General features: G+C 60.8%; 53 protein-coding genes (2 of these 53 cut by a window edge). 19 read left to right on the forward strand and 34 right to left on the reverse strand.

Annotated elements, in window-relative coordinates:
* A protein-coding gene (locus BLQ01_RS22115; protein ID WP_139183478.1) for a hypothetical protein crosses the window boundary here: on the forward strand, positions 1–163 show its 3' portion. It extends 62 nt beyond the left edge of the window; the window shows 163 of its 225 coding nt (coding positions 63–225); the start codon falls outside the window, past its left edge; its stop codon occupies positions 161–163.
* Between the two features lie 13 nt (positions 164–176).
* Here the strand turns inward: BLQ01_RS22115 and BLQ01_RS09915 are convergent, their stop codons facing one another.
* Complete coding sequence (locus BLQ01_RS09915; RefSeq protein WP_368086112.1) at positions 177–1211, reverse strand: zinc-dependent alcohol dehydrogenase family protein; 1035 nt, start codon at positions 1209–1211, stop codon at positions 177–179.
* Between the two features lie 164 nt (positions 1212–1375).
* On the opposite strand from BLQ01_RS09915, the gene BLQ01_RS09920 reads away from it, so the two are divergent.
* The 3 genes from BLQ01_RS09920 to BLQ01_RS09930 all read left to right on the forward strand — a co-directional run bounded on the left by BLQ01_RS09920 (position 1376) and on the right by BLQ01_RS09930 (position 3664).
* Entirely contained in the window at positions 1376–2650 is a 1275-nt protein-coding gene (locus tag BLQ01_RS09920; RefSeq protein WP_091551500.1) for a GAF domain-containing protein, read from the forward strand.
* Between the two features lie 122 nt (positions 2651–2772).
* Positions 2773–3219: a universal stress protein gene (locus tag BLQ01_RS09925; protein WP_091551971.1), complete on the forward strand. Its 447-nt coding sequence runs from the start codon at positions 2773–2775 to the stop codon at positions 3217–3219.
* A 1-nt stretch (position 3220) separates the two neighbouring features.
* Entirely contained in the window at positions 3221–3664 is a 444-nt protein-coding gene (locus tag BLQ01_RS09930) for a pyridoxamine 5'-phosphate oxidase family protein (RefSeq protein ID WP_091551502.1), read from the forward strand.
* Between the two features lie 85 nt (positions 3665–3749).
* Here the strand turns inward: BLQ01_RS09930 and BLQ01_RS09935 are convergent, their stop codons facing one another.
* From BLQ01_RS09935 to BLQ01_RS09945, 3 genes are all read right to left on the reverse strand, one after another.
* Positions 3750–4613 (reverse strand): universal stress protein, encoded by an 864-nt coding sequence (locus BLQ01_RS09935; protein ID WP_091551504.1) that lies wholly within the window; start codon positions 4611–4613, stop codon positions 3750–3752.
* Between the two features lie 99 nt (positions 4614–4712).
* Entirely contained in the window at positions 4713–6098 is a 1386-nt protein-coding gene (locus BLQ01_RS09940; RefSeq protein ID WP_091551506.1) for an MBL fold metallo-hydrolase RNA specificity domain-containing protein, read from the reverse strand.
* Positions 6099–6172: 74 nt separating this feature from the next.
* Positions 6173–6535 carry an SPW repeat domain-containing protein gene (locus BLQ01_RS09945; RefSeq protein WP_091551507.1) on the reverse strand — a complete coding sequence of 121 codons (363 nt, stop codon included), beginning with the start codon at positions 6533–6535 and terminating at the stop codon, positions 6173–6175.
* Between the two features lie 232 nt (positions 6536–6767).
* Between BLQ01_RS09945 and BLQ01_RS09950 the strand changes: the two genes are divergently transcribed.
* Positions 6768–7466, forward strand: a complete 699-nt coding sequence (locus BLQ01_RS09950; RefSeq protein ID WP_091551510.1) for a response regulator — start codon at positions 6768–6770, stop codon at positions 7464–7466.
* 4 nt (positions 7467–7470) lie between these two features.
* Here the strand turns inward: BLQ01_RS09950 and BLQ01_RS09955 are convergent, their stop codons facing one another.
* Positions 7471–9186, reverse strand: a complete 1716-nt coding sequence (locus BLQ01_RS09955; RefSeq protein ID WP_091551511.1) for a sensor histidine kinase — start codon at positions 9184–9186, stop codon at positions 7471–7473.
* A gap of 154 nt (positions 9187–9340) precedes the next feature.
* On the opposite strand from BLQ01_RS09955, the gene BLQ01_RS09960 reads away from it, so the two are divergent.
* From BLQ01_RS09960 to BLQ01_RS09975, 4 genes are read left to right on the forward strand one after another with little or no spacing between them, the layout of a single operon-like run.
* On the forward strand, positions 9341–9811 hold the full coding sequence (locus tag BLQ01_RS09960; protein ID WP_091551513.1) for a pyridoxamine 5'-phosphate oxidase family protein: 471 nt from the start codon (positions 9341–9343) through the stop codon (positions 9809–9811).
* Positions 9808–10272: a pyridoxamine 5'-phosphate oxidase family protein gene (locus tag BLQ01_RS09965; protein WP_091551514.1), complete on the forward strand. Its 465-nt coding sequence runs from the start codon at positions 9808–9810 to the stop codon at positions 10270–10272. Before BLQ01_RS09960 ends, BLQ01_RS09965 begins: the two co-directional genes overlap by 4 nt.
* A 48-nt stretch (positions 10273–10320) precedes the next feature.
* Entirely contained in the window at positions 10321–11388 is a 1068-nt protein-coding gene (locus BLQ01_RS09970) for a zinc-dependent alcohol dehydrogenase family protein (protein WP_091551516.1), read from the forward strand.
* Positions 11389–11397: 9 nt separating this feature from the next.
* On the forward strand, positions 11398–13326 hold the full coding sequence (locus BLQ01_RS09975; protein WP_091551518.1) for a heavy metal translocating P-type ATPase: 1929 nt from the start codon (positions 11398–11400) through the stop codon (positions 13324–13326).
* Here BLQ01_RS09975 and BLQ01_RS09980 read toward each other — a convergent pair.
* Positions 13271–13612, reverse strand: coding sequence for a pyridoxamine 5'-phosphate oxidase family protein (locus BLQ01_RS09980; RefSeq protein WP_309803457.1), 342 nt, complete (start codon positions 13610–13612; stop codon positions 13271–13273). The genes BLQ01_RS09975 and BLQ01_RS09980 overlap by 56 nt on opposite strands.
* Before the next feature lie 291 nt (positions 13613–13903).
* Between BLQ01_RS09980 and pta the strand changes: the two genes are divergently transcribed.
* Entirely contained in the window at positions 13904–15973 is a 2070-nt protein-coding gene (gene pta / locus BLQ01_RS09985; RefSeq protein ID WP_175493406.1) for a phosphate acetyltransferase, read from the forward strand.
* 2 nt (positions 15974–15975) lie between these two features.
* Here pta and BLQ01_RS09990 read toward each other — a convergent pair whose 3' ends face one another.
* Together BLQ01_RS09990 and BLQ01_RS09995 are read right to left on the reverse strand one after the other, a co-directional pair.
* Positions 15976–16434, reverse strand: a complete 459-nt coding sequence (locus BLQ01_RS09990; protein ID WP_091551521.1) for a universal stress protein — start codon at positions 16432–16434, stop codon at positions 15976–15978.
* Positions 16435–16500: 66 nt separating this feature from the next.
* Complete coding sequence (locus BLQ01_RS09995) at positions 16501–19101, reverse strand: cation-translocating P-type ATPase (protein ID WP_091551523.1); 2601 nt, start codon at positions 19099–19101, stop codon at positions 16501–16503.
* A gap of 135 nt (positions 19102–19236) precedes the next feature.
* On the opposite strand from BLQ01_RS09995, the gene BLQ01_RS10000 reads away from it, so the two are divergent.
* Entirely contained in the window at positions 19237–19734 is a 498-nt protein-coding gene (locus BLQ01_RS10000; protein ID WP_091551524.1) for a pyridoxamine 5'-phosphate oxidase family protein, read from the forward strand.
* Here BLQ01_RS10000 and BLQ01_RS10005 read toward each other — a convergent pair.
* Together BLQ01_RS10005 and BLQ01_RS10010 are read right to left on the reverse strand one after the other, a co-directional pair.
* Positions 19731–20381, reverse strand: coding sequence for a hypothetical protein (locus tag BLQ01_RS10005; RefSeq protein WP_139183479.1), 651 nt, complete (start codon positions 20379–20381; stop codon positions 19731–19733). The two genes, BLQ01_RS10000 and BLQ01_RS10005, sit on opposite strands and share 4 nt — an antisense overlap.
* A gap of 4 nt (positions 20382–20385) precedes the next feature.
* Positions 20386–21192: a universal stress protein gene (locus BLQ01_RS10010; protein ID WP_254779395.1), complete on the reverse strand. Its 807-nt coding sequence runs from the start codon at positions 21190–21192 to the stop codon at positions 20386–20388.
* Positions 21193–21361: 169 nt separating this feature from the next.
* Between BLQ01_RS10010 and BLQ01_RS10015 the strand changes: the two genes are divergently transcribed.
* Both BLQ01_RS10015 and BLQ01_RS10020 read left to right on the forward strand, forming a co-directional pair.
* A complete protein-coding gene (locus BLQ01_RS10015) occupies positions 21362–22519 on the forward strand; it encodes an acetate/propionate family kinase (protein ID WP_091551530.1) in 1158 nt (385 codons plus the stop codon).
* Positions 22520–22526: 7 nt separating this feature from the next.
* Positions 22527–24941 carry a phosphoketolase family protein gene (locus BLQ01_RS10020; RefSeq protein ID WP_091551531.1) on the forward strand — a complete coding sequence of 805 codons (2415 nt, stop codon included), beginning with the start codon at positions 22527–22529 and terminating at the stop codon, positions 24939–24941.
* Between the two features lie 12 nt (positions 24942–24953).
* Here the strand turns inward: BLQ01_RS10020 and BLQ01_RS10025 are convergent, their stop codons facing one another.
* On the reverse strand, positions 24954–25409 hold the full coding sequence (locus BLQ01_RS10025; protein ID WP_091551533.1) for a glycosyltransferase: 456 nt from the start codon (positions 25407–25409) through the stop codon (positions 24954–24956).
* A gap of 16 nt (positions 25410–25425) precedes the next feature.
* Here BLQ01_RS10025 and BLQ01_RS10030 point away from each other — a divergent pair, with 16 nt between their 5' ends.
* Entirely contained in the window at positions 25426–25908 is a 483-nt protein-coding gene (locus BLQ01_RS10030; protein WP_026540489.1) for a pyridoxamine 5'-phosphate oxidase family protein, read from the forward strand.
* A gap of 143 nt (positions 25909–26051) precedes the next feature.
* Here BLQ01_RS10030 and BLQ01_RS10035 read toward each other — a convergent pair whose 3' ends face one another.
* From BLQ01_RS10035 to BLQ01_RS10080, 10 genes are all read right to left on the reverse strand, one after another.
* Positions 26052–27671, reverse strand: a complete 1620-nt coding sequence (locus tag BLQ01_RS10035) for an ABC transporter permease (protein WP_091551534.1) — start codon at positions 27669–27671, stop codon at positions 26052–26054.
* Positions 27671–28570 (reverse strand): ABC transporter ATP-binding protein, encoded by a 900-nt coding sequence (locus BLQ01_RS10040; protein ID WP_091551536.1) that lies wholly within the window; start codon positions 28568–28570, stop codon positions 27671–27673. The genes BLQ01_RS10035 and BLQ01_RS10040 overlap by 1 nt, the downstream gene beginning before the upstream one ends.
* A gap of 150 nt (positions 28571–28720) precedes the next feature.
* The gene (locus BLQ01_RS10045; protein WP_091551538.1) at positions 28721–29359 is read right to left on the reverse strand and encodes a LysE family translocator; all 639 of its coding nucleotides are present in this window, start codon (positions 29357–29359) and stop codon (positions 28721–28723) included.
* A gap of 96 nt (positions 29360–29455) precedes the next feature.
* Positions 29456–30523 (reverse strand): LLM class flavin-dependent oxidoreductase, encoded by a 1068-nt coding sequence (locus BLQ01_RS10050; RefSeq protein ID WP_091551539.1) that lies wholly within the window; start codon positions 30521–30523, stop codon positions 29456–29458.
* Positions 30523–30747, reverse strand: a complete 225-nt coding sequence (locus tag BLQ01_RS10055; protein ID WP_091551541.1) for a tautomerase family protein — start codon at positions 30745–30747, stop codon at positions 30523–30525. The genes BLQ01_RS10050 and BLQ01_RS10055 overlap by 1 nt, the downstream gene beginning before the upstream one ends.
* 5 nt (positions 30748–30752) lie before the next feature.
* Positions 30753–32240 (reverse strand): aldehyde dehydrogenase, encoded by a 1488-nt coding sequence (locus BLQ01_RS10060; RefSeq protein WP_091551542.1) that lies wholly within the window; start codon positions 32238–32240, stop codon positions 30753–30755.
* Positions 32230–32967 (reverse strand): alpha/beta fold hydrolase, encoded by a 738-nt coding sequence (locus BLQ01_RS10065; RefSeq protein WP_091551544.1) that lies wholly within the window; start codon positions 32965–32967, stop codon positions 32230–32232. The genes BLQ01_RS10060 and BLQ01_RS10065 overlap by 11 nt, the downstream gene beginning before the upstream one ends.
* An 11-nt stretch (positions 32968–32978) precedes the next feature.
* Entirely contained in the window at positions 32979–33533 is a 555-nt protein-coding gene (locus BLQ01_RS10070; protein WP_091551546.1) for an amino acid synthesis family protein, read from the reverse strand.
* Positions 33530–34138: an amino acid synthesis family protein gene (locus tag BLQ01_RS10075; protein WP_091551547.1), complete on the reverse strand. Its 609-nt coding sequence runs from the start codon at positions 34136–34138 to the stop codon at positions 33530–33532. The genes BLQ01_RS10070 and BLQ01_RS10075 overlap by 4 nt, the downstream gene beginning before the upstream one ends.
* 16 nt (positions 34139–34154) lie before the next feature.
* Complete coding sequence (locus BLQ01_RS10080) at positions 34155–34835, reverse strand: GntR family transcriptional regulator (RefSeq protein ID WP_091551549.1); 681 nt, start codon at positions 34833–34835, stop codon at positions 34155–34157.
* Positions 34836–34976: 141 nt separating this feature from the next.
* Here BLQ01_RS10080 and BLQ01_RS10085 point away from each other — a divergent pair, with 141 nt between their 5' ends.
* The 5 genes from BLQ01_RS10085 to BLQ01_RS10105 all read left to right on the forward strand — a co-directional run bounded on the left by BLQ01_RS10085 (position 34977) and on the right by BLQ01_RS10105 (position 40155).
* A complete protein-coding gene (locus BLQ01_RS10085; protein ID WP_091551973.1) occupies positions 34977–35927 on the forward strand; it encodes a flavin reductase in 951 nt (316 codons plus the stop codon).
* Between the two features lie 102 nt (positions 35928–36029).
* The gene (locus BLQ01_RS10090; RefSeq protein ID WP_091551550.1) at positions 36030–37460 is read left to right on the forward strand and encodes a purine-cytosine permease family protein; all 1431 of its coding nucleotides are present in this window, start codon (positions 36030–36032) and stop codon (positions 37458–37460) included.
* A gap of 178 nt (positions 37461–37638) precedes the next feature.
* Entirely contained in the window at positions 37639–38076 is a 438-nt protein-coding gene (locus BLQ01_RS10095; protein WP_217638368.1) for an NUDIX domain-containing protein, read from the forward strand.
* A gap of 10 nt (positions 38077–38086) precedes the next feature.
* Positions 38087–39580, forward strand: coding sequence for an NAD-dependent succinate-semialdehyde dehydrogenase (locus tag BLQ01_RS10100; protein WP_091551554.1), 1494 nt, complete (start codon positions 38087–38089; stop codon positions 39578–39580).
* A gap of 26 nt (positions 39581–39606) precedes the next feature.
* Positions 39607–40155 carry a cysteine hydrolase family protein gene (locus tag BLQ01_RS10105; protein WP_091551555.1) on the forward strand — a complete coding sequence of 183 codons (549 nt, stop codon included), beginning with the start codon at positions 39607–39609 and terminating at the stop codon, positions 40153–40155.
* A gap of 74 nt (positions 40156–40229) precedes the next feature.
* On the opposite strand, the gene BLQ01_RS10110 is transcribed toward BLQ01_RS10105, so the two are convergent.
* From BLQ01_RS10110 to BLQ01_RS10170, 13 genes are all read right to left on the reverse strand, one after another.
* Positions 40230–41255 (reverse strand): SDR family NAD(P)-dependent oxidoreductase, encoded by a 1026-nt coding sequence (locus BLQ01_RS10110; RefSeq protein ID WP_091551557.1) that lies wholly within the window; start codon positions 41253–41255, stop codon positions 40230–40232.
* Positions 41252–43117 carry a beta-glucuronidase gene (gene uidA / locus BLQ01_RS10115; RefSeq protein ID WP_091551558.1) on the reverse strand — a complete coding sequence of 622 codons (1866 nt, stop codon included), beginning with the start codon at positions 43115–43117 and terminating at the stop codon, positions 41252–41254. The genes BLQ01_RS10110 and uidA overlap by 4 nt, the downstream gene beginning before the upstream one ends.
* Before the next feature lie 22 nt (positions 43118–43139).
* Positions 43140–44150 (reverse strand): Gfo/Idh/MocA family protein, encoded by a 1011-nt coding sequence (locus tag BLQ01_RS10120; protein ID WP_091551560.1) that lies wholly within the window; start codon positions 44148–44150, stop codon positions 43140–43142.
* Positions 44147–45010 (reverse strand): ATP-binding cassette domain-containing protein, encoded by an 864-nt coding sequence (locus BLQ01_RS10125; protein ID WP_091551562.1) that lies wholly within the window; start codon positions 45008–45010, stop codon positions 44147–44149. The genes BLQ01_RS10120 and BLQ01_RS10125 overlap by 4 nt, the downstream gene beginning before the upstream one ends.
* Positions 45010–46794, reverse strand: coding sequence for a dipeptide/oligopeptide/nickel ABC transporter permease/ATP-binding protein (locus BLQ01_RS10130; protein ID WP_254779347.1), 1785 nt, complete (start codon positions 46792–46794; stop codon positions 45010–45012). The genes BLQ01_RS10125 and BLQ01_RS10130 overlap by 1 nt, the downstream gene beginning before the upstream one ends.
* Positions 46791–47732, reverse strand: coding sequence for an ABC transporter permease (locus tag BLQ01_RS10135; RefSeq protein ID WP_091551564.1), 942 nt, complete (start codon positions 47730–47732; stop codon positions 46791–46793). The genes BLQ01_RS10130 and BLQ01_RS10135 overlap by 4 nt, the downstream gene beginning before the upstream one ends.
* Before the next feature lie 49 nt (positions 47733–47781).
* Positions 47782–49338 (reverse strand): ABC transporter substrate-binding protein, encoded by a 1557-nt coding sequence (locus BLQ01_RS10140; RefSeq protein WP_091551566.1) that lies wholly within the window; start codon positions 49336–49338, stop codon positions 47782–47784.
* 279 nt (positions 49339–49617) lie between these two features.
* Complete coding sequence (locus BLQ01_RS10145; protein ID WP_175493408.1) at positions 49618–50271, reverse strand: TetR/AcrR family transcriptional regulator; 654 nt, start codon at positions 50269–50271, stop codon at positions 49618–49620.
* A gap of 121 nt (positions 50272–50392) precedes the next feature.
* The gene (locus BLQ01_RS10150) at positions 50393–51418 is read right to left on the reverse strand and encodes a LacI family DNA-binding transcriptional regulator (protein WP_091551569.1); all 1026 of its coding nucleotides are present in this window, start codon (positions 51416–51418) and stop codon (positions 50393–50395) included.
* Positions 51419–51510: 92 nt separating this feature from the next.
* Positions 51511–52329 (reverse strand): SDR family NAD(P)-dependent oxidoreductase, encoded by an 819-nt coding sequence (locus tag BLQ01_RS10155; protein WP_026540412.1) that lies wholly within the window; start codon positions 52327–52329, stop codon positions 51511–51513.
* A complete protein-coding gene (locus BLQ01_RS10160; RefSeq protein ID WP_091551571.1) occupies positions 52326–53558 on the reverse strand; it encodes a glycoside hydrolase family 1 protein in 1233 nt (410 codons plus the stop codon). Before BLQ01_RS10160 ends, BLQ01_RS10155 begins: the two co-directional genes overlap by 4 nt.
* 56 nt (positions 53559–53614) lie before the next feature.
* Entirely contained in the window at positions 53615–56281 is a 2667-nt protein-coding gene (locus BLQ01_RS10165; protein WP_091551572.1) for a family 78 glycoside hydrolase catalytic domain, read from the reverse strand.
* A gap of 33 nt (positions 56282–56314) precedes the next feature.
* Positions 56315–56471: the end of an MFS transporter gene (locus tag BLQ01_RS10170; protein WP_245232850.1), read on the reverse strand. The gene runs 1196 nt beyond the window's last position; only the last 157 of its 1353 coding nucleotides appear in the window; its start codon lies off the right edge, out of view; the stop codon is at positions 56315–56317.

A 56471-nucleotide genomic window follows, 5' to 3' on the forward strand; every position in this document is an offset into this window, starting at 1 on the left:
GGTCGAGCCAGGGAAGGAAGAGAAGGGCAGAGCCTCGCAACGGGGACGGATTCCTTCAATTCCACAGAATCCATTGGTTCAGCAGTTGTTCCGGCTGGGCAGGCGCCGTGAGGACGCGGAAGCGAAACTCGAAAAACGGTTCGCGAAGAAAAAGAAAGCCTGAAGTTCAGGCTTCGTCACGCTGCTCCCTCATGAACCTTCAACACTGCCGCTCCGGTGATTCTGTCATTCGCGAGGTCGTCCAAGGCCTGGTCAGCAGCGGTGAAGGGGTATGACGTGGTGGTGGGAATCAGTGGCATGTCCGCTGCCAGGGCGAGCAGTTCAGCTCCATCAGCCCTCGTGTTGGCTGTGACGCTTCGTACCTGCTTCTCGTAGAAGAGCTCGTCGGCATAGTTGATCGGGGGGATGTCGGAAAGGTGGATGCCAGCCACCGCCAGAGTTCCGCCCCTGTCCAACGCCCTCATCGCGACAGGTACCAAGTCACCCACTGGTGCGAAGAGAATGGCTGAGTCCAGCTTCACCGGGGGAACGTCGAAAGCACCGCCAACGTATTCTGCACCCAGGCTTAGGGCAAGAACCTGTGCTTCCTCGGATCGTGTCATGACGTAGACGGACGCGCCCGAATAAATGGCGATTTGCGCCGTCAGATGAGCGGAGCCGCCAAAGCCGTAGATGCCCAAACGGCCACCCGGCGGCAGGGATGCCCGCTTCAACGCTCGGAATCCGATAATTCCTGAGCACAGAAGAGGTGCAGCCTCTTCATCGCTGAACCTTGCCGGGATGCCGTAGGCAAACTCTTCCCTGACCGTCATCAACTCCGCGAAGCCGCCGTCACGGTCCCATCCCGTGAATGTGGGATTGCTGCACAGGTTCTCGGCACCGCGCCGGCAATAGTGGCATACCCCGCATGTACCGCCGAGCCATGCGACGCCGACCCTGTCGCCGGTTTCGAACCTGCCGGTACCGGGACCTGATTCCACGACGCTTCCCACCGCTTCATGACCTGGAACAACCCGAGGATGGTGCGGAGGAAGATCACCCTCAGCCAGATGGAGGTCAGTACGGCAGACCCCGCATACGTGGACCCTTACGAGTATGTCTCCCTCTCCAGGTTTCGGAACACGCTTGGTTCCTTGTTCCAACGGGTGCGTCGACGTGCTTCCTGGCTTTCCCACCCACCACGCCTGCATCGTGTTTGCCGTGTTTGTCATGCAAACAAGCGTCAGGCTGATGTGATCCGGCAACAAGAGTCAAAGGTCCTGCGGGGGAGTTGTTCTTCTATCCACGCGGGTCCTTTAGACTCGGCAAAGGAGCACTCTCGCTTGGCACAAGGGAGGCACGACCTGTGGGCGCAGATCAACCGTGGAGGTCTCCCATGAAGGGGCGTGTAGAGACGCTCCTGAGCGAATTCGTGGAGCGGGCCGATGAGTTGCTCCATGCCCAGGAACAAATGAACAGTTTGCTCAATGCGGTCATATCCATGGCGGATGAGTTGAGCCTGGAAGCTGTTTTGGACCGGGTAGTCAGATCAGCCTGTACTTTGGTGGATGCCCGGTACGGGGCCTTGGGTGTCATCGGTGAGGACCAGCAACTTAGCCACTTCATCACCGTGGGAATTGATGAAGAGGGCATCCGGTCAATTGGTGATCTGCCGGCCGGTCACGGCGTCTTGGGGCATTTGATCCGGGAACCCCAACCCCTGCGATTACACGATCTCAGGCAGCATCCAATGGCAGCAGGATTCCCCAGCAACCATCCACCCATGAGGACTTTTCTCGGCGTACCCATCCGAGTCCGCGACGCCGTCTTTGGCAACCTGTATTTGACAGAAAAGAAGGACGGTCAGGACTTCACGTTCGCCGACCAGGAATTGGCCATCGCTTTGGCGGCAGCGGCAGGTGTTGCCATCCAGAACGCCCGTCTCTTCGAGGATAGCCACAGCAGGCAGCGGTGGCTGTTGGCAGGCATGGAACTTAGCGGCAGGCTCATGACAGACGAGTTCGACGACGACTCCAGGCTGGAGCTTGTGGCAGAGACGGCCCTTCGGGCCTCGAATTCAGTCCTGGTGGCCATAGCCGCGCCAGCCGCAGATGGGGTATTCAAATGCATGTCGGCAGTGGGTGTTCAAGGTCTATACGCAGGCCAGGAATTGCCTGGGCAAGAGGTCCTCACCTCCGTCGCCGATACGGGTGATTCCCGTATCGTGATGGATCCTCGGCAGGTGCTTGGAGGAGATGTGGCTGAGAAGCTGGGTGCGGTGCTGGTTGCCGCGTTGGGACACCGCGGCACCAAAAACGGTGTTCTCTTGTTTGCCCGTGCCAACGGGGCAGAGTCCTTCACACGATCTGACCTTGAGTCCGGTGCGTTGTTCGGCAGCAGGGTAGGCCTGGCCTTGGATCTTGCAGGTGCAAGCGCGCTCCGCGAGCAGAGCCTTGTGCTCACGGACCGGGAACGCATCGCGCGCGACTTGCACGACCTCGTTATTCAACGCTTGTTTGCAGCTGGTTTGAGTATCCAAAACCTCAGGCGATTCATGGAGGACCCGGCAGCCTTGGAACGGATGGCGTCCTTGACGGGGGAGCTGGACGAGACTATCCGCACGCTGCGGACGACTATCGAAGAACTACGATCCCCAAATACGGCTCCCTGATAAGTACGCGACTCTGACGTGCGCCACTGTGACCTTCGGCCCTGTTCCCTGGTAGCCGTTCACGCCATTCTGGCAAGACTGAACGGCAAAAGTTCAGGAACGCCAGAGTGCAGGAGGACATGATGGGCAAAGATTCATCGCCAGGCAGGATCGTTGTAGGTGTGGATGGTTCCGAGGCCTCCATTGAGGCTCTCCGCGAGGCCCAGCGTCTCGCTGTCCCGTTGGGGGGAACCGTTGAGGCCATAGCGTATTGGGATTTCCCGCCGGTCTATGAGGGCTATGTGGCCATGGGGATCACGGGTTTTGAGGAAGCTGCCGGGCAGGTCCTGAAGGAGTCGGTCGAAAAAGCATTCGGCATCGACGTTCCGAACAACGTCAATTCCCATCTGGAACAAGGTCATCCCCGGCAAGGACTGATCAAGGCCAGCCGCGGAGCAGAGATGGTAGTGGTCGGCAGGCGTGGCCACGGTGGATTCGGTGGCCTTCTGATGGGCTCGGTCAGCTCAGCCTGCGTCGCTCACGCACATTGCCCGGTTCTTGTAGTGCATACCCCCGAAAAGGAAGCATGATATGAGTGTTCCCAGCCCGGAACCCGTACGCATCAACGGTGCCCGCCACGTCAGTGAGGACCTTAGTGAATTGCAATGCTGGGAGAGGCTGCGTGCCCAAGACACAGGGCGGATAGGTTTCGTCCACCATGGCAGGGTGATGATCTTGCCAGTCAACTATCTGGTTCACGATCACGCCATTTACTTCCGCACCTCGCTGGAAGGGTTGATCGGTGGGCCGGTGGCCCGAATGCAGACGTCCTTCCAGATCGACGATGCCAGGGCCGACAGAAGCGAAGGATGGTCGGTGTTGGTCAGCGGGTCCTCGTCCCATGTTGTTGACCGGGAGTTACTCACGCGCCTTTGGGGCCACATGACGGCAGAACCATGGGCCGGCGGGGACAGGGGTCTCTTCGTTTGTATCCAGCCCTCCATCGTTACGGGCAAGCACGTCTACCTCGCCTAGCCGGCACGGAAAAGTGCGGGTTTGCCCGGGGGATTCGCAAACCCGCACTTTCAGCGCCCCCAGTTTTGGGGTCTCAGCGTTGCTTTCAGTCGGAGTGCTTGATCGGGCTGATCCGCGCGATAATCGTGGGACACGGCAATTTGGTGAGAACCGCGTGCGCTGTTGAGCCAAGCAAAAGGCGTTTGAAGCTGCCCCGTCCGCGACTGCCCACCACCAGCAATTGTGCAGTGGCCCCTGCTGCGAGCAGTGCTTCGGCGGGACGTGTGTGGGTTTCGAGGACCTGGTGGACCACCAAGTCCGGGTACTTGTCTGCTAAGCCTGCGACAGTCTCGGCCAGGACGACGCGCTCTTCTTCGGTGATGATCTCGAAGTAGTTGGTGTGAGGTACACCGCGGGTAACCCACGGTTCCGGTGTGAGGAAAGCATGGAGAACTGTCAGTTCCTGGCCCTGACGGTCGGCCTCTGCCGCGGCAAACGCGACTGCCTGTGTGGACTCTTCGGAACCATCCACTCCGACCACAATTCCTTTACGGTTGGTCATGTCGTGCTCGCCAATGACTGCTACCGGACAACGTGCAACGGCAGCAACCTGTAAAGCGCGATCGGTCAACGAACCACCGGCCCAACCATGGCCGGAACCAATGACTACCATGGCGGCCTTTTTCGACCTCTTGCCCAGGGCATAGCCAGCCCCTCCGGAGACGAGGTCGGTGGTGACATTGACGGTGGGTTCGATCTTGGCGGCCCGGTCTTTCGCAGCCGCAAGAAAGTTGACGCCGGATTCCCGGATCCACTCGTTGTACCCCACGGAATCGTACGCCCAGCGGTCATCCACGGCATGGACAAGCTGTACCGGGAGCTTTAAGGTTGCTGCTCGATGCATGGCCCATCCCATGGCAGCCTCGCTGCTGGGTGAATCGTTGACACCTACGATTATTGCTTCATTCATGGCTGGGCCTGTTCTTCGTTGATGGGTTCCCCGGACGTTGGCCGGAGCCTTGTTGCCAGTTTGTACCGGGCACGTAGGGCCGGTTAGGGCCGGAAGTCCTTATTGCGGCGTGGCGATGGAGACGGTCTCCAGGTATTCCGGGACGCGGGCGTTCCAACCCAACTCATGTTTGATGCGTAGGCGAAGTGCGTCAGATGCATCCGGCTCTCCATGGGTGATGTACGTCATTCGTGGGGCCTGGGCTGCTGAGTGCATCCATCGAATCATTGCGTCCGAGTCGGCATGCGCGCTGAAACCTTCCAGCTGGACCACCTCGGCCTTGATCTTGATGTCTTGTCCATAGATCCTCAGTTCGCGTGAGCCAGCCGCAAGCGCCGCACCCCTGGTGCCGGCGGCTTGGTAGCCGCTCAAGACAATCGCATTATTGGGGTCATTGCCGTACGCCTCAATGTGATGGAGAATCCGTCCGCCCGTGAGCATTCCGCTTGCGGAGATGATAATCATGGGGCCACCCCTGAGGTTGAGGAGCTTGGAATCGTCCGCAGTACGGGTCATGGCGGCCACCCTGTACATGTCCTTGAATTCTTCCGGACGCAGGCGGTGTTCGTCGGGATGCTTCTGGTACATATAGGAAGCGTCGATAGCCATGGGACTGTTGAGGTAAACGGGGATATCCGGAATGGCACCCTTTCTGCGAAGCCGCGCCAACTGAAGCATGAGTGTTTCGGCGCGACCAACGGCGAATGCTGCGATGAGAATCACGCCGCCCCGTTTGGCCACCCGGGAAACCACCTCGCCCAGTTCCGCTTCAGAGCTGCTGGTTGGATGTGTCCTGTTGCCGTAGGTGGACTCGGTCACCAACACGTCGACGGCCCCCAGCTCCCGGGGAGGATACATGAGGGGATCGTCGTCGCGGCCCAGGTCGCCGGTGAAATGTATGGAGTTTCCGCCCACCCGGACCTGAATCTGCGCTGCTCCCAGGATGTGGCCGGCGGGTACGAACGTGGCCTCGATGCCGTCTCCAAGCTTCAGGGAATCGTCGAACGCAACGGGGCGGAAACTGTTAAGCGACTTCACTGCATCTGCCGCTGTGTAGAGGGGCACGGCAGGGGCGTGGATGGACGACCCACGATTGTCGGCGTAGCGGGCCTCTTCTTCCTGCAGGTGTCCACTGTCGGTCAGAAGCAGCTTGCACAGTTCGTTCGTGCCGTGAGTGGCATAGACAGGACCCCTGAAGCCATCCTTCACAAGTTTGGGAACGTAGCCTGTGTGGTCCAGGTGGGCATGCGTCAGCAGGACGGCATCAATCGAGGCAGGGGGCACCGGAAAAGGCTCCCTGTTCCTTAGCCGCAGCCGTTTGTAGCCTTGGAATAGCCCGCAGTCCACCAGGATTCGTTCTCCGTGAAAGTCCACAAGGTATCGGGAACCGGTAACGGTGTCTGTGGCGCCCAGAAAGCAGAGGGTTGCGGGGTCTTTAGCGGTCATCATGATGCTCCATCCTTAAGGCACGAAGCCAGTAGCGCCGCGCGGTGATGCGGCGCTACTGAGTGGTTAGGTGATTATGGCGTGGACGCTACGTGGTGGTGCCGGTATTCCTCGGTGCTTGGCCTGATCGCCAGAGCGGTCACCACCAACGCCACTGCGCCAGCAATCCATGCACTCCATGCTGCGCCCGTTGCCGAGGTGAAACCCCCCACCCAGGGGGCCAGCAGGAGGGCTACTGCCACTATTGCCTGGCCCCACTCAGCGGGGGGCATCCCGGGCATCGCCAAATTCACGGCACCTCCAACGACCAGCAGGACGCCGAGGGTGACCATGATCGCCGTCGAGGATCCTTCCTGCGTTGTCCAAAGGACCGACAAAGCTGCGTAAGCTCCGGCAGCGACAACAGTCCAGTCCTGCCAACGTGTCCATTTCTTCATGTGGATCCAGCTCCTTCTTGTTGTCCTTGACACTGCACTCTTCGCCAGTGCTTCTCGTGTCTTGTTCTTCCAGCGTCGGGACATGGATCCGTTCTCAACAGGGCCGAAAGTCACGGGGCCGATGGAGGGTCCTTGGACCCTTGTGGCCAAAGGGGGTGGTCGGCAAGAATTTGGCAGAGCCGCCCGCCCAGGCCAAAGAGAACGCGGTCACCGACCGTTGGACAGGAGAGTCATGGATCACCCAGAGACAGCCGGCCACACCACCGGTGTTTTGCCAGGAGAACCAATCCGGGTGTTTATCCTCGACGACCACGAATTGGTACGCCGCGGGCTGCAAGAGCTGTTGGAGGGTGAAGGCTTTGTGGTGGTCGGCATGTCCGGCTCTGCCGAGGAAGCGACGCGCCGTATTCCTGCATTGCACCCGGATGTCGCTGTTCTTGACGCGCGGTTGCCGGACGGGACAGGAATTGAGGTTTGCCGGGACGTTCGTTCCGTTGACCCTGCGTTGAATTGCCTCATCCTGACCAGTTACGACGACGAACAGGCTCTCCGGGGCGCTGTCCTTGCCGGTGCTGCCGGGTACGTCCTTAAGGAAATTGGAGGAATGGACCTGTTGGGCGCCCTGCGCAAGGCGGCCAAGGGTGAGTCGTTGTTCGACGACGCCGTCAAGACGAGGATCATCCAAGGCCTCACTGAGCCGAAGAAGGAGGACCCCAGGGTCTCTTCACTCACCCCCCAGGAGCGCCGGGTCCTTGAGTTCGTTGGAGAAGGTATGACCAACCGGCAGATCGGTGAGGAAATGCTCCTGGCAGAGAAAACGGTAAAGAACTACGTCTCATCCTTGCTGGCCAAACTCGGATTTGAACGTCGAACCCAGGCGGCGGTTTTCATGGCACATTCTCCGGACGAGGACGCCGGGACCCCGCGCTGAGGAATCAGGCCAAAGGGACTGACCATGTCAAAGACGTCCCTTGGCCTGGAGCGCTGGTGATGGTGGAGGTGCCATTCATTTCCGCAGCGCGGCGAGCCATGTTCATTAGCCCGTTTCCCGAGGCGGGATCCTTGAAGCCGCAACCATCGTCCACCACTTCAAGGGTCAGCCGACTATTGTGGACCGCTACCGAAATATTGATGGACCGGGCTTTTGAGTGGCGCACGGCATTGCTGAGGCTCTCGGAGACGACAGCCAACAGGTGGTTGATCGTCGATTCGTCGGTCAGGGAATCAACGGGGCCGGCCAGGGTCAGATGTGGCATGTACGGCAGGGACTTGGCACCGGCGTGAATCGACTGAAGAATGCGGCCGCTCAACGGTTCCCGCTCGTGGGTGCTGGCTTGAAGGGAGTAGATGGTGTTGCGTAGATCGCGGATGCTGGTGTCCAGCTCTTCGGTGACAGCGTCGATCCTGTTCAGGGCAGACTCGCCGGTAGTAAACCGGCGGAGGCTCTGAATACTCAAACCTGCTGCGAAAAGTCTTTGTATGACCAGGTCGTGGAGATCCCGGGCGATCCTGTCCCGGTCCGAGAACACCACCACTTGTTCCCGGAGCCTGTGAATCCGTTCCAGTGCCAGCGCGAGCGCCACGTGCGAGCCGAAGACTGCGCCCATTTCGACGTCGGTCTTGGGAAAAATGCCCGCACCGGGGCTGCGGGCCAGGACAAGGAGGCCATGATGGGCTCCTTGAGCGCTGAGGTCGACAATGAGGAGCTTTGCCGGCCCTGCATTTCCCCCTAGACCCAGGAGTTCCTCGGAGTCATCAAGGCAAACAGGCGTCCCGTTGCGTCCAACCTCACGGACTTCGGGGACATCCATTGTCAGGGACATGCCAGCGAAGTCCGCGCCGGGTTCCCCTGCCGTACCCGCGACTACATATGGCCCTCCCGGGGAAGAAGGCACCAGGATCAAGGCCAGGCTGGCGGCCGATTCCCGCAATGCCCTGGCAGCGATCAGGTCCAGCGGCGAATTTTCAGGCAGCCCCGTCTGATCACCGCCAAGCATTCTTCCCGTAACGTCCATGCAGGCCTCAAGCCAGGACGCCCGACGCCTGGCGTCTTCATACAGCCGGGCGTTCTCGATAGCCACCCCGGCGGCGGCAGCCAGCGCTACGGCCAAGTCCTCATCTTCCGGAGTGAAGTCCCCGCCGCCTGCCTTTTCGGTCAGGTAGAGGTTCCCAAACACCACGTCCCTTACCCGCACAGGAACTCCAAGGAACGACTTCATGGGCGGGTGGTGCCGCGGAAAGCCGTAGGCGTTCGGGTGTTGGCTCAGATCTTGGAGGCGAAGTGGCGCAGGCTCGGTGATGAGCAGGCCGAGTACACCGTGTCCAGTAGGAAGCGGGCCGATGCGTTGAGCGAGTTCGTCATCTATGCCAACAGTGATGAAGTGACTAAGTGCGTTGTCCTCACCAAGGACGCCAAGGGCACCATAGCGAGCCTGAAGCAGTTGGCAGGCGGAGGTCACTACGCGGTTGAGCACCGCTTCGAGACTCAGGTCCTCCGCTACGGCGACAACGGCTTCGAGAAGGCCCCGCGTTCTTTCCTGTGCTTGTAAGAGCTCCCCGGCGCGCCCAACGAAGTCCTTCAACAGGTCATCAATGGGGATCCGCGACTCGGGCTTGGGCTGACGGGGCTCAGGACCTTCGAACTCGTTCACCAATGCCTTTCGAAGAATGCAAGCAACTCTGCGACGGGGCCCGAAGGCTCCTTGCTGCCAGACTACTCCGGCGATTCTGAACGGGCTACGGCGCACGGGATGTGTAGGCCTTTGTGCCCTGTTGCCCCGGCGCCACCGGACCTACGGTCTAACCATGACGAACAAACTCACAGTTCCGGAAGCTGAGGTCCTGGACAACAAGCAGTGTTGGGAACTGCTGCGCAGTGTCTCCGTGGGCCGCCTCGCAGTCTGGGCGCAGGACCATCCGGACATTTTTCCCATAAATTACAAAGCAGATCACGGGACGCTGGTCTTCCGCACGGGCGAGGGGAGTAAGCTCCACGCTGCCCTCAGCGATACACCGGTAGCGCTGGAAGCGGATGGCGTAGACCAAAATTCGGGTGTCGCGTGGAGCGTGGTGGTCAAAGGATCAGCAGAGAGCATCAAACTGACCCAGGAAGTGCTGGACACCGTTGGTCTGTTGCTATTCCCTTGGCAGGCCGGGCGGAAGGATCATTTTGTCCGGATCGTCCCTACCTCGTTGACTGGCCGCCGCTTCAAAGTGACTCCACCGTTGTCGTGGTGGAGTCCGCTCGACGATGCCACCCGGGCGGGATTGGAATGACGCCCAACCCGAGTACCGCCGTCGAACGCCTCGCTCCGGATGAATGCTGGGACCTGCTGGCACAGACCAACGTTGGCCGCCTGGCCGTCCTGGTGGACGGCCATCCTGACATCTTTCCGGTGAACTATGTGCTGGACGGTGACAGCATCGTGTTCCGAACCGGGGCAGGTACAAAGTTTTGGAGCACATTGACCACGCCTTGCGCTCTGGAAAGCGACGGCTACTGGCCCCTGAGCGGAAAGGCGTGGAGCGTCGTTGTCCGAGGGCAGACGCACCTGGTACTGGACCGGCAGGAAAGAGCCGACGTCGATGCCGTGGGCTTGGATCCCTGGCAACCAGGCAGCAAGGACTGCTACTTGAGGTTGACGCCGGAGACAGTCACTGGGCGGCGGTTCGAGACTAAACGGCCGGATCTCTGGGGGACCCCCTTGAACGACGCCCGCCTGGACGAATTCCACTAGAACCCGCCCGGTGTTTGAACCAGGCAAAGACAAGGACGGACTAACACAATGAAGGCACTCGTCTACGGTGGCCCCGGCGAAAAGTCCTGGACAGAGGTTCCGGATCCCCACATCCTGCATCCCACCGACGCAATCGTGCGGATCGACACCACCACCATTTGCGGCACGGATCTGCATATCCTCAAAGGGGACGTTGCAGCTGTCCAGCCGGGTCGCATCCTCGGGCACGAGGGGGTTGGGACCGTCACCGAGGTTGGAAGTTCGGTCAGTTCACTCAGCCCGGGGGACCGGGTCATCATCTCCTGCATCAAGTCGTGTGGACACTGCGGCAATTGCAGGAAGGGACTGTTTTCCCACTGTCTTGGTGATGAAGGACAGGCTGGAACCGGCTGGATCTTCGGCCACCTCATTGACGGGACACAAGCCGAATTCGTCCGGGTTCCCTATGCGGAAAACTCCCTGCACAAACTGCCCCACGGAGTGAACGACGAGGAAGCCGTCATGCTCTCCGACATATTGCCCACGGCGTTCGAAATCGGAGTCCAGGCCGGACACGTGGCCCCGGGTGACGTGGTGGCCATCGTGGGGGCAGGACCCATTGGCCTGGCGGCCATGGCAACAGCGGGACTCCACGGCGCAGCTACCGTGGTGGCCATTGATCCGGACGAGGGCCGGCTTGCCAAATCCGGCGGCTTCGGAGCCACCCACACGGTCAATCCCAGCAACCCCGACTGGATGGCGGAAGTTCTGGCCCTCACTGATGGCGCCGGGGTGGACGTGGCCATGGAAGCTGTCGGAGTACCGGAGACTTTTGACATGGCCCTGCGACTGGTTCGCCCCGGCGGGCATGTAGCCAACATCGGTGTGCACGGAAAACCCGTCCAACTTCCGCTCCAGGACCTGTGGATCCAGAACATCAACATCAGCATGGGGCTGGTCAACACCAACACCACCCCAATGCTGCTTCGCCTGGTGGCCCAACACAAGCTCCCGGCGGACAAGTTCGCTACCCATCATTTCGGGCTGGAACAGATCATGGATGCCTATGACACGTTCTCGCGAGCGGCGGAAACAGGGGCCCTGAAGGTGGTCCTGAGCCGAAACCCTCATGACTGATCAGCGGACATGACACAACGTCTGCTGCACCCGGCCCTGCGTTTTCCTTTAGTGACAGCAACCTTGGTGGTGCTGGCCGCCGTCGCGGTCCTGGCTGCTATCGGCCTCATGCCGGCGGCCCAAGGGCTGGCGAGCATTTTTGCACTTAGTGTTGCCCTCTATCGGGCCGGCACCATGATCAGAGGGCTCCTGCATGGACGCTGGGGGATAGATCTCCTGGCCGTGATGGCCATTTGTTCGACTGTTGCCGTGGGGGAGTACCTGGCATCCATGATCGTGGTGCTGATGCTGACAGGCGGCGAAGCGCTGGAACAATTTGCCCAAGGCCGCGCAACAAGGGAGCTCCGAGCACTCCTGGATCGGTCCCCACGGAACGCCCACCGGGAACGGCCCGGCCTGCCGGTGGAAGATATCTTGGTCGATGCCGTGGTTCCGGGGGACGTGCTCCTTGTCAGGCCGTCAGAGTTGGTCCCGGTGGACGGCAGCTTGCTGTCCGCGGTCGGACTCTTTGACGAGTCAGCGCTAACGGGTGAAAGCCTGCCTGCTGAGCGAACCAAGGGCGAACTTCTGCTCAGCGGCTCGATCAACGGAGCCGATGCCGTGCGTATGAAGGCCACGGCCACCGCGAGGGATTCCCAGTACAGCCAAATAGTTGCCTTGGTTCAGGAAGCTGCGGCAAGTCGCGCGCCGACAGTACGGCTCGCCGACAGATACGCGGTGCCGTTCACTCTGGTCGCTTTGGTGCTGGCCGGCGCTGCGTGGTTCTTCAGCCAGGATCCGGGACGGTTCGCTGAGGTTCTGGTGGTAGCCACCCCATGCCCATTGCTGATAGCCGCACCTGTCGCGTTCCTCGCGGGAACCAGTCGGGCCGCCCATGCCGGCATCATCATCAAAAACGCGGGGACGCTTGAGCAACTCAGCAGTGTCAAAACCGCCGTCTTCGACAAGACCGGGACTCTCACGCAAGGAAATCCTTCCCTGGCCGAAATTCGGGTGGCCCCGACCTCGAAACTGTCCCAAGACGCCCTGCTGCAGCTGGCCGCCTCCGCCGAGCAGTATTCCACCCACGTCCTGGCTGCTTCAGTCATGGCAGCAGCCCGATCGCGCGGCCTGGCGCTTGTACCGGCAACGAGCGCCAGCGAACATGCAACCAACGGTGTCACGGCCGACTGCGGAGACCACCACGTAGTCGTCGGAAAACCTGCCTATGTCGGTTCCCTCGTGTCCGGCTTCGACAAGATGGCACTGCCCGGAGGCCAACTCGGGATCTACATCGGTGTGGATGGCCGGTTTGCAGGCACCCTGATCATGAGCGATCCATTGCGCCCGAACGCGGAGGACACCCTGACGGAACTTCGGAGGCTCGGGGTCGGGGAGACGATGCTCCTGACCGGTGACGCTGCAACTACAGCCGAACACATCGCCGCGGAGGCAGGCATCAGCAACGTCATTGCCGAATGCCTGCCTGCTGACAAAGTTACTGCGGTAGCAGCCCTTCCGCTCAGGCCTGTAATGATGGTGGGAGACGGCGTCAATGATGCCCCGGTACTGGCAGCGGCCGACGTCGGCATCGCCATGGGTGCCAAAGGCGCCACGGCGGCCAGCGAGTCAGCGGACGTAGTGATTATGGTCGACGACCTATCCAAGGCCGCCGTTGCCGTTGGCATCGGGCAGCGTACCCTTCACATCGCGCGGACCAGCATTTGGACTGGGATACTGCTGAGCCTCGGCTTGATGGTGATGGCTTCGTTAGGCATGATTCCGGCCGTCGCCGGGGCGCTGCTGCAGGAGTTGGTGGATCTTGCCACTATTCTCAATGCCCTCAGGGCTTTGGGTCCCGGACGGACGGTTGTGCCAGTGCGCGCGGCGGATAACCGCGGGGTCAATACCGCTCCGGCTCATCACCGAGTTCAAAGTGGCGGCCATGGACCCGGGTAGGGGTGATCTCCACGTAGGTGTATTTGCGCGTTGGAATCCACGGCTTCAAGGGCAGTTTGTCCGCTTCGTCGATCTCCGACTGTGACTCAATCACCCTGGCAGTGCCCTTAAGGACAACACTCCAGGCTTCGGCGTCGACGATCTCCTCCACTTCGAAGGCAACTTTTTCATTGACGGTCAGCTCAGCGAGCTTTGTCCCCGGATTCGTCCTCAGCAGCAGCCGCTGGTTGTGGGCGATGAAGTTCAGTGGGTAAATGTCAGGCTCGCCCAGGACGCTGACTGCCAATCGACCATGTTGGGTTTCGTTCCAGGACCTTCCATGAGTCGGCTTCGGATAGGACGGTTCCGGGGCGTTCGTCGGTTTCCATGGTCTGTATCTCCTGGGTTGGATGGCTGCCTGCGAATCGCCGCGTTGCCGTTGGTTTCGATGCTCCCGAGCCTATGACCGGCTCCCCACCACCAACAGAGTCCAAGGTCCCAAGGGGAAATGCTGCCATCATGACCTTCGGCTCTGGTCTTGAGGGCCCGCTGGGTGGAACCTGTGAAGCATCGGATGATCGGCCCGGAGGGATACACCATGGTTCAAGGCGTTTATGTTCTGTCCGCTGCGCCGGAAGCAGGCAAATCACTGGTGGTTCTGGGCCTGGCTGACGCGTTGCACCGCAGAACAGGCCGTCTGGGTTTCTACCGGCCGATCGTGGACCGAACAGATCCGGCCGACGACCCGCTACTCCTGATGCTTCAACGGCTCTACAACATGGAGTCATCCCGCTGCATGGGTGGAATGACTTTAGCGGACGCCCGGATGGCACTGTCGGCAGGCCGTGAGGACGAAGTTGTTTCCCGGGTACTCGAGGAATACGGACGCATCGCCGAGGATTGTGATGTGGTTGTGGTGGACGGTACGGACCTGAGGGGCCCGGACGCCGCGAGGGAGTTTGACCTGAACTCGCAACTGGCGAACAACCTGGGCCTGCCTGTTCTTGCTGTCATCGGGGCCCGGGGCTTGAGTCCGCGGGAGACCACCCAGGCTGTGGCCGATGCGTTGCAGCGGCTCGCCCAAGCCAGATGCACCGTGCTGTCGGTCGCGGTCAATCGCGCCCAGCCGGCAGCTATCGACACAGTCCGCGACGCCCTTCGGACAGCTACGGGAAGGCTTCCCAGTTATGTGATTCCCGAGGTTCCCGAAATATCAGCACCCACTGTGGCTGATATGGCGGTGTCTTTGGCGCTTGAACGGCTTTCGGGCAGTGCAGAGCTGGACCGGGACGTGGGGAGCGTGAGAGTGGCGGCGATGAATGTTGAGAACTTCCTGCGGCTGCTTGAGCCCGGGAATCTGGTGATTGTTCCCGGCGATCGCACGGACATTGTTATGGCGTGCATGGCCCCGGCCCTGTCACCGGGGCTGCCCACGCCGTCCGGAGTCATCCTGACCGATGGCTTGGTCCCCGCAAGCTACCTGTTGTCGTTGGTAGCACATGCGCCATTCCCTGTCTTCGCTGAAACTGCGGACACCTACACGACGGCTCAACGGGTCTCAAACGTCCGCAGCGAGATCCACACCGGAGAAAGCCGCAGGGTGGCCGCCGCTCTGGGCATCTGGGCCCGCTCCATTGACGAAACAGAGTTGCTGGAACGTATGGCTCTCCCGCGTCCGGCAACCATGACGCCGCTGCGCTTCCTTAATGACCTCGTGGAACGCGCCCGACAACAGAAGAAGCGCATCGTTCTGGCTGAGGGCACAGATAGCCGGGTGTTGCGTGCGGCCGAGATTCTGCGTCGCCGGGATGTATGCCACGTGACGCTTCTTGGGAACCTCTCGACGGTCCGGGAGCTTGCCGAGGCCGAAGGCATCGAGGTGGGTGGCCTCTCCATCATCGACCCCGCCCACTCGCCGTTACGTGAACGATTCGCGATGGAATATCAGCGGTTGCGCGCCCACAAAGGCGTGATCCTGGAGCGGGCCAGGGAAATCATGCTCGATGCCGCCTACTTTGGCACCATGATGGTCCACCTGGGGGAGGCCGATGGGATGGTCTCAGGAGCGGCGCACACCACGGCCAACACGATTCGGCCGGCGTTGGAGTTCATGAAGAGCCAGCAAGGCAACGGACTGGTGTCCTCGGTGTTCTTCATGCTGTTTCCGGACCGCGTGCTGGTGTACGGGGATTGCGCCGTGGTGCCGGATCCAACAGACCGCCAACTGGCGGACATTGCGCTTGCATCGGCGACGACAGCGGCACAGTTCGGCGTCGAGCCAAGGGTGGCTATGTTGTCGTACTCTACCGGCGTATCCGGCGCCGGTAAGGCGGTGGACAAGGTCAAGCGTGCCACGGATATGGTGGCAGCTGCCCGGCCGGACCTTGCGGTGGACGGGCCCATACAGTATGACGCCGCTGTGGATGCGGCCATCGCGAGTTCAAAACTGCCGTCCTCTGCTGTCGCGGGAAGGGCGACCGTCTTCATCTTTCCTGACCTGAACACAGGCAACAACACCTATAAGGCCGTGGAGCAGTCTTCCGGTGCTGTCGCGGTCGGGCCTATCCTTCAGGGGCTCCGCAAACCCATCAACGACCTGTCCAGGGGATCGACGATCGAAGACATCATTAACACTGTCGCCATCACCGCTGTCCAGGCGCAGGGGTAGTACTAGCCCTTATCGTCCTGGGTGACGACCAGGACCGGGCACCGCGCGTGAGCCGAGCAAGCCCGGCTGACGGATCCAAGGGGTTGATGGAGGAACCCACCCGAGCCCCGCCTGCCCACCACGAGTAGTTGTGCCCCATGGCTTTCTTCGACGAGGACTTTGGCAGGTTCGCCGAATTTGACCGACACTGTTAGATCCTTGGGGCGGTCTGCACCGAAGGCTCGTTCCAGGGCCTCATCGACGAGCCGCTTAGCGGTGTCTTCCAATTCCGTCGTGAAGCGTGTCAGTTCGGGCTCGAAACGCGAAGCCATGAAGTAGTCAGATATGCCCACACAGGTGATCACCTCCAGGGAGCCTCCCAAGGCGGCGGCCATTCGACCGGCCATCTGCAAGGTGTTGGAGGAATACTCGGATCCATCGACGCCTACAACGATCCGATCAGAGCGCGATTGTGTGTTCATGGGACCAGATTGCCTTCCACATGGCCGCCCCACTAGGGCCGAAGGGCACGGATCCGGCAAGCTGCGTCAATGGGGGAGGGTCCCACCATGGCGCAGCCGTTTATAGAGCCAGTCCGCGCCCAGCACACCGGGAATCGCCAGGAGGGCAACGGCAAAGCCTGGGAGGGGAGGCGGGGCTTGACCCAGGATGCCCGCGACGGGAGGTACGTAGAGGAACAGTGCCAACGCCGCAAGTTCCACCCCTACGGCCCACAACAGGAGCCGGTTGGTCAGCCATCCCTGCTTCCAGGCAGGCGCCGTAGCACTGCGGCAAGCGAAGGCTGTTGCCAACTGGCCAAGGACCACCGCCGTGAAGGCAGCTCCTGAGGCGCCCATCAGCACACCCGGGTCCAACGGATCCCCGCGACCCCAACCACTGCCAAAGAGAACCACAGAGAACGCACTCATAGCGAACAACGCCTCCGTGGGACCCATGACCGCAAAGACTCTTAGCATGAGTTGCCGGTCCAGGAGATGCCGCTTTTCGGGAGGCCGGCTCAACACCCGTTTCCCTGGTGGCTCCGCCCCGAGAGCCAACGCGGGAAGCAGATCAGTCCCGATGTCCAAGGCGAGTATCTGGAGGACGCCGAGGGCCAACGGGAATTGACCACCGGAAAGTGCCCAGATCACGAAGGGTGTGAGTTCAGCGACGTTGTCAGTCAGGTGGTAGGTGAGGAATCGATGAATATTCGAATAGGTAGCCCGCCCCTGTTCTATGGCGGCGACGATGGTGGCGAAATGGTCATCCAGGAGCACCAGGTCTGCTGCCTCGCGGGCCACATCGGTGCCGCTGAGTCCCATGGCGACGCCGATATCGGCTTGACGTAAAGCGGGACCGTCATTGACGCCGTCGCCGGTCATGGCCACAACGTGGCCGCGGCTCTGCAAGGCTTTTGCCACCCTGAGTTTCTGTTCGGGGGATACCCTGCTGACCACTACGCCGTCGCGGTCCAGAAGTGCCGCGAGGACTTGTTGATCATGGGGGAGGTCCGCGCCTTGGAAGACCAGGTCCGGGTGCCCCAGCAGTCCGATTTCCCTGGCAATTGCCGCTGCTGTGGAGGGGTGGTCTCCGGTGATCATCGCAAGCCGGATTCCCGCACCCCTGGCGGTTTTGATGACATCGGCGACGTCAGGCCGGGGTGGGTCGTGAAGACCGATGAGGCCTATTCCTTCAAGATCCCGCTCAGCCTCGTCCGCAGTCCGGTTGTGCCAACTGCCTGCTGTTCCAGGCAGTTCCCTTGTGGCGACGGCGATGACGCGCAGGCCTTTGGCAGCCATGGTTTCTACTGCTTCGGATAGGTGAGCGGCTTCGACTCCACAGAGGGGAAGGACGGATTCCGGAGCTCCCTTCACGTACAGAGTGTTGCCCACAATCACCGACTCCCGTCGGCGGTCGGCGTCGAAGGCGAACCGTAAAGATGGCTGTAGGTCCTCAGGTGCATTCGCCAAGAGGCGTCGCGCCAAAGTGTCGATCGCTGCTTCCATGGGATCCCCGCTTGCCACCCATTCTTCGCCACGAAGCACTGCCCGGCCTTGCGATGCGGCACGGGCTGCGCGGGCCACCCGGGTGGCGGCTGGCTGTCCCGGCCCTTCCACCCGGGCCTCGGGTGCATAGCCGTCACCGCTGATATACAGCGGCCCTTCCAACGTGAAGACCTCGACGGCGTTCATCCGGTTCTGCGTCAACGTGCCGGTCTTGTCGGTGCAAATGAAGGTGGTCGAGCCAAGGGTCTCCACTGCCTCAAGATTGCGGACCAGTGCGTTCTTTGACGCCATACGCTGTGCACCCATGGCGAGCGACAGGGTAACCGTTGGCAGTAAGCCCTCAGGGATCAGCGCCACCGCTACTCCAATGGCAAACAGGAAGGAATCACGCCACACAATTCCGACCAGGAGTGAGACCACAAAGAACAGCCCGGCGACGGCGAGCGCCACGGTGGCAACCAAACGGACTATTCTACGCAGCTCCATGGTCAAAGGAGCTGGTGGAGATTTGGTGCCGCTGGTCAGCGCTGCGATGGCTGCCAGCTTGGTGTTGGCGCCGGTGGCGGTCACCTGGCCTTCCGCCTCGCCATTGACCAGGAACGTTCCACCCCACGCTGTGTCCGTCACGGTTTTGGGTACGGCCTCACTCTCGCCGGTGAGCATGGATTCATCGACGCTGCATGCGGATGCTGAGATGAGCTGCACGTCTGCCGGTAACCTGTCACCAGCGGTCAGGACCACCACATCTCCGGGTACCAAAGCACTCGCGTGAACGCTCTGAAGCCGATCATCCCGCCGGACAGTGACTTCGGCCGGGAGCAGTCCTTGCAATCGTTCGGCTGCGTGTTGGGCGCGTTCCTGTTGAATGTGGGCGAAAACGCCGTTGACGATCACCACGATGATGATTGCTATGCCCAGTTGTGGCATGCCTGCCACGTAAGCGAGTCCCGCTGCAACCCACAGCATCAGTGCGAAGAAGTGCGTCAGTTCCCCGAGCAGCTTCCGCCATTGGGGGACCTTTCTGGCGGTGGGTAGGACATTGGGTCCGAATCGTCGCAACAAATCGGCGGTGGCCTGCGAGCTCAGGCCCTCGTCGCCCGGGGACTGGGACAGCGAGGCCGGAGGTGTGTTCCCAAGGGACATCTTCTCTCCAATGCAGGAATGCCTGTTCGATGAAAGACTCCACCGGTGAGCTGGCCACGTCTAGGGCCGAAGGGCACGGTCGGGGTGGGACCTTCTGCCCTATGTGCGTGGGTACGGAGGGGTTAGGCTCGCCCCATGGAGAACACATCGATGGATCCAGACATCAAAGAGCTCAGTGTCCACGACTGCTGGAAGTACCTTCAATCGGTGTCCATCGGCAGGATCGCCCTCATCAACGGCGAAGAGCCCGAGATCTTTCCGGTGAACTACGTGCCGAACTATGGAACTGTTCTCTTCAGGACGGGGCCGGGGACGAAGCATGATGCCCTTCGGGAAGGGGCGGTGATTGCGCTCGAAGCCGATGGGTTCAACCGTTACGGAACCGTCGCCTGGAGTGTCGTCCTCAAAGGGAGCCCTGAGTTCGTGGACCAGCCTGAAGACATCCAGGAAGCGGTGGAAGCCGGCCTTTCTCCATGGCAGCCCGGGGCCAAAGACATTTTGGTGAGGATTACGCCCACGGTGATCAGCGGTCGGCGGTTTGTCATTGCGCCTCCGTCGAAGTGGTGGCCGCCGTTGGATCCCACCGCCTCTGACGTTCACGACGGCGAGAGCCACGGTGCCGAAGCCCACTAAGTCTGGCGGAGGTTCGATGACATCTTCGCTTGGCCTGTCATACCTTCGTGAGGACCTAGGGCGATTCGCCTCGCGGTGAAGCCCGTGAGTAGCGCAACGGTGAACGCCATCAAGAAACCCGCAATCACATACAACGCCAACAGCACCGGCGGTGCAGTGGTCTCGTCAATGAAGGGCGATGGCGCCAGAGTCCATAGAATACCTACCGCCCACGCGCCAGCATTGACAGGTACCCATCGAAAACTCTTCGGCACCAGCCGACGCAGAACGATCCACTGCATGGCTGGTATGGAAACAAGCAACAACACCCCACCCACGGCAGCCCAGAGGACCGTTATTGGCGATGCTAAATCGAATCCTGGTATGGAACTGGGCAGCATACCCAACGACCACGCCAAGGCCGCGCCGGCAGCAGTAACAGCAACCCATCGTGAGCGCGGCACCACGTCACTGCCAAACCCTAGAGACTGACCCAGTCCGAGCAGCATGCCTTCGCAAGCCCCTGCAAATATCATGGCTATGTAAGTCACCCATCCAGAGACGTCGATCATCGCCAGCACGCCGCCAACTGTTGCGGGGATAACGAATCCGGTCGACTCGCCAACCGTGACCGAAAGCACCCATCTCTGGAGAAATGTCCTTCTCATGCGATTACCTGTCCCGTTGGGGCCGGGTCAGGATGGTGGGGCACTGAACATGCGTGACCACATGTTGGGCTACGGATCCCAGCAACACGCTCAGACCTCCGCGCCCTTTGCAGCCCATGACCAGCAGCCGTGCTTCTCTTGCAGCAGCTATCAGCGCCTGTCCGGGGCCATGGGTGGTATCCAGGACTTTCTTCACGACGACGGACGGGAACCCGTGGTTGACCCGCTGGACAGCCATGCTGAGGACATCCCCGTCCTCGGCAAGCCTGGCTTCCGGGGCCATGGCATGGACAACCACCAATTCATCATCCAAACGTTGAGCCTCCTCCGCCCCTTTATCCAGGGCATCCAATGACTCAGGGGAACCGTCAACGCCAACGACTACACCGGAACGCTTTCGAGGACTAACTCCCGGAACGACGGCGACGTCGCACTTGCTGGTGACAGCAACTAGAAAACTGACCGAACCGTATCCCTGCCCTTCAGTGCCAGGCCCGCGATCTGTCCCCACCACCACCATCGGGTAGTCCGATGAAAGGGATGCGATCGTTTCGGCAGGTTCACCGGATAAGCGTTGAATCGTCATGCCCAAGGTAGGAAAGGCTTCCCCGAGCCGCTGCGTTTGGCTGTTGAGGAGGTCCTCAGCGCGGCTTAGGGCCAGTTCACGTTCTGTTTCCCGCGGGTAAGCCCACGCCCCGGGAACCACATGGACCAGGGCCAGGCCAAGATCAAGGGAAACCGCGCGAGCCGCAGCCCAGTCAGACACAGCTGAACCTGCCCGCGAGCCGTCAAGGGCAACCAGAATCTGCATCTTCACGAACCGACATTCCCTTCGGATGGCCAACGATGTGGTCTCCACTATTGGCGGGACGGTCCGCAGTTACAAGGGCCGGAAGGCCCTCCCAAGGAACGGTTCTGTGTATTAGGGTCCACAGCAGAGACATCGCCCGTAGCTTTCCCGGCGGAAGTGAGAGGAGAACATGCGTGTTCTTGTGCTGAATCCCGGCTCCTCATCGCTGAAGTACCACCTGCGGGACACAGCAGGTATCAATCCGGGTGCCGCCGTTCTTGCCTCCGGACAGGTCGACTGGCCTGCCGGGGAGCGTTCAGGCGCGATCCACCTGGATTCTGCCTTTGAAGAGCTGAACGAAAGCCTGAAAAACCTCGGATCCGCGGCTCCGGAGGCGATTGGACACCGCGTCGTCCACGGCGGTGAACAGTTCAGTACCCCGGTACGTGTCACTGCGGACGTGATAACCGCCATTGAAGAACTTAGTCCTTTGGCGCCGCTCCATAACCCGGCAAGTGTTGCCTGCATTGCCGCCGCCGGCAAGCACTGGCCTGCCCTCCCGCAAGTGGCTGTCTTTGACACGGCGTTCCATGGCACCATTCCGGACTTCGCAGCCTGCTATGCGATTCCGGAGGACGCCTACCGGGCTCATCCTGTGAGGCGCTATGGCTTTCACGGCATCTCGGTGGAGATGGCCTGCCGTGACACAGCAGAGTTTCTCGGGATTCCGCTTTTGTCTTTGAACCTGGTGGTGGCTCACATCGGCAATGGGGCGTCGGTTACCGCCGTCAGACAGGGACTCAGTGTTGACACCTCCATGGGAATGACCCCGTTGGAGGGCCTGGTCATGGGCACACGGTCGGGGGACTTGGACCCCTCCATCGTCCTGTTAATGCAGCAGGCCGGTGCAACCGCCGAGGAGGTTGATCACATCTTGAACCACCGCTCGGGCTTATTGGCGCTGGCCGGAACCGCTGACATGCGTGAAATTAGCGCCGCCGCTGCCCAACGAGGAGAACCTCGTGCGATTCTCGCTTTGAACATGGCTACCTACCGTCTTGCCAAGTACATTGCCGCCTACTCCATGGTGGTTGGCCGGCCGGATGCTCTGGTGTTCACCGGGGGTGTGGGTGAGAACTCCGCCCTGTTCAGGGACAAAGTGGCCGCTTGGCTGGGACCACTGGGGCTTGGCCTTGCTGAAGACCTGAATAGTTCGGCCCAGGACGGCATCCGCAAAATCAGCGCCATCGATTCCGCAATTGCTGTGCTCGTAGTGCCAAGCGACGAAGAACGCGCCATTGCAGAATCGACGGCGGCCTTGCTCGCCATGCACCCTAAGGAAGGTTAATCCCACCATGAGCCTGCACGAGAACGCCACCGCTACCGACACTGAGCCGGAAGTTGAGAACTTTGACCTCCTGCACCGGTACTGGTCCGCGGCCAACTATCTGACAGTTGCCCAGATCTATTTGCAGGAGAACCCCCTGCTCCGGGAGCCGCTGCAGGTAGAGCACATCAAACCCAGGCTCCTGGGTCACTGGGGTACGAGCCCCGGATTGTCCCTGATCTACGCACACCTCAACCGCCTGATTCGTCGCACAAGTGCGGAAGTTCTCTTCGTGGCCGGTCCCGGCCACGGAGGTCCCGCCGTCGTCGCCAATACTTATCTGGAAGGCAGCTACTCGGAGGTTTATCCGGCAGTTGGCCAAGACCTGAAAGGGCTTCGAAGACTGGTCCGGCAGTTTTCGACGCCGGGAGGCATCGCCAGCCACGTCGGCCCGGCCACACCTGGCTCCATCCATGAGGGCGGTGAACTGGGCTACTCCCTCATGCATGCCACAGGTGCGGCCATGGACAATCCGGACCTGATCGTTGCCTGCGTGGTCGGCGATGGAGAGGCAGAAACCGGTCCTCTTGAGGGCTCGTGGAAGGCGCCCTCGTTCATCAACCCGCTCAGGGACGGTGCAGTACTTCCCATCCTCCACCTCAACGGACACAAAATTTCCGGCCCCACCGTCCTGGGTAGGCGCTCCGACAAGGAAGTAACGTCTCTACTGGAAGCGCACGGCTGGGATCCCGTCGTTGTCTCCGGCGACGATCCCGCCGTCGTTCATCCTGCCCTCGCTTCCGCGTTGGATTCGGCCTACGCCTCAATCCGCAGCATCCAGTCCCATGCCCGCACAGAAGGAGTCACCGGGCCCGCACGATGGCCGGCCATCATCCTGCGCACCCCCAAAGGATGGACAGGACCGGCCACAGTGGACGGAAAGCCCGTAGAAGGAACCCACCGCTCCCACCAAGTCCCGCTGGCCGGAGTCAGAGAAAACCCCGAGCACCTGAAGCAACTTGAAACATGGATGCGTTCCTACCGGCCGGAAGAACTGTTCGACGCGGACGGCCGGCTGATTCCCGAACTCGCGCAACTGGCCCCGGACGGCGATCTCCGCATGGGAGCCCTGCCGGCCAGCTGCGGAATTGGGAGTAGCGACCTGGCTATACCCGCGCTCGATCGGTACGCCATCGAGGCTGTTCCACGCGGGGGCGTGATGCACGGGAGCACCAAGCCATTAGGGGAGATGCTGCGCGATATCTACATCGATACCGCCGAAGACCCCAGGTTCCGCCTCTTCTGCCCCGACGAGACCAACAGCAACAGACTCGGCGCAGTATTCGAAGCCACCGACAGATGCCTCCTGGAAGCGGCTGCGACCACGGAAGCCGCGCTCGCAGACGACCATGTTTCCGCCAGCGGACGCGTTATGGAAGTCCTGTCCGAACACCTATGTCAGGGGTGGCTGGAAGGATACGTGCTGACGGGCCGGCACGGCCTGTTCGCAAGCTACGAGGCGTTTGCGATGGTAAGTGCTTCAATGACCATTCAACACGCCAAATGGCTGCAGCATTCACGGGAGATGCAGTGGCGGCGGCCCGTACCAAGCTTGAACATCCTGCTGACCTCAACCTGTTGGAGGAATGATCACAACGGTTTCAGCCATCAAGGCCCGGGGCTCATCGACACGGTTCTGTCCCTGTCCAGCACAGTCACGCGAATCTATTTCCCTCCTGATGCCAACACCCTGCTGGTCACCGCAGAACACATGCTGAACAGCAAGGACTACGTGAATCTGGTGGTCATCGATAAGCAGGAACATCTTCAGTATCTGACCCTCGAAGAGGCACGGAAGCACGCAGCCCTGGGTGCCTCCATATGGGATTGGGCCGGGAGTGAGAATCCCGCAACTTCAGCCGGCAAGGGGCCGGACGTTGTCCTCGCCTGTGCAGGCGACGTTCCCACGCAGGAGACATTGGCAGCCGCATGGCTCCTCAAACGGCACGTCCCAACCATGTCCGTGCGGGTGGTCAACGTCATGGATGCCATGGTCCTGCCACCTCGGGATACGCACCCACATGGAATGGCGGACGACAAGTTCGAAGAACTCTTCACCGCTGACGTGGACGTGGTGATGGCCTGGCATGGATACGCGAGGGCCCTCCACCAACTCCTGCATGGCCGCCCGCATCCCGAGCGGTTCCATGTCCGTGGCTACAACGAGCAAGGCACTACCACCACGCCGTTCGACATGGTGGTCCTGAACAAGGTCAGCCGGTACCACCTGGTGATGGAAGCAATACGCCGGGCACGTGGGCAGTTTGCAGGGTCAGAGCAACTCTTGGAGCACTGCCGGACGCAGTTGGACGCCCATTCCCGTTACATCCGCGAGCACTTTGAGGACCTCCCCGAAATCAGGGACTGGGTGTGGACGCAGTAGGACCCTGCAATGCTACGTTGAGAAATGCCTACGAAGGTTCCACTTGACTCGCGGCCACCCGTGGAGCGTAGCTCGGAATTCCGGTGCCACGGGGATGGTTTGCTGCACGCTTCCATAAAGGTCGAGGTGTTCTTGAACCATTCGTTGCGCGCTGAACCGGTTTTCGGCGGCGGACGGGCATTCCTTACGTTCCAGTCCCGCGGCAGTCTGCCATAGGGTCGCGAGTTCTTCCGTGGGCGCCAAGAACCCGGTGACGCCTTCGTCGATGATTTCCGGAGCTGCCCCGGATGGCGTTGCCAAGACGGGTGTCCCTGTGGCGAGGGCCTCGATTATGACCAAACCAAAAGGCTCAGCCCATTGAAGTGGACACAGAAGACCCGTTGGGTGGAACAGCCAGGAGCGCCTCAGCAAAGCCGAAGAGCGCGGGCTGGGGGCGGGACCTTTTGCCCTATCAGCGTGTCGGTTCACGGGTTAGGCTCGCCCCATGGAGAACACATCGATGGATCCAGACACCACAGAGCTCAGCGTCCACGACTGCTGGAAGTACCTTCAATCGGTGTCCATCGGCAGGATCGCCCTCATCAACGGCGAAGAGCCCGAGATCTTTCCGGTGAACTACGTGCCGAACTATGGAACTGTTCTTTTCAGAACGGGACCAGGGACGAAGCACGATGCCCTGCGGGACGGGGCGGTGATTGCGCTGGAAGCCGATGGGTTCAACCGGTACGGAACCGTCGCCTGGAGTGTCATCCTCAAAGGAAGCCCGGAGTTCGTGACCCATCCTGAAGACATCCAAGAGGCAGTGGAAGCCGGTCTTTCTCCATGGCAGCCTGGCGCCAAGGACGTTTTGGTCAGGGTCACGCCCACGGAGATCACCGGTCGCCGGTTCGTTATTGCACCTCCGACGAAGTGGTGGCCGCCGCTGGATCCGACCGCCACCGACGATCACGACGGCGACACTCATTAGGCAACGCACGGCACCTTCGGCGTGGGCCGCGTCAGTAGAGTGCGGCCCAGCACATGCTGGATAACGGATCACAGCAGCACGTCCGGACCAGCCCACCCTTTGTACCCATGACCGGGCAACTGCGCCTCTCTTGCAGCAGCTCCTCAGGCTGCGAGGTCCCGGTGCCTGAGTAAATAACCGGCGATTCCTGCCCCGGCCAGGGCAATGCCGGTCATGCTGAGGGCAGCCATGGGATCGAATGCTTCGACGGGCATCGCCGCCGTGTGGCGGAAAGGACTAAGGTCCTGGAGCCAGGTTGGCAGGCGCATCAGTTCGCCGAATTGGCCCAGGACCAGCCCGACAGCCAGGAACCCCCAGCCCACGGCGATGCTCGCCCGCGGGATGACAGAGAAGGCCACGGCCGCAGCAGCGATGAAAACGACGGCGGCCGGAACGTGAGCGAGGGCGGCGCCGATCAGCAATCCAGGCGCTCCACTCGCCGTCCCTGACAGGGCAAGTCCTGCCGTCGTTGCCGTTCCCGCGACTACTGTAACTACGCCGGCAGAAGCCACGGCGATTATCAGGTTCGCGGCGAGCCAACGCGCCGACGAACGCGGGGCCGCCAATAGCAGTTCAGCGCGTCCCTCCGCTTCCTCTGCCCGGAGTCGCAGCACCACCTGGACGCCTGCGGCAGCGGCAAGAACGCCCGCGATGCCCAGCAAGGCGGTGGTGAAAACGTCAATGAGCTCTCCACGGCCGCCGGGAACGAGCCGGAGAATCAGCTCGCGAAGCGACTCATTACCGCCGATGACATGGGTGACTACAGGTCCCAGCCCACCGGCGATGCTGCCAAGCAGAGCCGCGAAGACACACCATCCAAGGATGGTTAAGCGCTGCTGGTGCCACGCCAAGCCAAGAAACGAGGATGACCCGGACGCGAGCCGATCCCGCCCTGTGCGTTCGGCCAGCAGACTTTCGCCCAAATCTCTTCTGCTCCTGAGCGCTGCCACGGCCAAGGCCAGAAGAAGGCCCGCTGTCGTCAATGCCAGCAGAGGTGTGGGATCAGCCACCGTAAAAGGCCGGGAACGTTGCCCCCAGCCGATGGGGGAAAGCCACGAAAACCATCCACTCGTCACTTGGGTCAGATCAGCGGACGGAATGCCTGAGGCGTCACCAATGCCCCGAACGAAGTAGGCTCCGCCCACCAAAGCAGCTGCTGCGCCGTTGGCCGACCGCCCCGAGGGCAATATCTGTGCTACAAGTCCACCGACGGCCACGAAGAACCAGCCAACAGAACCTACGGCCGCTCCAGCGGTGAGAGCACCAATGCCGGGCAAACCTGTGGCGGCAAGCCCCGCCGCCACACAGACTGCCAGAACCAGGTTCGTTGCCCCTCCTAGGATAAGCGTTGCCGTAATAGGTGCCGCCCGGCCTACCGGAGTGGAACTGACTAGTTCCGCCCGCCCAAGTTCTTCATCCGTACGGGTGTGCCGGATAACCAAGAACGTGCTCATCAAACCTGCAAGGACAGCGGTGAAGGCGTAGCCCTGAAAAAACACCACCGCCCCGGCACTGGTCCCGTCAGGAAGTCCCCGCACAAACAGGAACGCCGGGCTCGCACCGGCAACAGTGATGATCGCCCGCCGGGCTGCTTCGTCGCCGAATTCGGTGGAAACGGCACTGGAGATGATGTAACTCAGAAAAGCGATTCCGAGAATCCAAAGGGGCAGCAGCACCCGTTCCCTGCGCGCCTGAACCACGAGCAGGGCAAACATGCCGGACATCAACGCACCTGGCTGCTGTAGTGGCTGAGGAAGAGGGACTCCAACGACGGTGGGGACACGGTGAGCCCGCTGAGTCGGGCTGCTGCCGCTGCCCGCAGTACCGGCGCGAGATCGGCCGGGTCAACGTCGAACTCAACCACACCGCCGTCGACTACAAGGTCCCGAACGCCGGGCAGGGACTCAAAGACTGCAGGGTCGGGGCATTCCACTCTGAAATGAGTGAGTTTGAAGTGCCGCAAACCTGCGAGAGTCCCTGATTCCACGGTGCGCCCAGCACGGATGATCGTAACCTTTTCACAGAGCTGTTCAACCTCGCTGAGGATGTGGCTGGAAAGCAGCACTGTGGCGCCGTCCGCGGTTACGCGCTGAACCTGCTGACGAAAGACCGACTCCATGACAGGATCCAAACCAGCGCTGGGCTCATCGAGCAGATAGAGGCGTGCAGGGCGTGCGAACGCCGCAATCAGGGCCACCTTCTGGCGGTTTCCTTTCGAATACGTCCTGGCCTTGCGGCGCGGATCCAATTCGAAGTTTTCGATCAAGACCCGGCGGAGCGGTTCATTGACGCCCCCGCGCAGGCCTGTCAGCAAATCGATGACCTCACCACCGGAAAGGTTCGGCCACAAGCTCACATCCCCCGGGACATAAGCTATGTCCCGGTGGGCCCTGACAGGGTCCCGCCAGGGATCAAGTCCAAAAACCCGGGCTGTTCCTGCCGTTGGGCGCATCAGTCCCAAGAGGAGGCGGAGGGTTGTTGATTTCCCGGCCCCGTTGGGTCCCAGGAAGCCGCGGACTTCCCCGGGGCCGACCTGCAGATCCAGCCCGTCCAAGGCACGTGTTCTGCCGAAGGTTTTGACAAGCTGTTTGGTCTCGATGACTGGTTCTGATACTGATGTCATGGTGGATCCCGTCCCTCGGTCCAACGACCCAGGCGGTTGCCGGAGTCGTTCCGCGGGCACGATGCCCAACGGGCCGACCAGGCTTCCCGGCTCTCCGAATCACAGCCTACGTCCGCCCAATCAGCGGGGGAAGTGGCCGCGGCAACTCTCTCAGGGGCGGGTATCGCTCAGGGCGAGTGAGACCCCGACGCCGAGGATTGAGACCCCGCCGCCACGCGCAACCGTTGTCATCCTCCGCGGTGACCTGGCCAGCCAGCTGCGGGCCCGGCTGGCCAGGAGAGCCCACGTAGTGTCTGTGAGAAGGCCGATGAACAGCGGAATGAGGCCCAGCAGGAGAATCTGAAGGGTAGTGTCTCCGGCGGCCGGATTGATGAACTGCGGTACCACTGCGGTGAACAGCACAAAGCTCTTGGGATTTGTCAGTCCCACAATGATTCCGGTGCGTACGGCCTCCCAGCCGGACCTGGAGCCTTTGATGGCAGGTGATGCCTCAGATATGGAACCGGCTTTGCGGAAAGCCTGCACCCCAAGCCAGATGAGATAGGCGATGCCCGCCCATTTGATGGCCTGGAAGAGGAGTTCAGAGCGCTCCAGCAGCGGCCCTAAACCAAAAGCGACGGCGACGCCAGCGAGGTAGCAACCTATCGCGTTCCCCAGAACGCTCAAGACTGCATTGCTTCGCCCATACGTCAGGGCCCTTCCCACAACGAACATGACGCTGGGGCCGGGAATGGCAATGAGAACTACGCAGGCAAGAGCGGTGGCACCAATCTGGGTCAGGGAAATCACCTCCTGAGTATAGGGGCGGGGATGGGCGGCTGCACGGGACAGACGACGACGGCGGGCAAGTGCCGCCGTCGTCGTCGTCAGTCAGGATTGGGTGGGCTAGCGGGCCGCGTTTGCCGGTACTTCCTGGAAGGCAGGTACGACGTGTTCGATGAACAGTTCGAGTGAGCGCTTCTTCTCCTCGTGGGACAGGCTGTTATCGGACCAGAGGCTGAACTCGGTGACGCCCAGGGCCTCATAGTGACGGATCCGCTCGATCACTTCTTCAGGAGTGCCGATCATCGCAGTCCGGTGCAGGGATTCCGGTGTGAATTCCGGGCGGTCGGCGAACTTCTCTTCAGGGCTGGGCTCCAGGAAACCGTTGGTGGGGGTCGTCTTGTTCCCGAACCAAGCGTCGAACGTCCTGTAGAACTTGTTGATTGCCTCGGCCGGGCGGCGCCAACCTTCCGGTTCGTCGGCTGAGTGGACGTGGGTGTGGCGGAGCACCATGAGATCCGGGCGGGGGACACCGGGGTTGTTTTCGACGGCGGTATCGAACTTGCGCGCGAGGTCTTCGACTTCCTCGTCGCCCTTCATCAGCGGTGTCACCATGACGTTGCATGCGTTGGCCACTGCAAATTCGTGCGAGGAGATGTCACGGGCTGCGATCCACATGGGCGGCGTGGGTTTCTGGACGGGCTTGGGGACACTGGTGGAGGTGGGGAACTGCCACACCTCGCCGTCGTGTGCATAGTCGCCTTGCCAGAGCGCACGCACGGCCGGAACCATTTCGCGAAGGTGCTTGCCGCCGTCGACTGCGGGCAGGCCCTCTGTGAGGCGATCAAATTCGAACTGGTAGGCGCCCCGGGCCAACCCGACTTCCATTCTGCCGTCACTGATGACATCCAAAAGTGCCGTCTCCCCGGCTACCCGGAGTGGATTCCAGAACGGTGCGATGATGGTCCCGGCACCCAGCCGGATGCGCGAGGTGCGGGCTGCCAAGTAGGCAAGCTGCGGCATGGGGCTGGGGGAGATGGTGTACTCCATGGAGTGGTGTTCACCGATCCAGACGGTGCTGAATCCGCCGGCTTCCGCCATGAGGGTCAGCTCCGTCAGGTTCTCGAAGCATTCGCGGTGCGAAACGGATTCGTCCCAGCGCTCCATGTGGACGAAGAGGGAAAAGCGCATTACTGACTCCTTGTTTCTGCTGTTTCCGTTGCTGCTGAGTTGCGTTCTGCGATGGTCTGGTTGCCGCGGGACCAGTGTTCGTGCTGGATTTCGCGGATGATCACCGTGGTGTTTTCCGGTAGTGCGCCCACGGAGACCTCGGCGGCCCGATGAAGCTCGTGGATGAGCGACCGGAGTTCCTCGGGTGTTCTGCCCTGGGCGATGGAGACTTCAATAAGTGGCATGATCCTCAGCTCCTCATGATGAAGGGGTCTGCAATGGGGGACTCATCGGTGTTGATCCAGATGCTCTTGACCCGGGTGTACTCACGGATGCTCTCCATGCCGTGTTCCACTCCGACGCCGCTGGTCTTGAATCCTTCCCGTGGTGATTGGGGAGACATGGTGCGGTAGGTGTTGACCCAGATGGTTCCGGCTTCCAAACGGCTGGCCATCCGATGTGCCCTGGCCAGGTTGGTGGTCCAGACGCCGGCGGCGAGTCCGTACGTGGTGTCGTTGGCGAGACGGACCACTTCTTCTTCTGTTTCAAACGGCATGATCGCTGCCACGGGGCCAAAGATTTCTTCGCGCACCACCCGCATGGAATTGTCGACGTCAGTGAGGACGGTTGGCTCGAAGAAGTAACCGCCGAGTCCGGTGTCGGGCCGCCCTCCGCCTGTCAGGACGGTAGCGCCTTCGGAGACGCCCAGGTCCACGTAGCTGGCCACCTTGTCGCGCTGGTCCTGGAAGGCCAGGGGCCCGAGTTCCGTGGCGTCAAGGAGGGGATCGCCAATGACGATGCTGCGGGCACGGTTGGCGACGCGTTCAAGGAGTTCGTCGTAGATGGACTTGTGGGCGAATACGCGGCTTCCTGCGATACACGTTTGGCCGGCAGCTGCAAAAATACCGGCCACTACTCCCATGGAGGCGTTGGCAACGTCAGCGTCACCGAACACAATGTTTGGCGACTTTCCGCCCAGCTCCAGTGTTGAGCCGATAAAACGTGAAGCAGTAGAGGAAGCGATCCGGGCGCCCGTGGCCGTACTGCCAGTGAAGGAGATCTTAGCCAAACGGGGGTCCTCCACCAGTGCTGCTCCGGCCTCGGCGCCGAAACCTGTCACCACGTTGATCACACCGGGCGGGAAGCCGGCTTCATCGGCAAGTGCAGCCAGGCGCAGTACGGTCGCCGAGGTGTATTCGGAGGGTTTGATCACAATGGTGTTTCCGGTGGCGAGTGCCGGAGCGAGCTTGCTGGTGGTCAGTGTCAGCGGAGAGTTCCATGGTGTGATTGCGCCCACCACGCCGAGGGGTTCCCGCAGGGTGTAGTTCAGCATGGTGCGGCTTGAGCCTGGAATCGTATCGCCCTGTATTTTGTCGGCAAGGCCGGCGTAATAGTAGTAGTACTCGGGCATGGCAGCGAGCTGGGCGCGCATTTCGCGCAGGAGCTTGCCATTGTCCAAGGACTCCATTCGGGCGAGCTCGTCGCCATGCTCGCCGATCAAATCGCCGAGCCGTCGGAGCAGGTGTCCGCGCTTGGTCTGGCTCAAGTCCCGCCATGACGGATTCTCGAAGGCCGCCTCGGCCGCAGACACGGCCTTGGAGACGTCGGTTTCCTTGCCCCGTGCGGCACGGTAGAGGACCTCCAGTGTTGCAGGGTTGCTGCTCTCGAAATACTCCCCATCGGCCGGCGCAACCCAGTCGCCGTTGATGAAGTGTTCGTAGAGGCGTTCAGTGGACATTCGAATGCTCCTTGATGAAGGCTGTCAGGTCAGTGGCGAGCTCTTGGGGACGCTCCACCGGGATCATGTGCCTGGCCCCTGTGATTACGGTGTAGGTGCAGCCGGGAATGGCGGCCGCGAGCCTTGCGCTCATTTCCGGTGTTGACCCAGAGTCCAGCTCGCCCGTTACGGCGTGGGAGGGGACAGTGATGTGGGGTAGCTCAGTCGCGATTTCCGCGTCTGCTGTGGCGAAGACCCGGTAGCAGGCCAGGAATGATCTGGGGTCGTTGCCCAGCAGGACCTGCCGGGTTGACTCGATGACTTCCGGCTCCACCTGTGAGCCAGCCGGATACCACCGACCGATGGAGGCTTCCACGGTGGCTGGGAAATTGGCTTCCGCCAAAGCCAGGCGACTCTTCACAGCCGCTTGCTCTTCGGCTGTCCTGTCGCAGACTGAGGCGACGGAGGCAAGTGTCGCCACCAGGTCCGGCCTATAGCGGGCCAAGTGCTGGGCGACTAGGGCGCCGAGTGAGAATCCGACGACGTGCGTGCCCGGTTCGAGGCTCCCGGCGACATCGCCGGCGAGTTCAGCAAGAGTCACTCCGTCCCCGGGCTCCTCACGGCCACCGTGGCCCAGGAGCTCGATGATTTGGATGTCGAATTCCGGTTCAAGGAATTGACGAAGCGGCCCCCACATGGACCCGTCGAGCCCGACTCCGTGGATGAGGGCGATGCGGGCGCGGTTCACAGGTTGTGCTCCTACTTTTCTTCCGTGCTGAAGGCGGCCAGGCGCTGCTGGGGCCTTCCCTGGGCAGCTGCCGCCAAAGCGATCACGATTTCATCGGCGTGCGGTGCGTCGTTGATCCGTACCTCGATGCTTTGGTGGTGGGACCTGATGGTTGCGTCGGTGATGTGCTTAAGCGGGATGTCGAATACGACGCCGGCAGGCCCGCGCTTTTCCACTGCAGGCAGGAGGGTGGTGGCCTTGGCGGCGTCACGGTAGTGATTTCCGAAAGCAAGCGTATGGATAAGCCCGGAACCATGCTCGATTTCGCCGTTCAACCCTACGATTGCGGCCTTACCGTAAGCTTCGGCGGGGGAGCCCAGGGCTTCGAGCACACGGGGAGCGAGCAACGCGCCAAGGTCCGAGGCGTTGGCGTTAATACCTTCAGAAAGGTCTTCAACGAAACCTTGGCCGGCCCAGGGATTCTTGATGATCGCTGCCACGACGGCAACCCTGGCGGCAGGGGTGACTTCCCTGCCTCCTTCGGTCAGGATGTCTTCGGTCAGCGTGACGATTTTACGAATGCTCATGAAACAAGTTCTCCTAGGGTTTCTACTTTGACGATGGGGTCGGTGAGGCGGTCACCGATGCGGGAGTGGGGCCTGGGCCCGGTGGAAGCACCGAGGACGACGACGATCTCCCCTGGCCGGGGTGCGTCACCGATCCGTGTGGTGATGGTTTGGTAGTGGGTGCGGGTGGCTGCAGCATTCTTGTGCCAGAGGGGCACAACGAGCGATGCTCCGGCGTCGGCACGATCATCGGCGAAGCAGATAATGGATTCGCCTTCGAAGTACTCGCGGACGAGATTGCCGAAGAAGGGAGTGTGGATAAGGGCGGCACCATGCTCAATTTCGCCGTCACTGCCCACAAGTGCCGCTTTGCCGAAGGCCTCGATGGCCTCCACGCCACCGAGGTTTGAAGCGAGGACGTCGGTGAGCTTGCGTGCAAGCACCGGAGCGAGCTGAACAACTGCCTGGCCGAGGTCATCAGTTGCGTTGCCTCCCAGCCAAGGGTTGGTGACTACGGCAGCGGCTGTTGCCCGCACTGCCGGAATGGCCGGGGCCTGGCCATTCTCGAGGAGGATTTCCTCGCTGTAGTACACAATTTTGCGGATGCCGTTCTGTGGATCGTTCATTTCTGGTTCTTTTCCTTTAGTACCGGTGGTCGTTCGCCGGGTCGGTCAGCGCCTCGCGGGACGAGGCATGAACGTGGTTCCTCATGGCGGATTCTGCCCCGAAGGGGTCCTTATGCTCGATCATTTCCAGGACCGCGCGGTGTTCGCGTGTGGATGCTTCGAGCCTCCCGGGGTGTTCAACCGTGCGCAGCACCAGACGCTGGTAGGCAAGCTGGTTCATGAGCCGTTCGTAGTGCTCAATGAGTTTCCGGTTATCGGATCCCCGGACGATCGTCCAGTGGAACTCGTGGACCAGCCGGGCGTAAGCATCTGTGTCATGAGTAAGCGATGTCATCTCGGACTCCTCGAGGTTCCGCCGCAGTATCGCCAGCTCGGGGACCTCCCCCCGGCCTGCAAGCAGGGATGCTGCCAGGCCTTCCAAGGACTCCTTGAGTTGGAAGAGCTCAATGATCTCCCTCCGCGTTGGCTCCCGGACAAAGGTGCCCACTTTAGGGCGGATCTCCACCAGGCCTTCGTGCTGCAGTTGCTTCAGGGCCTCGCGGATAGGGGTCCGGCTGACATCGAATTCCTGAGCCAGGAATGCCTCAGGGACTACGGCACCCGGAGGGAAGTCACCACCGAGGACCAGTCGTCGGATTCGATCCAACAGTCCGTCGCGGTCAGCGGGTACGGTCACTTCTTCCACATTCTCTTGCATGCATCACAGCTTATGTTGCATACATCAGTGTCGTCAACGGACTGAACACTTTTGAGTCAAAAACCTCTAGTTTCCGGGACTTGCCTGTTTTTTTACTAGTCCTCTTGACCTCACCGTGTGAGCTGGCTTACCGTCATTGGTATGCAACAGACGCTTGAACCGCTTATCACATCAGCTTGGCTCGCCGCTTGGGACAAGGGAGACCTTGACGCCCTGGATGGCCTCGTATCAGCCGGCTATACACGCACCAGCAAGGCGACGGGCGCAACCGTCGACCTCGCCGGACTCAAGTCGGAGATCGCCGCCGTACGGGAAGCCTTCCCGGATCTGCGCACAACGGTCGACGACGTCGTCGAAGGAAATGGCACAGTCGCCGTTTTCTGGACTTCCACAGGCACCCACAACAACGAATACCTCGGCGTACCGGCCACCGGACTGACAGTCCAGACCCGTGGCTCGAACATCCTGATCCTCAATGACGGCAAGATCCAGAAAGAAACAGTCACGTGGGACGGCAGCGAACTGCTGGCCGGCCTGGGTATCCGGCCCCTCCGGGGCATCGCTGCCCCCGTGGTGCCAGGCGGTGAAGAGGGTGCGGGGGAATTCGAAGAATTGGATCCGTCCCTGATGAAGGCTTTCAACCGCCAGTTCATCACCGGAGTCACCGTAGTGACCACCAAAGAAGGAGATACTCCGAAGGGGTTGGCAGCGAACTCCTACTGCTCTGTCTCGCTGGAACCGCCCCTGGTGTTGGTCTGCGTACAGAAAACTTCCAGCACCTACCCGGCTTTGTTTTCTTCAAGCCACCTCGGCATCAACATTCTCGGCACGGAGCAGCTGAATACAGTAAAAACCTTTGCTTCAAAGGCTCCGGACAAGTTCGCTGAGCTTCAATGGCACGACGGGCCCAAGGGTAGTCCCTTGCTGGATGGTTCGGCTGCTTCCCTTGAAGCTGAAATCCAGGAACGTTTCCAAGCGAAGACCCACACGGTCTTCATCTGCAGGGTCCGCCACGCAGAGATCAGCGAAACGGCGCCCATGGTCTACAAGGCCGGGCACTTTTTCGACGGCGCAGAACTCGCCGAACTCTAAAACGGCCGGCGCGGCCAACCATCCTCGGACAGGAAACCAACCGCGCCGACCGAACTGCTCGTAAGCAGCGCACCTAGGTGCGTCTCCAACATTAGGACAATAATGAGCCCAGATACCATCCGCGCTGCCGAAAGCAGCGTTGCTGAGGACCGCGGCTACCGCGATAGCCTCACAAAGATCGAGCCTTACGGCATCGAGCACATTCCCGAGGTAGAGCGCCACGGTAAACCACGTTCCCAGTTCTTCCTCTGGTTCGCTGCAGGCATGAACTTCCCCATCGTCGTCCTGGGCTTCAGTGCCACTTACTTTGGCCTGCCCTTCTGGGCGGCAGCCCTGGCCATTATCCTTGCCGGATTGTTTTCTTCGGCAGGGATGGGTTACCTCTCTGCAATGGGCGTACGGCTGGGAATTCCACAACAAATGCAGGGACGCGGCCCGCTCGGGTTCATCGGCAACTTGTTCCCAGTGGCGTACGTCAATGTCTTTGCCGGCATCGGCTGGGCCGCAGTGACAGTGATCCTGGGTGGCCAGGCCATTGCGCTGCTCACGGATATTCCCTTTTGGCTTTCATCGTTGATCCTCATGGGAGTTCAGCTCGGCGTAGCAGTCATTGGCTACAACCTGATCCATTTCCTGCAGCGGATTCTGTCTTTCGTGCTGGTCATCGGCTTCGTTTTCATCACGGTGGTGGCTGCAGCCAACGGACGAATCGAGACTGACTTCAACCCAGCCGCAGCAGGCTTCAACGGTCTGGGAGGGTGGATCATCTTCTTCGGGTGGTTCTTCTCCTTCATCGTGGCCTGGATGCCTTTCGCCTCTGACTACTCCCGCTACCTCCCCAACACGGCCGCGAACCGACGCGGTGCGGGCTGGGCCACCATGCTCGGCAACTTCGTCACCCTGGTATGGATGGGCATCCTGGGAACACTCCTGGGAACCACCACCACTGCTACCGACAGCATTGGTGCACTGAAGGAACTTATGGGTCCTTGGGCTGCAGTGGGGCTCGGCGTGGTGGCTCTGTCCTCCTTTACCCAGAACTTCCTCAACGTCTACGGCGGTGCGATCTCAATCCAAACCATGGGCGTGCCGGTCAAGCGCCACACCGCAGTGGTGTTCATCTGCGTGGCATCGTACCTGGTGGCACAGTGGGGCCAAACAGGGTTCAACGAAGGCTTCACGGCGTTCCTGAATCTCACGGCATACTGCATCGCCCCCTACGTTGCCGTTCTGGTGTGTGACTACTTGTTTGGAGGTCGACGCACCGACAGGGGCTTGCGGGAACTCTTTGATAAGAGCCGAAAGTTCGAGTGGGGTTTCGTGGCTTGGGTAGCTGGCGTAGTGCTGTCGTCTCCGTTCTGGATGTCCTCGATCTACACCGGCCCCATAGCCGCAGCCTTCCCCGAGATGGGAGATCTCTCCTACTACATTGGCGCAGGCATCGCAGCAGGCACGTACATGCTGACTCATCGACGCAAGCGCCTGTCCGGCCTGGAAATGCTGGACCGGAGGCCGGGCGCACAAACCCTGTAACCGGCTCGACAGGCAAGGTTGGGGAGCAGGTCACCCGGGATTCTCCCCAACCTTGCCGATGTCTCCGCCACATGATGCCAGGGAAACAAGTGCAAAGGAGCACCCGTTGAGCACAGCAACACTGCAGAGGACAAGCCCGGAAACCCACTTACACGCATCCTGCCCAACCCGGACAGTCGTGGCTGTAGTAGTGGAATGGCGCGGCAGGATCGCCCTCTTCAAACGAAGCCGGTTTGTCGGACATGAGCGCGGTCTCTGGCACTGCGTTACCGGATACCTCGAGCCGGCCGTCTCCCCAATGCAGCAAGCACTGATCGAACTCAAAGAAGAGGCAGGCCTGGAACTCCAGGATCTTGACAGCTTCACGGTTGGAAACCAGCTTGAGATCCATGACCATGCCGGCAACCCGTGGTTGATTCATACCTACACAGCAGTCAGTCGCCGGCGTCGGCTAAAGATCAACAACGAACACGACAACTATCGATGGGTCGCCCCGGACAAGATCCGGCGGTTCTCCAACCGGGTTCCCTGGTTGGATACCGTCCTTCAGGGAAGAATGCCGAACCGCGAGGTGAATGGCGGCCCTGCAACCCAGAACATGAGCCATCCACACTAAGGAGCCACCCGTGGCCGAACACGCTACTTTGACAATTGACCGGGAAGCGGAGCTGCTTGCGTCCGTTCCCACCGGCTTGCTGATCGGCGGCCAATGGCGAACGGCTTCCGACGGCGGGACTTTTGATGTCCACGATCCGTCCACCGGTGAGGTCTTGGCCACGCTCGCGTCCGCCACCAGTGAGGACGCCGTGGCGGCCCTGGATGCTGCCGATGCGGTGCAGGCTTCATGGGCCCGGACCGCTCCGCGGGAGCGTGCAGAGATCCTGCGCCGCGCGTTCGACCTCGTGGTCAAACGTGCGGACGACTTCGCCCTGCTCATGACCCTGGAAATGGGCAAACCCCTGGCCGAGGCCCGAGGTGAAGTCACCTACGGGGCCGAGTTCCTGCGCTGGTTCTCCGAAGAAACGGTCCGGGACTACGGCCGGTACCTCACCACGCCCGAGGGCAAGAACAAGATCCTGGTGCAGCACAAACCCGTGGGACCGTGCCTGCTCATCACCCCATGGAACTTCCCGCTGGCGATGGCCACCCGCAAGGTCGCCCCCGCGATCGCCGCCGGCTGCACCATGGTCCTCAAGCCTGCCAAACTCACCCCGCTCACGGCCCAGTACTTCGCCCGGACCATGCTCGACGCCGGCTTGCCTGCCGGAGTCCTCAACGTGGTCTCCTCCTCATCCGCTTCAGGGATTTCCGGGCCGCTGCTCGCCGACCCCCGCCTGCGGAAGGTCTCTTTCACCGGGTCCACCCCGGTGGGCAAACGGCTCATGGCAGACGCAGCGCAGAACGTCCTGCGCACCTCCATGGAACTGGGCGGCAACGCCCCGTTCATCGTGTTCGAGGACGCAGACCTGGACAAAGCCGTCCAGGGCGCCATGGCAGCGAAAATGCGGAACATGGGCGAAGCCTGCACCGCAGCCAACCGGTTCCTCGTCCACGAATCCGTGGCGCAGGAGTTCACCCGGAAGTTCGCAGCCGCCATGGGCTCCCTCACCACCGGGCGAGGAACCGAGCCGGGCGCCGACGTCGGGCCACTTATCGATGCCTCCGCACGTGATGATGTGCACGCTTTGGTGACTGCCGCCGTCGACGCCGGTGCGGTTGCGGTCACCGGCGGGGGACCAGTGGACGGTCCCGGGTATTTCTATCAGCCAACAGTCCTGGCGAATGTGCCCAACGATGCAGCAATTCTGGGCCTCGAAATCTTTGGACCCGTTGCCCCGGTCACTACCTTCAACAATGAAGACGATGCCATCCGGCTCGCCAACGCCAGCGAATACGGGCTCGCATCCTACCTCTACAGCCAGGACTTCAACCGGCTGCTGCGGGTGGCCGAACAGATCGAGTTCGGCATGGTGGGATTCAACGCCGGCGTCATCTCCAATGCCGCAGCGCCCTTCGGCGGCGTCAAGCAGTCCGGCCTGGGCCGTGAAGGCGGCTCTGAGGGCATCGCCGAATACAGCACCACCCAATACATCGGCATCGCCGACCCCTACGCACACTAAGAAGGCCGAAAACAGTGAATACCCCGATGCCAGCAACACCGAACAGCGAGGCGAAAGGCCAGCTGGTAGTCATCGACATGCAGCGGGCCTTCCGTCAGGAGGGGGAGTGGCACGTTCCGCGCTACGACGAAGCGGCGCGGACCATCGCCCGCCTGGTATCCGCAGGATTCGAGCCAGTAACCACTCGATTCCTCCCGGACCCGGCAGAACCTGGTTCATGGTCTGCCTACTATGACCGCTGGTCGAGCATGCGCTTGGATCCCGCTGACCGGATCTGGGATCTGGAGCTTCCAGGGGTGGAGGTCGGCAGCTCCATAGACCTGCCGACCTTCACCAAATGGGGCGAGGCAATGGCCGGGCTCATCCCGGTGGGGGGAGAGCTCATTCTTGCAGGCGTGGCCACCGACTGCTGTGTCCTCTCCACCGCCCTTGGAGCCGCCGACGCCGGCCGGTATGTGACCGTCGTCGAGGACGCCTGCGCAGGCCAAAACGACGAAGCACACGATCAAGCCATCAGTCTCCTGCGACTGCTTTCACCCATGATCAACGTCATCCGAAGCGAAACCCTGTTCTAGCCTCACGTTATCCTGGCGTGCGCGGACGTGACCCGAGAATGGTGGCTTGCGGTACATCGTGGTCAGTTCAGCGCCTACTGAACTGACCACGCACCGTCCGACGGCAGGACGGCTCCGGAGATGTTGGTTCCGTCCTCGCTGAGGAGGAACGTGATGGAGGCAGCCAACTGCGAGGCCACAGCAACAGGGGGAATGATCTGCATGAACGGTCCCAACCGGTTCGCGCCGAGCTCGGATCCAAAGGTGGCCTCGATCCCTGTTGCAACCGGGCCCGGGGCCACTGCGTTGACGCGGATACCCTGAGGCGCGTACATAAAGGCGGTACTGCGGGTGATTCCGAGAACTGCATGTTTGGAAGCGGTGTACGCCAGGCCTGCAGAATTGCCGCGAAGTGCAGCCTCGGAGGCAACATTTACGACGGAACCGCGCCCGGCGGCCATCATAATCGGAAGTACGGCCCGGGTCAGGCGGAACATTCCGTCCACGTTAACCGCGAACACCCGGTTCCAGACCTCATCGGCCACCTCGTGCAACGGGGTCATGTCGTCCATGATTCCGGCGACGTTTGCCAACGCATATACCCGGTCTCCAGCGGCTTCAACAATCCTCAGAATGTCTTCATCCTTGGTGATGTCGGCCTGGACGGTTACCACCTCAGCCTCCGGGTGATCCATCGCCAGTGCCTCAAGCCGGGCAGCTGCGATGTCTACGGCAATCACCCTTCCGCCTTCCCTGGCAATCCTGGACGCAGTGGCGCGGCCGATACCCGAGCCGGCGCCCGTGACGATCACAGTCTTACCCCGGAATCTGCCAACGGTGATGCGTTCTTGCCAAAGGGTGTCGTCGATGCCCTCGGCGTCCGCCTCGGGTTCGATTCCCCCATTTGCTTCCCTGACCAGATGATCAAGTAAAGACTGTGGAAACTGTCCGCCACCGAGTTCCACGAGCTGTTGCAGGGCAAGGTGTTCGATGGGTTTCAGGGCTGATTCGTCCTGTCCGGCCTCCTTCAGCATTCCCCGAAGGAGGGGACCACCAGCGGGATGCGCGAGCCAGTCCCGAATAGGGCGTGAACCGGTCAGTGCCTTGGTGTGGTTGGTCATTTTGCTCCTTCGAGAGCCGGTGCTGCTTTGAGCTGGGCTGTTACGTTTTCGACAACTTCTGTTTCCTCTGTCTCGTCGACAGAGGGCTTTGCTCCGTCAAGACCAGTCCACCGGGCACGCAGGGTGTGTGCTGCTGCTTTCGGTTTTCTATCCCGGCTGAAAACACCCTTACGGTTGCCGTCCACACGGTGGATGCCGTTGGACGTTTGGAAGTCGGCAAAGTTCCAGACGTGTTCCCCTACAAAGCCGTCAATCCTGTCAAAGACCCGGTGGTTCATGGCCAGGAAGGACTGCTGGTACTCCTCGCTCCAAGGCATGTCCCAGATGGAGTGCTGCCCTGGCATGGTGTCTGCCCCGTATTCGCTCATCATGATGGGTTTGCCGAAGGCCTCCACCCAACCGCGGAGGTCACGTTCCAGGTAATTTTCTGCGCTCTGAAGATCCCCGGTAAAGATGTACCAGCCGTAGTAGCGATTTATGCTCAGGACGTCGAAGAGATCCGCGATTTTGTCGTTCTGGAAGGTGGCAAACATGACTGCGGCGTAGGTCAGGGGACGGGTTGGATCGAGCTCACGGGCGAGCTGGACGAGAGGTTCGAAGAACTCCCGGGCCCCGTCCTCGTTGGAGGCCGGTTCGTTGGCGATACTCCACATGACAACGCTTGGATGGTTCTTATCGCGTGAGATGACCTCGCGAAGGTGCTGCGCGTGGGCTGCTTGGGTTTCGTGGTTGAAGGTTTCCGGTGAAAATGTGGGTTTGGGGCCCACCCCCGTGAGACCTCCCTGGACCCCCAGGTTCAGCCCAACGGCTGCGGTTTCATCGACGACGACGATGCCGTGGCGGTCCGCGAATTCCAGCACCTCCTCCGCATAGGGGTAGTGCGAGGTCCGGAACGAGTTGGCTCCCACCCAGTCCAACAACTGGAAGTCGTGCACAAGGTAGGCGTTATCGTGACCCTTGCCCCGGACGGCCGTGTCCTCGTGCTTGCCGAAGCCCGTAAAGTAGAAGGGCTCTCCATTGATGAGGAACTGGGTCCCGCGGACTTCCACCGTCCTCACACCGAACGGTTCCGTGTAACTGTCAAGGACGTCTTCGCCGTCGAGGAGCTCTACCATCAGGTTATAAAGGTAGGCTGCGCCTGGACGCCACAGCGAGACATCCTCGATGGTGAGTGTCCCCTGAGTGCCTTCGGCCGATGAAACTTCCTGGCCTGTAGCATCCAAAACCCGGACGCGGACCGGCGTCTTGTGACTTGTTTCGACTGAATAATCTATAACGCCGGTTCGGCCAATAACGCCGGTGACAACAGTGATGTCGCTGATGTGGCGTTCTGGTTTGCTGTAGAGCCACACTGACCGTGCCAGGCCAGCGTAGTTATAGAAGTCATGCAGGTAGGTCTGTTGGCGTCGCCCGTCCTGGCTGACGCTGATGCTGCCCGGGGGGATAGTGGCACTGGTCAGTTCATTGTTCACCCCAACCGTGAGCCTGAATTCATCTCCGGGCGAGAGGTGGTCCGTGATGTCTGCTTCAAAAGGTGTGTAGCCGCCTACATGCCGGGCTACCAGAACGTCATCAACATAGACCTTGCCCTCATGCGTAGCTGCGTCCAAACGGAGCAAAACTCTTTCGCCGGTCCAGCCCCGCGGTACACGTACGGTCCGCTGGTACCACACCCAGCCCACGTGGTCCCGGATCTTCTGGTCGGCAAAAAGGTCGTTGTAACTCGACGGAACGGCGGCCTCGAGATTTCCTTCCAGAACACCTCTCCAAGGTTCCGGGACGTTGGGATCCTCCAAGGCAAAGCGCCAAAGGCCGTCCAGGTTGATAAGTTCGCGAGTAATTGTAGAGCGGGGCTTAAGCAATGTATTTTCTCCTGCTTGGCTGTCAATGAGATAACTGGCTTGCGATGGTGTCCAGGGTGCGGAACACGGCAATCGTGTCTTTTGCCGGATGTATTGTGTGTTGGGTTTCTCCGGCACTGATTGCTTCGCCGGCGGCTCTGAGCATGGGGACGTAGCCGTTGCCCTCCCGGGCGTGATCGATGGATTCAGGGGAGAACATTCTTTCCCAGGAACCTGCGTGGATTTGGAGGGTAGTGGATGTCCAGAACATGCCTGGGATGGTGATCCAGCCCTTGGCGCCGCTGATGGCGGCAGAGGGATCGACGAATTCGGTCATTGAACTGGCGCATTGCGCAAACTGGCCCCCTGCGAAGTCAAGGGTGAAATGTTCGGCGAAGTCGAGCCCGTCGGCCCTCACGCGGCCGTTGGCCGTTATGGATGTTGGCTCACCGAAGATTGAGTGGGCCAGGGTCACCGGGTAGATCCCTTGGTCCAGGAGCGTTCCTCCGCTGCGCTTGACATCCCATCTGCTGCCACCATCGGCGATCAGGGGAAAGCCAAATCCTGCGCGGATGCTGGAGGGCTGTCCGATGATTCCAGTGCGGAGCAGTTCGAAGAGGTGTTGGAATGCGGGGTTGAACTTCATCCACATTGCTTCCATGAGGAAGAGCCCTTGGCTTTCGGCAAGCGCAAAGAGGTCTTGCACTTCATCCGCATTCAGAGCCATGGGCTTCTCGACAACCACATGTTTGCCGGCATTCAGCGCTTGGCGCGCCAAGGCAGCATGGGTAGCGAACGGCGTCGCCAAATACACAACGTCAACCTCAGGGTCCATGACAAGCGAATCGAAGTCATCGGTCCACCTGTCCAGGCCGAAGTCCTCTGCGAAACCGGCAGCTTTCGCCGGGTTTCTGCTGAAGATCATTTCCACGTGATTTCCGGGCAAGAGCTGTAGATCCGGCACTATGCTGCGGGAGATAGTCCCGGCCCCGGCAACAGCCCACCGCAGTGGAGCTTGGGGACGACGTGCCTCATCCACGGGTCCATTCGTCATCCTGCAACTCCAGCCTGGACTTGCTGTTCCCGGTGCAGCTCAGCCAATCGGTGCCGATCTGCCCGGCGCTTCTCCTGTTCCACAGGGTCTGCGATGGGTGCAGCCAGCAACAGTCGCTGGGTGTAGGGGTGCTCGGGTGTGGAAGTTACCCGGTCCGCGGGGCCGGTTTCAACGATGTCCCCCCTGTAGACCACGCTGACGCGATGGCTGATGTGGCGGACCACGGAGAGGTCGTGTGAGACGAACAAGTAGGCAACGCCTGTGCGCCTTTGGATGTCGATGAAGAGGTCCATGACGCGGGCCTGTGTGGAAAGGTCCAATGCCGAGACGGGTTCGTCGCAGACAATGAGTTTGGGTTCGGGCGCAAGGGCCCGGGCTATGGCTACTCGTTGTCGTTGCCCGCCGCTGAACTCCCGGGGCAAACGTTCAGCCGCGTCCCCGGGCAGGCCGACTTGATCCAACAGCATCCGAACCCGGGTCCGGGCTTCAGGGGCACTTGTTCCTTGGACCACCAGGGGCTCGCTCAGGGTGTCACCGATGGTCAGGGACGGGTTGAGCGAGGTATAGGGGTCCTGGAAGACTACCTGGATGTCTTTGGACAGGGTACGGCGTTCCTTCGGAGTGGCATGGGCAATGTCAGAACCCTGGAAGGTGATGCGCCCACCACTGGGTTTTACAAGACCCAGGACGGCCCGGCCAATGGTAGTTTTGCCGGACCCTGATTCCCCCACGACGCCGAGAGTCTCACCTTTGGCGATTGACAAGGACACTCCGTGCAGGACCTCCACTTCCCTGGGCCTGAAGCCCCGGCCCTTGAAGGCGACGCGAAGGTCTTCCACGTTCAACAACTGCTGTGTCATCAATTACTCCCCGGGATAGCCGCCGAGACGGAAATGGGTTGGTCGGTCCGAACGGTGTGTTCGTCAAGGATGGATCCGAGGAGCATCTGCGTGTAGGGATGCTGAGGTTCCCGGAAGAGCTCCAGTGCTGTCCCTGATTCCACAACCCGGCCATCCTGCATCACGGAGATCCGGTCGCAGATGTCTGCCACCACGCCGAAGTTGTGTGTCACAAGCAACACGGCCATGCCCATTTCGGCTTGCAGGTCCCTTATGAGGTCCAGGATTTCAGCTTGGACAGTGACATCCAGGGCAGTGGTGGGTTCATCGGCGATGAGGAGTTTGGGACGACTGGCCACCGCACCTGCAATGAGGACGCGTTGGGCCATTCCGCCGGAGATCTGGTGGGGATAAGAGTGAAAAGTCCGTTCAGGATGTTCAATTCCAACACGCACCAGAAGGTCCATTACTGTTGCTTTTGCCTCCCGCCGTGACATCTGTGCAGAGGCGCGTATGCCTTCGACGAGTTGAGCGCCCACTGTGTAGGAGGGATCCAAATTGGACATGGGTTCCTGGGGTATGTAGGCAATGTCGCGTCCACGAAGGGTCCGGAACTCCCGTTCGGAAAGGCCAATCAAATTGCGGCCGGCCAGCTGTGCCCAGCCATGCGTGACCACGGCCTCCGGCGGAAGCACACCAAGAATGGCAAAAGCTGTTTGTGTCTTTCCTGAGCCGGATTCACCCACCAACCCCAGGGTTTCACCTGCCTGTAACGTGAGCTCGACCCCTTTCACTACTTCCTTAAGTTCGCCCGAGGGTGTGGGGTAAGCGATGCCCAGGTCTCGGACGGACAGAAGGTCCGTCGTCGAGCCTTGGACGGCGTCTTTCGCGGGGGTACGGCCGGCTTGTGCGGCCCGGGCTTTCACGGGTGTGAGTCTGACGCCCTCAAAGGCGTCCCTCAGTGAGTTCCCCAGCAAAACAAGGGAAGCTGTCAGTGTCCCAAGCATGACACTGGGCCAGATGAATTGGGTGGGGTCGACGTAGAGATTCGTGAAGCCGTCGGCGATCATCGCGCCAAAGCTGGGAACCAGTGTTGACCCTACTCCGAGAAAGGCCAAGCCGGACTGGAGGCTGATTGCGGAGCCGATAAGGAATGCGGTGGCGACGATGATGGGACCGCGGACAGCAAACAACACATGCCGACCCAGAATCCGCAGGTTGGACAACCCCGATACCCGCGCAGCGTCAACGTAGAGTTCGTTCTTGACCCCGAGGACCAGGTTCCTGACGATACGGTATACGCCGGGGGAGAGCAGTACCCCAAAGATAAGCATGGTTGCCCGGTAGTCGCCTTTGGTGACCGGCATCAGGACTATTAGCAGCAAGAGCCCCGGAAATGTCATGATGAGGCTGAAGACCCACTCCGTTGCGCTGCGCAGCTTTCGGCCGTAATACCCGCCGATCAGGCCAAAGGTGATGCCAATGGTCAAGGCAACACTGGCACCGATTAATCCTGCGATCAGGCTGGTACCGATTGAATGCAGAAGCCGCGAAGCGATGTCGCGCCCGTTTTGGTCGGCCCCCAAAATGTACCCCGGGGTCCCGGGTGTCGCGTTGATGGCATTGAGTTGGGCCTCATTGGGATCATGCGGCGCAATCAAGGGCGTCAGGAGTCCCAGGATGATGATGGCAAGCAGCAGAACCGAAGTGATGATGGCCTGGGGGTCCTTGGCGAGTTTCCTTAGCGGAGATTTCCGGGGTGGGGATGCAAGCCCCGGATCCACGCTGAGTTCTTCGATGCTCAATAGATTCTCGCCTTCGGGTTGAGCCAGCCGTTCACGACGTCTGTAATGAGGTTCACCATGACCACCAACATGACGCTGAACAGGGTGATGCCCATGATGATGGGGATATCGCCTTGGAGGGAGGCGTTGAATGCGTAGGCGCCGAAGCCAGGAAGCGCGAACACGTTCTCGATGATGAGCGCACCACCGAGCATTTGAATGAATTCAAGGGACAGGACCGTCAAGGCAGGACTCGCCGCATTCCGAAGCGCGTGGCGAAGAACAATTGAGCGCGTTGGTACCCCGCGGGTCCTCAGCGTACGGACGTAGTCCTTCCTGAGCTCGCCGATCATGGAGCCGCGGATTTGTGCGGCCATGCTGGCCACTCCACCGATGACAAGCACAATGACGGGGATGGTGATCGATGTGGCCCATTTCCCCGGATTCTGAGCGAAAGGAGTGAATCCGGTTGCCGGCAGTAACTTCAAATTCACCGCGAGAACAGCCACCAGGACAATGGCGATGAGCAGGCCGGGGACCACGTAACCAATCAAGGACAAGCCTTGGGAGACCTTGTCAGCCAGTCCACCCCTGGTGGCTGCCCAGACGCCCAGCGCAACGCTGACGATCACTGTGATGATGAGCGCTGTGACCACGAGCGACAGGGTCACGCCCAGTCGGGCGGCAACGGCCGGGGCTACGGGCTGACTGGTGAAAAGGGAGGTACCAAAATCCCCGGTCAGGACGGAGCCGAGCCAGTCCAGGTATTGGACGATAGCCGGCCGATCGAAGCCAAGTTCGGTCATCAGTGCCTTCAACGACTCCGGGGTCGCGGTAGCCCCCAGCCGTTCGCGGGCAACGGATTCCAAGGAGCCGCTGAGGAGGAAGAAGGTAATTAAGGTGACGAGCAGGGCGAGAACAATGCCTGCTCCAAGTCGTCGGAGGGCGTAACTGATCATGAGTAGACTCTCGGCTTTTCCTTTGGCGTCCCTGAGCTCCTGGTTGGCATCATTTTCCAGACAGGCCGAAGTCACGTACGGTAGGCAAAACCACCCCGGTAGGGAGGAAATCAATGCCCGGAGCTGTGGCCCAGAGCGTGCCTACGTAGGCGATCGGTGCGTTCAATGCCTGCTTTACGGTGAATTCGTTGACCTTCTTATACAGAGCATCACGGGCTGTATCGTCCGGTTCGGTGGCAATGGACTGCAGCAACGTGTCGAACTCGGGGTCCTGCCACTTGAAGGGGTTGAGGAAGGCTTCAGGGGCGTACATGTCGCCGACCTGACGGCCTGCGCTGTTCAGACCGTAGAACCAAAGAACTGCCGGGTACTTCTTCGACGCAATTGATGACGCTGTATTCTGCGGAGGCACAGGTTCCCACGTCACCTTCACTCCGATGTCCGCAAGAGCCTGCGTGATCACAGGCTCGAAGGACTGGGAGATGACCGTGCTTGGCATCGTCATGGAGAAACCGTCGGCGTATCCGGCCTCGGCCAATAGCTTGCGCGCCTTCGCCGGATCGAAGCTGTAGGCATCTTCAAGCCCGGGATCATAGGCTCCACTGTTGGGGTCGAACACCTGAACCGTAGGCTTGCCTAGTCCGTTGAGGAGGGCCTTCACCACCTGGGCCCGGTCAAAGGCCATGTTGATGGCCTCGCGCACCTTTACGTTGCCCAGGGCAGGAACGAGTTCTCCCTTCCGATCGGCCAGGACGAGAACCAGAGCGGCAGTAGCCTGCACCTCCTTGACTGTGAATCCGGCACCTTCGGCCTGCTTGCGTTGCGGGGCCTGAATCAGGGCTGCCTTTACTTCCCCTGCCTGGAGCGCGTTGTACTGGGCGGTCCTGTCCTGGATGACTTTGACCTTCACGGTTTTGAAGGGGTAGACCGAGGCGTTCCAGTAGTCATCCCGGCGTTCCATCACGTACTCAGTGCCGTCCACAGTTTTGTCCGATAGGACGTAGGGTCCTGAGCCTGTTGGGCGGAGCTTGGTGGTCTCTGATGCCAGCGTGTCCGCGTCACCGATAACGCCTGTGGCCTGCGCCAGATAGTTCAGCAGCGATGGTTCAGGAGCGGAAAGCTGAATGACTACCGTAGACGCATCGGGAGCGGAAATCGAAGACACCTTGGCGAGCTTGGGCTGTTGCTGGCCCGGTGTCGTCCTGGTCCTCTCCAAGGTTGCTGCAACGTCCTTGGAGGTGACGGCGTCTCCGGAACTAAACTTCAGGTCGCTGCGAAGTTTGAGGGTCAGCGTGCGGAGGTCATCTGAATATTCCCAGCTCTCGGCCGCGTTCGCACGGATCTTGTTGTCCTTGTCCACCATGAGAAGGGTGTCGAAAATGGATGCCCAAATGTAGGACTGCTGTCCTTCAGCGAGCTGGGCCGGGTCCAACGACGCCGGCTGGGCTTGAACGGCAATGCTGAGCTCCTCGTTGCGTGAGGAATTGCTTGCCTCCGATGCTGGTTCGGAAGTTGAGCAGGCCGCTGTGGAGAGTAGTGCCGCCACCGCGACCGAGGCTACGACCGCACGGGTCAGTGATGTGGTTCGGGACAAGACAGGAAACATGTCTTGGGACTCCTTTGTCGTTGAGGAAAAGCTGTTGGAGACTTATGGGGCGGCCGTTGTCTGGGCCGTCTATTTCGGGGTGACCGACATCACTAGCAAAGCATTTGAAAAGCGAAAAGGCAACCGATTGCCAAAAATATATTTAGAATTAAATCTTCTTCCGCAAGTTTCACTTTGGGTACGACAAGCGACCCCCTGATAAACGAAACGATGCATTTCGAAGATCGAGGCGGTGGAGTTTATTGCAGTAGACCCCGAAGGGTGCTTTTGATGAATTGTCTATTGGCTTGTGGACATAAGCTCTGTTAGTTGCTGTTTGAACTTCATGAGCGGGTTCCCATTAAGTGCGAGGAACGCCTGGGAAACTGCTGAGGTGAGATCAAGGGTGGGATCAATGAGCCACTGCATCCGCAGGCCACTCCAGGCTGCCATCATTTGGCGGCCAACCTTGTCCGGGTCCAGCGCTGGGTCCGCGAGCCCTTTTGCCTGGCGTCTCCTCACTCCTTCTGCGAACTCAAAGACCACTTGTTCGTGGTGGGCCTTCAGGTAGGAATGGGCAGGGTGTCCGGGATCCACCGCCTCCGCGCTGAGGGAAAGGAACAGGCGGGTTGTGGCCTGGTCATCCAGTGTCAGGTGTGCCATTGCCGGTGGTGGCCAGTCGGAGTTTCCTCCGTTAAGGACATGGAACTCTGCTGTGAGGATGGCGCGATACTCCTGGTCGGCCAGCTCCATTGCTGCCACGAGGATGTGATCGCGTGTTGGGAAGTGGTAGAGCATGGCTGTTTCGCTCATGGACGCACGCGCTGCAACTTCAGCTGTGGTCAAAGCCCGGTGCCCCTTCTCGAGGACAATGTCCAGGGCTGCCCGGGCTACAGCCGAACGCCGCTCAAGAGTCTTCGCGTAGCGTTTCCGGGGTGACGTTGTGGAGTCCATGTATAAAGAATAATTGAAAACTGAGTGGCACACCATAGATGGAGTACTTCTTCTTCGAAGGTGGGAGGATACGGGAAGTTGGGCCAGTAGAAATTGACCTACGCTCGGTTTTGACGGCGGCCTATGACGCACTCCTTGCCGGACCTGCAGATCCTCGGATGACCAGTTCGGTGTCCACCATCACGCTTTGAGGGTCATGCGGAGTGCCGGCAAAGGAGTTCAGAATCAGCCCGGCGGCCAGCGATCCGCACTCTCCCAGCGGGGATCTGATGCTCGACAAGGACGGAGTGGTGAAGTCAGCACCAAAGATGTCGTCAAAGCCCACGATGCTGATGGCTTCGGGAACGGCAACGCCGGCACCTTGAAGCTCGTGCATCAGGCCAATAGCCATGAGGTCGTTATGAGTGATCACGGCCGTAGCTCCCGAGGCTTTGATGGTCCGGGCCAGTTTTCTGCCACCGTCAATGGTGGGGGATGTGGACTCGATGCGCTCTGCGGTGACATGGCACCACTCGCACGCATCGGATACCGCGTCCCAGCGCCGGGCTGACATCCAGGACATCTCTGGTCCGGCGGCGAAGACGATCTTCTGATGTCCGTTCCCTGCCAGAAAACGGACTGCCTGGCTGACGCCCCTGTCCGGATCAGGGACAACGCAGTCTATGCCGCTGACCTCTCTGTTGATGGCGACAACCTTCTTTGTGGCGGCAAGTAGTTGAAGGTTGCTTTCACTCATGCGGGGGCTGACCAGGATGAGGCCGTCGACTGTTTTAATAAGCCGCCGCGCCGCTGACAGTTCGGTGGCAGCGGATTCGGCCGCATTGCCAAGCACCACGCTGTACTGCTGCTGTGTTGCTACTCTTCCGGCTTCCCGAAGAATGCCAAAGAAGTTTGGGTTGGTTATATCTGAAACAAGAAGTCCCAGCATTCTTGTTGATCCCGTTTGCAAGACTTGTGCCGAATGGTTCGCTTGGAAATTGAGAACCCCGGCCGTTATTTCAACCAGTCGCCGCGTTTGCGGACTGACTCTTCCGGGATTACTGAGAGCCCTGGAAACTGTTGAAGGATTAACGCCGGCTTGTTGTGCTACATCATAAATTGTTGCTTTGGCTTTTTTTGTTTGCACTGGTGCCTCGTCAGCCGGCATTCTGCACTTTCCTGGATAGTGGAAAAAGCGGCCGGCTACGTGTGCATTGCTGAAGCACGCGTAACCGGCCGAAGAGTTGTCCGCCCTTGGTGCTAGATGGTCTGGCCGGCGTCAGCCAAAAGCGTGCTGCCCGTCATGATGGTAGACAGGTCGCTCGCACAGAAGAGAACGACGCGTGCAATGTCGTCCGGCGTTCCGATCCGGCCAATGAGACTGTTCGTCATGACGTCCATGGTCTCCGTTCCACTGGAGGGGGCGTGTTGGGCGGCAGCGGCCATGTTGCCTTCGGTTGGTACGAAGGTGGGGGCGACACCGAGCACCCGTATCCCCATGGGCGCAAACTCCAAGGCCATTTGTTTGGTCATGCCGCGAACTGCGTGCTTGGACCCAACGTAGGCCGACAAGCCTGGCGCCGTCCCGCCGAACCCTGCGGTGGAAACGATGTTGATGATGACACCACCGTTTTTACCGTTGGACATATGGCGGGCGGCCTCGCGGGAGCCATTGAAGACGCCGCGGGTATTGACGGCGAAGACCTGCTCCCACGTGCTGTCACTGGTCTGCAGGACCGGAACGCTGGGGAAGATGCCAGCGTTGTTGACCCAGATGTCGATGCCCCCGAAGGACTCCAAGGCTTCCTGTGCTCCGAGACGCACCGACCCGGCGTCGCTGACATCCATGCCTAAGCCGAGGGCGCGGACGGGAAAACGATCGGCAATCCCGGCTGCGGTCTCCTTGGCGAGATCGGCGTTGACGTCCCCGATGAGGACGTCGGAGCCGGCTTCGGCGAGTCGTGCTGCGATGGCTTTGCCCAAGCCCTGTGCCCCGCCGGTGACAACTGCCCGGCGTCCGGTGAGGGAGAGCAGGTCCCTGACCGGGGTGAGCGAAGCGTCAGCGAACGCTGTGGTCATGCTGAAACCTCGACGTCGAGGTTGTTGCTTTGCGCCACCCGGCCAAGCCAGGCCAGGCTGGGTTTGGGTGTGCGGACGAAGGTCTCCCTGTCCACAGCAATCAGGCCGAAGGTCGGTTCCCAGTGACCCCACTCGAAGTTGTCCAACAGGGACCAGTGGAGGTAGCCCCGCACGTCAATTCCTTCGTTCATGGTCTGGTGCAGGCCTTGCAGCGCCTCAGCGGTGTAGCGGATTCGTTGCTCGTCATCAGCGGTGGCGATGCCGTTTTCCGTGACCAGCACGGGGACGCCCCCGGTGACGTCCCACGCGTGCCTCACGGCCATGGCCAAGGCATCGGGCCTGTACGCGGTGCCCACCAAGGTGTTCTCAGGGTGCGGCGGGTGCGGGACGAGCCCGTTGGCATCTACTTGTTGGCTGGAGTAGGCCTGCACGCCAACAAAATCGTCGCCGCGGCTGCCTTCCCAGTAGACGTCTTCTTTGCCGTAGCGGATCTCCAGCAGCTTTTCCTCCCCACCCGGGGCGGCAGTGAGCGCGCCGGCTGCAATTGTCCATCCAACCTTGGCGGAGGTGTTCGCGCGGATGATTTCCCGGGCGGCGTGGTGGATGGTGGTGAATGCTCTGCCTATTTCCGGGTCAGCGTAGGTCAGGAAGTCACTGTGTGTTTGCTTGGTTTCTTCGGTGCCCTCGACGGTGGGGCTTTGCCACTGGGCGTCCCCGGCAAGTTGCATGCGGCGCATGGCTGTCATGATTGCTGCCTGCATGTTCGGTTCGTTCATGGTCACCACCCACTCCACCCCGTCCAGGATGGTGGTGGTTTCCTTGACGTAGCGCTGGAACTTTTCCGATGCGTCCGGAGCCAGCCAACCGCCGTCGTTCGCGAACCACTGGGGAGTGGTGAAGTGCTGCAAGGTGACCACGGGGGTGACGTTCCGCGAGAAGCAGTGCTCGATCATGCGTCGGTAATGGGCAAGTTCTGCCTTGGAGAAGGCTCCGGGTGCGGGTTCGATCCGCGACCACTCCAAGCTGAAGCGGTACGAGGTCAGGCCGGCATCGGCCAGCAGGTCAATGTCCTCACGGTAACGGTGGTAGCTGTCGCATGCGTCCCCGGAGAGCTCCATGCCGGGCATGGTCAGTTCACGTGCCCACCAGTCGCTGTTGACGTTGTTTCCTTCAATCTGGTGGCCGGCGGTAGCGGCACCCCAGAGGAAGTTGGCGGGGAAAGTTGTCATGGGATTCTCGTTTCTTGATCGTGTTATTGCCTGGGTCAGGCAGTTGGCAGGTTGAGTCAGGCGTGACTTGGAACGCTGATGCCGGCGGAAACCAGGGGTGCTGCGGCGCGGAAGGTGCCCGGTCCGGCAGCGTGTTCGGATCCATCGGGGAAAATGATCCAGGCGGTTGTCTCTGCCGGAATGTCGGCATCAATATGCAACTCGGAACCCTCGATCCACCAGTGGACATTGATGGTGCCGTTAGGTGTTTCGTGTGAGCCGCGGGCCCAGGTAACTGAAGCGCCGGGGGTGGGTGCGATGACCAGTGAGCGCCAGGCCACAGAGTCTTTGGCCTGCCGCAATCCCAAAGTGTGCTCGTGCAGGAACCGGAGCACGGTTGCCTTGCTGTAATGGTTCAGCGAATCATGGGCGTCGCCGTTCTGGTCGATTCCCTCCCAGGATTCCCAGATGGTGGTGGCGCCCTTGTCCACCATGTAGAGCCACGACGGAGCCGTGCGCTGAAGCAGCAATTCATCGGCGACGTCGGTCCTGCCGGCTTCCACCAGAACGGGCAGCAGGTAGCCGGTGGACAGGAAACCTGTTCCCAAGTGGGTGCCTGCGGACCGGATGAGTTCAACCAGACGGTCGACGGCGGGCTCCCGGCGATCCGCCGGCAGCAGGCCAAATGCCAGCGCCCGCACGTAACTGGCTTGGGTATCGGCGTCCGTTGTTCCGTCCGCATGCAGATACGCTGCCTGCCAGGCGTTGCGAACGGCTTCAGAAACCGCAGTCCACTCAGCTGCTTCGGCGGATCGTCCAAGGACGGCGGCAACCCTGGCAAGCGTGGAAGTGGACCGGTAGAGGTATGCAGTGCCTACCTCGCCCTTGTCTTCCATGAACCATGCCATCGGGTTGTCCTGGATGGGATCTATCAGGCGCCCGTCGGCATCGCGCTGCTTTGGCTCCGTCCACTCACCCCAATGGAATGTGCCGTCCCACAGATACTGCTCAAAAGGTTCCGGTTCCGGAGATTCCTTAACCCTGGAGTGGTGGCGGGTTGTCCGCGCCATGCCCAGGGCCCACCGGACCCAACGGAGCATCGCGTCCCAGTTCTCAGCGAGGACCTGTTCGTCTCCGTAGGCTTCGTACAGTTCCCAAGGAACGGCAACGATCGCATCGCCCCACCCGGCGGATCCAGTCATCATGGCAAACTGATCGTCCAAGTGGTTCTTGATACCACGGCCATCAGGGGAGAAGTTTGCAATGCGGCCATCCGCCAACTGGTCATCGCGAACGGACTGCAACCATTTCCGGCTGAAGCCGAGCACATCCCGCAGCCGGGTAGCTGTGGAAATGAACACTTGGTAATCACCGCTCCACGCCAGTCGTTCGCGTGTAGGGCAGTCCGTGGGGACGTCCACGGCATTTCCAAGAAAGCTCCATTCTCCTATGCGATGAAGGCGGTTGAGATCTTCATTGCTGCACTCAAAAGCACCCGTTGGGCGGAGATCACTATGGACAAGCTGCATGGCGAGCCTGGAAGAATCCAAAGGCGCTCCGTTGCGGCTGATGCGTGCGAACTGGAAACCGTGGACAGTGTGCCGGGGTTCAAAGATTTCAGCGACTGCTCCTGCGGTGACCTCATCACGCTGGGAGAAGATTCTGGTGGGTTCCCCCGGCTTGTGAGAGTCCAAATGTGACGTGGAGAGGTCGCCATCGCTGTCTACGTACTCGCCGTATTCGATCACCGTCTTGGTTCCTTGGGGCCCGAGATCCTCGAGCCGTATCCATCCGGAGGCATTCTGTCCGAAGTCCGCGATCCACACGCCCGGCCTGATTTGTGTGACGCTGACTGGCCGCCGCGAGTCGATGACCCGCACTGCCGGGGCGGGGGACCAGTTGATTGCAGGGGCATCAACGGCGTTGAGCAGAACTTTCGACGGCGGTACCGCCGGAGCGGCTAAGTCAACCGTCTGTCCTTCCATGAGATCCGCTCGCGTCGTGGTTGACGGTGCGGACGTCCAGTCACCGTCGGTGACAATCACCTGGCGGGATCCATCAACTTTTTCGATGTGCAGTTCGGCGCGGGCGCCCAATGTTGTTCCCCAGTCGGCCGGGTGGCGGAATGCCCCCACCTGCCCCCGGTACCAACCATCGGAGAGTTCAATGGACAGTACGTTGATTCCAAGGGCCAGCGACGCCGTGATGTCGGAGGCCTGGGCATAAAGAGTATGGTCGTACGACGTCGACCCGGGGGACAATTCAGCGGTCCCGGCTTTGCCTCCGTTGACCGCAGCCGTGTATACACCAAGGGCTGTGGCGTACAGTCGGGCGGACTTTACGGCCGCGTCCACCGTGAATTCCGTGGTGAGGCTATAAGCCGGACGTTGGCCGTACGCCGTCCCTTCCTGCTCCACCGGGGAAATCCAGGACGCCGTCCAGTCGCCGTCGAAAAGTCCCGCTTCAAAAGAGGACCAAGCCGACCATCCGTTCAAGTCCCCGGCAATCCGTACGCGCCACATGACGCGCTGACGGCTCGATAGAGGCGCCCATGGCCACTGAACGTGGAGCCTGTGGTCCAGGGTCGCCAGTGGCTGCGCCACGCCGTCGACCGTTGCTTCCACTTCATACGCCGTTGCTACTGCGTCCGCGGGAATCTTCCAAGAGAGCCTGGGGGACGGACCTGTGACGGGGAACTGGTCTCCGCCGCTGTCCACAGTGAGGTCATAGGGCACGAGGGCCATGTATTTTCCTTAATTTTCTGCTGATGCCGGCGGTTAGCGGACGGACTTGACCTTGAGCGAGATCACGAGGCCGCCGATCAGTGCCAGAGCTGCGCCGGAGAGGTACAGGAAGGTGTAGTTCTTGTCCGCTCCGGTGATACCGATGGTGATGATCACGGAGGCCAAAAGAGGGGCCACTGCGCTTGGTATC

Source organism: Arthrobacter sp. UNCCL28 (assembly GCF_900102805.1).
In the GTDB taxonomy this organism is placed as follows: Bacteria; Actinomycetota; Actinomycetes; order Actinomycetales; family Micrococcaceae; genus Arthrobacter; species Arthrobacter nicotinovorans_A.

What these genes read in the sequence shown, in the direction of transcription:
- BLQ01_RS09930 (WP_091551502.1), top strand. Translation starts at nt 3,221, where the DNA reads ATGAGTGTTCCCAGCCCGGAACCCGTACGCATCAACGGTGCCCGCCAC.
- BLQ01_RS09965 (WP_091551514.1), top strand. Translation starts at nt 9,808, where the DNA reads ATGACGCCCAACCCGAGTACCGCCGTCGAACGCCTCGCTCCGGATGAA.
- BLQ01_RS10110 (WP_091551557.1), bottom strand. Translation starts at nt 41,255, where the DNA reads ATGACCAACCACACCAAGGCACTGACCGGTTCACGCCCTATTCGGGAC.
- BLQ01_RS10015 (WP_091551530.1), top strand. Translation starts at nt 21,362, where the DNA reads ATGCGTGTTCTTGTGCTGAATCCCGGCTCCTCATCGCTGAAGTACCAC.
- BLQ01_RS09945 (WP_091551507.1), bottom strand. Translation starts at nt 6,535, where the DNA reads ATGAAGAAATGGACACGTTGGCAGGACTGGACTGTTGTCGCTGCCGGA.
- BLQ01_RS10105 (WP_091551555.1), top strand. Translation starts at nt 39,607, where the DNA reads ATGCCAGCAACACCGAACAGCGAGGCGAAAGGCCAGCTGGTAGTCATC.
- BLQ01_RS09995 (WP_091551523.1), bottom strand. Translation starts at nt 19,101, where the DNA reads ATGTCCCTTGGGAACACACCTCCGGCCTCGCTGTCCCAGTCCCCGGGC.
- BLQ01_RS10135 (WP_091551564.1), bottom strand. Translation starts at nt 47,732, where the DNA reads ATGATCAGTTACGCCCTCCGACGACTTGGAGCAGGCATTGTTCTCGCC.
- BLQ01_RS09940 (WP_091551506.1), bottom strand. Translation starts at nt 6,098, where the DNA reads ATGACCGCTAAAGACCCCGCAACCCTCTGCTTTCTGGGCGCCACAGAC.
- BLQ01_RS10060 (WP_091551542.1), bottom strand. Translation starts at nt 32,240, where the DNA reads ATGTCCACTGAACGCCTCTACGAACACTTCATCAACGGCGACTGGGTT.
- BLQ01_RS10040 (WP_091551536.1), bottom strand. Translation starts at nt 28,570, where the DNA reads ATGACATCAGTATCAGAACCAGTCATCGAGACCAAACAGCTTGTCAAA.
- BLQ01_RS10035 (WP_091551534.1), bottom strand. Translation starts at nt 27,671, where the DNA reads ATGTCCGGCATGTTTGCCCTGCTCGTGGTTCAGGCGCGCAGGGAACGG.
- BLQ01_RS09960 (WP_091551513.1), top strand. Translation starts at nt 9,341, where the DNA reads ATGACGAACAAACTCACAGTTCCGGAAGCTGAGGTCCTGGACAACAAG.
- BLQ01_RS10085 (WP_091551973.1), top strand. Translation starts at nt 34,977, where the DNA reads ATGCAACAGACGCTTGAACCGCTTATCACATCAGCTTGGCTCGCCGCT.
- BLQ01_RS09925 (WP_091551971.1), top strand. Translation starts at nt 2,773, where the DNA reads ATGGGCAAAGATTCATCGCCAGGCAGGATCGTTGTAGGTGTGGATGGT.
- BLQ01_RS10150 (WP_091551569.1), bottom strand. Translation starts at nt 51,418, where the DNA reads ATGCCGGCTGACGAGGCACCAGTGCAAACAAAAAAAGCCAAAGCAACA.
- BLQ01_RS10070 (WP_091551546.1), bottom strand. Translation starts at nt 33,533, where the DNA reads ATGAGCATTCGTAAAATCGTCACGCTGACCGAAGACATCCTGACCGAA.
- BLQ01_RS10140 (WP_091551566.1), bottom strand. Translation starts at nt 49,338, where the DNA reads ATGTTTCCTGTCTTGTCCCGAACCACATCACTGACCCGTGCGGTCGTA.
- BLQ01_RS09975 (WP_091551518.1), top strand. Translation starts at nt 11,398, where the DNA reads ATGACACAACGTCTGCTGCACCCGGCCCTGCGTTTTCCTTTAGTGACA.
- BLQ01_RS09970 (WP_091551516.1), top strand. Translation starts at nt 10,321, where the DNA reads ATGAAGGCACTCGTCTACGGTGGCCCCGGCGAAAAGTCCTGGACAGAG.
- BLQ01_RS10160 (WP_091551571.1), bottom strand. Translation starts at nt 53,558, where the DNA reads ATGACAACTTTCCCCGCCAACTTCCTCTGGGGTGCCGCTACCGCCGGC.
- BLQ01_RS09935 (WP_091551504.1), bottom strand. Translation starts at nt 4,613, where the DNA reads ATGAATGAAGCAATAATCGTAGGTGTCAACGATTCACCCAGCAGCGAG.
- BLQ01_RS10145 (WP_175493408.1), bottom strand. Translation starts at nt 50,271, where the DNA reads ATGGACTCCACAACGTCACCCCGGAAACGCTACGCGAAGACTCTTGAG.
- pta (WP_175493406.1), top strand. Translation starts at nt 13,904, where the DNA reads ATGGTTCAAGGCGTTTATGTTCTGTCCGCTGCGCCGGAAGCAGGCAAA.
- BLQ01_RS10005 (WP_139183479.1), bottom strand. Translation starts at nt 20,381, where the DNA reads ATGAGAAGGACATTTCTCCAGAGATGGGTGCTTTCGGTCACGGTTGGC.
- BLQ01_RS10075 (WP_091551547.1), bottom strand. Translation starts at nt 34,138, where the DNA reads ATGAACGATCCACAGAACGGCATCCGCAAAATTGTGTACTACAGCGAG.
- BLQ01_RS10165 (WP_091551572.1), bottom strand. Translation starts at nt 56,281, where the DNA reads ATGGCCCTCGTGCCCTATGACCTCACTGTGGACAGCGGCGGAGACCAG.
- BLQ01_RS10020 (WP_091551531.1), top strand. Translation starts at nt 22,527, where the DNA reads ATGAGCCTGCACGAGAACGCCACCGCTACCGACACTGAGCCGGAAGTT.
- BLQ01_RS09920 (WP_091551500.1), top strand. Translation starts at nt 1,376, where the DNA reads ATGAAGGGGCGTGTAGAGACGCTCCTGAGCGAATTCGTGGAGCGGGCC.
- BLQ01_RS10120 (WP_091551560.1), bottom strand. Translation starts at nt 44,150, where the DNA reads ATGACGAATGGACCCGTGGATGAGGCACGTCGTCCCCAAGCTCCACTG.
- BLQ01_RS10050 (WP_091551539.1), bottom strand. Translation starts at nt 30,523, where the DNA reads ATGCGCTTTTCCCTCTTCGTCCACATGGAGCGCTGGGACGAATCCGTT.
- BLQ01_RS10030 (WP_026540489.1), top strand. Translation starts at nt 25,426, where the DNA reads ATGGAGAACACATCGATGGATCCAGACACCACAGAGCTCAGCGTCCAC.
- BLQ01_RS10000 (WP_091551524.1), top strand. Translation starts at nt 19,237, where the DNA reads ATGGAGAACACATCGATGGATCCAGACATCAAAGAGCTCAGTGTCCAC.
- BLQ01_RS09950 (WP_091551510.1), top strand. Translation starts at nt 6,768, where the DNA reads ATGGATCACCCAGAGACAGCCGGCCACACCACCGGTGTTTTGCCAGGA.
- BLQ01_RS10080 (WP_091551549.1), bottom strand. Translation starts at nt 34,835, where the DNA reads ATGCAAGAGAATGTGGAAGAAGTGACCGTACCCGCTGACCGCGACGGA.
- BLQ01_RS10090 (WP_091551550.1), top strand. Translation starts at nt 36,030, where the DNA reads ATGAGCCCAGATACCATCCGCGCTGCCGAAAGCAGCGTTGCTGAGGAC.
- BLQ01_RS10155 (WP_026540412.1), bottom strand. Translation starts at nt 52,329, where the DNA reads ATGACCACAGCGTTCGCTGACGCTTCGCTCACCCCGGTCAGGGACCTG.
- BLQ01_RS09915 (WP_368086112.1), bottom strand. Translation starts at nt 1,211, where the DNA reads ATGACAAACACGGCAAACACGATGCAGGCGTGGTGGGTGGGAAAGCCA.
- BLQ01_RS10010 (WP_254779395.1), bottom strand. Translation starts at nt 21,192, where the DNA reads ATGCAGATTCTGGTTGCCCTTGACGGCTCGCGGGCAGGTTCAGCTGTG.
- BLQ01_RS10125 (WP_091551562.1), bottom strand. Translation starts at nt 45,010, where the DNA reads ATGACACAGCAGTTGTTGAACGTGGAAGACCTTCGCGTCGCCTTCAAG.
- BLQ01_RS10055 (WP_091551541.1), bottom strand. Translation starts at nt 30,747, where the DNA reads ATGCCACTTATTGAAGTCTCCATCGCCCAGGGCAGAACACCCGAGGAA.
- BLQ01_RS09990 (WP_091551521.1), bottom strand. Translation starts at nt 16,434, where the DNA reads ATGAACACACAATCGCGCTCTGATCGGATCGTTGTAGGCGTCGATGGA.